The organism is Kitasatospora saccharophila (assembly GCF_039529925.1).
Lineage (GTDB): Bacteria > Actinomycetota > Actinomycetes > Streptomycetales > Streptomycetaceae > Kitasatospora > Kitasatospora saccharophila.
The window spans coordinates 55,887-112,696 of record NZ_BAAANS010000028.1 but is presented as its reverse complement, the minus strand read 5'-3'; the positions used below and the strand labels follow the sequence as shown (position 1 = coordinate 112,696).

Below are 56,810 nucleotides of genomic sequence, written 5' to 3'. Positions count from 1 at the left end.
ATGGGCGCGGGCTACCTGACCGTCCGCAACGCCGGCGGCGCGGACACCCTGGTGAGCGTGAGCAGCCCGGCCGCCGGGTCGGTGACCATGCACCGGTCGACCGACAGCTCGATGGAGCAGGTCGAGGCGATGGACGTCCCGGCCGGCGGCACCCTCGACCTGTCCCGCGGCGGCGCGCACCTGATGATCATGAACTGGACCGAACAGCCCTCGCTCGGCGACGAGTTGGAGCTCGACCTGCAGTTCGCCAAGGCGGGCCGGGTCGTGGTCCGGGTTCCGGTGAAACCGCTGACGTACCGTCCGGGTAGCTGATCGGCGATGGCGACGAGGAGAGGCACGCACGTGGTGACAGGGGTGAGGCGGCGGCTCGGCGCGCTGCTGGCGGTACTGGTGGCCGCGCTCGGACTGGTGCTCGGCGGGGCGACCGCGGCGTCCGCGCACGCCACCCTGGAGGGCACCGACCCGGAACGGGGCTCGGTGGTGGCGACCGCGCCCGCCGCGGTCACGCTCACCTTCAGCGAGGGCGTCTCACTGTCCACCGACTCGGTGCGGGTGCTCGACCCGCAGGGCAACGCGGTCGACGACGGCAAGCCCGACCACGTCGACGGCCGGGCCGCCACCGCCCGGGTCGCGCTGCGCTCCGGCCTCGCGAACGGCACCTACACGGTGGCCTGGCGGGCCGTCTCGGAGGACTCCCACCCGGTCGGCGGCGCCTTCACCTTCTCCATCGGCGCCCCCTCCGACACCTCGGTGAACCCCGCCGCCGTGCAGGGCGCCGAGGCCGACGGCGCGGTCGCCTTCGCCTACGGCACCGCCCGCACCGTCGCCTACGCCGCCTTCGCCCTGCTGGTCGGCGCCGCCGCGTTCGTGATCGTGGTGTGGCCCGGCGGCGCGGCCGTGCGCGGCGTGCAGCGGCTGCTGATGACCGGCTGGGTCGCGCTGCTGCTGTCCACCGTCGCCGTGCTGATGCTGCGCGGCCCGTACGAGCGCGGCAGCGGCCTCGGGCAGTCCTTCGACCTGTCGCTGGTGCGCGCCACCCTGGACGAGCGGATCGGCACCGCGCTGGCCGCCCGGCTGCTGCTGCTCGCCGCCGCGGGCGTCTTCCTGTCGCTGCTGGTCGGCCAGCTGGGGACCCAGCAGGCCAAGCCCGCCCCCGCCCCGGAGGCCGACACCGCCGACACCGGGCCCGAGGACGAGGAGGAGGCGGAGCTGCGCCGGCTGGAGCGGGCCGCCGCCGAGCGCCCGCAGCGCGACACCCGGCTCGGCCTCGGCCTGGCCGGGCTCGCCCTCGCGCTCGCGCTGTCCGCGACCTGGGTCGGCGCCGACCACTCCTCGGTCGGCCTCCAGGTACCGCTGGCGCTCCCGCTGGCCGCCCTGCACCTGCTCGCGATGGCCGGCTGGCTCGGCGGCCTGGCCGTCCTCGCCGTCGGCCTGCGCCGCGGGCTGCCCGCCGCCGCCGTCGACCGCTTCTCCAAGCTGGCGTTCTGGCTGGTCGCGGTGCTCGTGGTCACCGGCGTCTACCAGTCCTGGCGCGGCCTCGGCTCCTGGAGCGCGCTGGTCGACACCTCGTACGGACGGCTGCTGCTGATCAAGGTCGGCTGCGTGGCGGCGATGCTCGGCGTCGCCTGGATCTCCCGCGCCTGGACGGCCCGACTGCGCGGGACCGACGAGGCGGCGGGCGAAGCGGCGGCGGGCGAAGCGGCGGCGGTCGCGAACGCTGCGCGTGCCGGGGGCGGTGCGGGCACGGCGGTGGGCGCCGGGGTCGACGACGCCCGGGGCGAGCGGGCCACCGAGGCGCCGACCACTGCCGCGGACGTCGCGGACGTCGCGAGCACGGCGGGGGCGGCGACGGGTGGCAAGGGCGCTGCGGGTGACGGAGCGGGCGCGGGCGCAGGCGCCGCGAACGCGGCGGGCGCCGGGGGCGCCGGGGGCCCGGTGGACGTCGCGGGCACCGCGAACGTCGCAGGCACCGCAGGGGCAATGGCGGCGGGTGGCAAGGGCGCTGCGGGCGCTGCGGGCGCCGGGGGCGTCGCGGACCAGCCGGACGACGACGTCCGGGGTGCCGGGGGCCGGGGCGGGGATCCGGCGCGGGCCGCCCAGTTGGCCCGCCAGCGGGCGGTGCGCGACCGCGCCCGGGGCGAGCGGGCCGCCGTCGGCTCCCCCGCCCGGGCCGGGCTGCGGCGCAGCGTGGTGGTGGAGACCGCGGTGGCGGTGGCGGTGCTGGTGGTCACCACCATGCTCACCAACTCCCCGCCCGGACGGGTCGCCCAGGCGGTCGCCGACGCGCCCGCGACGGCCGGTGCGGGCGCGAGCGCCTCCGCGGTGCCGGGGCGGACCGAGGAGCTGAAGCTCCCGTACGACACCGGCGGCCGGACCGCCAACGCCAAGGGCACCGCGGTCGTCACCGTCAACCCGGTCGCCACCGGTCCGAACGCGGTCACCCTGAAGCTCACCGACTCCGCCGGGCAGCCCGCCGAGGTGCCGGAGCTGGAGCTCGCCTTCACCCTCCCCGACCGCGACCTCGGCCCGCTGCCCGTGACCCTGCAGGCGCAGGGCACCGGCAGCTGGACCGGCACCGCGCAGCTGCCGCTGAACGGCGTGTGGGTGGTCTCGGTGACCGTCCGCTCCTCCGACATCGACCAGGTGACGGCCACCCGGCAGCTGAAGGTCGGGCCGTGAGCGGCGGATCGGCCGGGCTGTCCCGGCGGGCGGTGCTCGGCGGGGCCGGGGCCGGGCTCGCGGTGGGGGCGGCCGGCGGGGCGTGGGGCGGGCGGGCCTCCGCGCACGCCCCGGCCGACGGGGTGACGCTGGGCGCGGCCCGGGTGCCGTTCCACGCGGCCCGGCAGGGCGGGATCGTCGAGCCCGCCCAGGCCCGGGTCGAGTGGGCGGCGTTCGACCTGCTGGCCAGCACCGGGCGGGACGGGCTGGCCGCGCTGCTGCGCGGCTGGTCGGCGGCGGCCGCCCGGATGGCCGCGGGCGAGCCCGCCGCCGAGGGCGAGAACCAGATCGCGCTGGACGCCGGGCCCAGCTCGCTGACCGTCACCTTCGGCTTCGGCGCCACCCTGTTCGACAAGGCCGGGCTGGCCGACCGCCGCCCCGCCGCGCTGGTCGAGCTGCCCGCCTTCCCCGGCGACGCGCTGGACCCGGCCCGCTCCGGCGGCGACCTGTGGGTGCAGATCGGCGCGGACGACAGCCTGGTCGCGGTGCACGCGCTGCGGGTGCTGATGCGGCTGGCCACCGGGCTGGCCGCGCCGCGCTGGCTGATGTCCGGCTTCGCCCGCACGCCCGGCGCGACGCCGCACCCGATGACCGGCCGCAACCTGATGGGCCAGGTCGACGGCACCAACAACCCGCGCCCGCGGGATCCGGACTTCGACGCCACCGTGTTCGCGGCCGGCGGCGACTGGATGGCCGGCGGCAGCTACGCGGTGCTGCGCCGGATCCGGATGCTGCTGGAGGGCTGGGACACCCTGCCGCTGGACAAGCAGGAGCGGATCATCGGCCGCCGCAAGAGCGACGGCGCCCCGCTCTCCGGCGGGCCGGACGCGGTCGAGCGCACCCCCGTCGACCTGGCCGCCACCGACGGGGACGGCGTCCTGCGGATCGCCCCCGACGCGCACGTCCGGGTCGCCGCGGCGGCCTCCAACGGCGGGGCGGCCATGCTGCGGCGCGGCTTCTCCTTCCACGACGGCCTGCTGCCCGACGGCTCCCCGGACGCCGGGCTGCTGTTCGCCGCGTACCAGGCAGACCCGGCGCGCGGCTTCGTGCCGGTGCAGCAGCGGCTCTCCCGCGGCGACGGCCTGTCCCGGTACCTGCGGCACGAGGCGTCGGCGCTGTTCGCGGTGCCGCCGGGCGCCCCCGCGGGCGGGTACGTGGGGCAGCAGCTGCTGGAGGGCTGAGGACGGCGGCGCGGCCGCCCGGTCCGCTGCCCGCAGAGCGGGACGGGTCCGGGCGGCGCCGGGAAAGTGGCTATGGTGAGGAACGGGCCAGGGGTGCCCACGCGTAGGCGCAGTGAGTTCGGAGGCGGTCATGTCGGCGACCCGTTACACCTACCTCGGGCCCGCGGGCACCTTCACCGAGGCGGCGCTGCGCACCCTGCCGGAGGCGGCGACCCGGGAGCTGACGCCGGTGGCCTCGGTCTCGGCTGCGCTGGACGCGGTGCGGGCCGGTGAGGCCGCGGGCGCGATGGTGGCGATCGAGAACTCGGTGGACGGCGCGGTCACCACCACCAGCGACGAGCTGATCAACGGCAGCCCGCTGATGATCTACCGCGAGGTGCTGCTGCCGATCTCGTTCGCGGTGATGGTCCGGCCCGGCACCACCGCGGGCGACGTGAAGACGGTCAGCGGCCACCCGGTGGCGCAGCCGCAGGTGCGGCACTGGCTGGCCGCGAACCTGCCCGACGCGCAGTGGGAGTCGGCGGCGTCCAACGCGGAGGCGGCCCGGCTGGTCCAGGAGGGCCGCTACGACGCGGCGGTGGCGGGGGCGTTCGCCGCCGAGCTGTACGGGCTTCAGGTGCTGTCGGACGAGATCCACGACGTGGCGTCGCCGACCACCCGGTTCGTGCTGGCGGGCCGTCCCGGGCGGGTGTCCTCGGCGACCGGCTGGGACAAGACCTCGATGGTGGTGTGGCTGCCGGACGACCACCCGGGCGCGCTGCTGGAGCTGCTGCAGGAGTTCGCGGTGCGCGGGATCAACCTGATGCGGATCGAGTCCCGGCCGACCGGCGAGGGCATGGGCAACTACTGCTTCCTGATCGACTGCGAGGGGCACCTCAGCGAGCGGCGGGTCAGCGAGGCGCTGATGGGCCTGAAGCGGATCTGCCCGCAGGTGCGCTTCCTCGGCTCCTACCCGCGGGCCGACCGGGGCACCGCCTCCCCGCTCCGCAACGGCACCTCGGACCTGGACTTCGCGACCGCCGCGGACTGGCTCTCGCGCTGCCTGGACGGGCGCGGGGAGCTCTAGGCCGCCGCTCCCCGGCGGGGGGGACGACCCGGGCCGGGCGGGGCCGGGCGGGGTCCCGCGCCGTTCACTTCCGACACGCCCGGGCGTCACCTGCCCGGCGCAGCCCCGTTCACCAGCGGCGCTGCCGGGCCGGCCGGGCGCGGGGGCGGGGGCGGGCGGTTCATCCACAGGACGGCGGGCGGCGTCCACAGGCGGGGTTGTCCCCAGCTGACGGGCAGTTATCCACAGGGACGGGCCCGAGTCGACAAAACGGTAAGGAAACCACCAGGTCCGGTCAGATCATCTGCTAGGGCCGCGTAGTGGACTAATCGGACCAGAGTCGCCCTTGCGCCGACAAATCACCTGGGTGAGCGAGCGAATTCCCTCACCCGGGAAGCCGAATCGAGGTTTGAAACCTGGAATTCCCGGTTCGGACGTCTGCGGACCTTCGGTCCCGCACTGTCCACAGGCCCGCGCGCGATCCTGTGGATAACCCGTCCGCGGGTGGGTTGTCCACCGGGGTTATCCACAGGCGGAGCGGAGTTATCCCCAACCCCGGACGGCCTTCCACCACCCTCCCCCGGGGGCGCGCGGGACAGGATGCCACAATTACGGACAGCCGGTACATAACCGCTCAACCCGCCGCGCGGCCGGGGCCCGCCCCCGACCCGACCGGGCGGCGTCCCGGAGCGGCCCCCGCCCACCGGTAGGCTGGGGGCCGTGATCGACCTCCGCCTGCTCCGTGAAGACCCCGAGCGAGTGCGCACCTCGCAGCGCTCCCGTGGTGAGGACGTCGACCTGGTCGACGCCCTGCTCTCCGCCGACGAACGCCGCCGCGCGTCCGGCACCCGCTTCGACGAGCTGCGCGCCGAGCAGAAGCAGCTCGGCAAGCAGGTGGCCGCCGCCAAGGGCGAGGAGAAGGCCGCCCTGCTGGCCCGCACCAAGGAGCTGGCCGCCGAGGTGAAGGCCGCCGACGCCGCCCAGGGCGAGGCGAAGGAGGAGGCCGAGCGGCTGCAGCGCTCGCTGGCCAACCTGATCGACCCGGCCGCCCCGGTCGGCGGCGAGGAGGACTTCGTCACGCTGGAGGAGATCGGCACCCCGCGCGACTTCGCCGCCGAGGGCTTCGAGCCCCGCGACCACGTCGAACTGGGCCAGCTGCTCGGCGCGATCGACACCGAGCGCGGCGCCAAGGTGGCCGGCTCCCGCTCCTACTACCTGACCGGCCCCGGCGCGCTGCTGGAACTGGCCCTGGTCAACATGGCGATGGCGCAGGCGTCCGCGGTCGGCTTCACCCCGATGATCACCCCGGCCCTGGTGCGCCCGGCCGCGATGGACGGCACCGGCTTCCTCGGCCAGGCCGCCGAGAACGTGTACTACCTCGCCGACGACGACCGCTACCTGGTCGGCACCAGCGAAGTACCGCTCGCCGCCTACCACATGGACGAGATCCTGGAGGCCGACCGGCTGCCGCTGCGGTACGCCGGCTTCTCCTCCTGCTTCCGCCGCGAGGCCGGCACCTACGGCAAGGACACCCGCGGCATCATCCGGGTGCACCAGTTCGAGAAGGTGGAGATGTTCGTCTTCACCACCCCCGAGGACGCCGAGGCCGAGCACCGCCGCCTGCTCCAGTGGGAGAAGGACTTCCTGAACGCGCTGGAACTGCCCTACCGGGTGATCGACGTCGCCTCCGGCGACCTCGGCGCCTCGGCCGCCCGCAAGTTCGACATCGAGGCGTGGGTCCCGACCCAGGGCAAGTACCGCGAGGTCACCTCCACCTCCAACACCACCGAGTACCAGGCCCGCCGGCTCTCCATCCGGATGCGCGACGCCGAGGGCACCCGCCCGCTCGCCACCCTCAACGGCACCCTGGTCGCCGTCCCCCGGGTGATCGTCGCGCTGCTGGAGAACCACCAGCGGGCCGACGGCTCGGTGGTCCTGCCCGAGGCGCTGCGGCCCTTCCTCGGCGGGAAGGCCGTGCTGGAGCCGGTCACCAAGTAACCCGCCCCCTTCCTCCAGGAGCACCGCGCACCATGAGCACCGACTCGCTGCCCTACCGGCTGGTCGCCACCGACCTCGACGGGACGCTGCTCACCAGCGCCGAGAACGTCTCCGCCCGCACCCGCGAGGCCCTGGGCGCGGTCACCGCGCTCGGGGCGAAGCACATCATCGTCACCGGCCGCTCGGCCGGCTGGACCAGGCCGGTCCTCGACGAGATCGGCTACACCGGGATAGCGGTCTGCGGGCAGGGCGCCCAGGTCTACGACGCGGGCGCGCACAAGCTGCTCACCTCCGTCACCCTGGACCGGCAGCTGGCCGCGCTCGCCCTCGCCAAGATCGAGGCCGAGGTCGGCCCGCTGGCCGTCGCCGCCAACCAGGACGGCCTGGACGGCGAGGTGCTCGCCGGGCCCGGCTACCGGCTGCGGATCGGCGCCGAACTCCCGCTCCGGGAGGTCTCCCCCGACCAGCTGCTCGCCACCCCCGTCAGCAAGCTGTACATCCAGCACCCCGACCTGACGGACGACCAACTCGCCCACGCCGCCTGGTCGGTGGCCGGTCAGCTGGTCGGCATCACGATGGCCGGCGAGGGCATCGTCGAACTCCTCCCGCTCGGCCTGACCAAGGCCACCGGCCTCTCGCTGGCCTCCCGCCGACTGGGCGTCACCGCCGCCGGGACCATCGCCTTCGGCGACATGCCCAACGACGTCCCGATGTTCAACTGGGCCGGGTACGGCGTGGCGATGGGCAACGCGCACGGTCAACTGCGCGCGGTCGCCGACGAGGTGACGGTCAGCAACGACGAGGACGGCGTCGCCGTCGTGCTGGAGCGGGTCTTCGGACTCGGCTGACCAGCGGCGAACCGCGAGCCTTGCTCGGACGGGCGGGCGGCGCTGCGGCCGACCCGTCCCGCGTTCGCGATCCCGGTTGTAGTCGCGTTCGCGAACGCGGTCGCGGTCGCGGTCGCGGTCGCGGTCAGCCGAAGCTGAGGTCGGAGCAGGCGTCCTGGTCCGCGGAGCGGGCCTCCCCGGCGACCTCGGAGGAGACCGGGCCCGGGTCGGAGGGGGCCGTCGACGTCCCGTCCCCCGCCGTCGCCGCGTAGTCCTTGCCGAGGATCAGCGTGACGGTGCCCGCGGCGCCGCCCGCCTCGACGGTGGCACCCGGGAACAGCGCGGCGACGGCCTGCGCGTGCGCCTTCTGGGCGGCCGAACCGTACTGGACCACCGTGGTGGCGTGGTTCTTGCTGGCCGCGTTGCCGGTCGAGGTGACGGTGTAGTGGGCGCCCTTCAGGGTGTCGGCGGCCTTCACGCCGAGACCGGTGGTCATGGTGCCGTTGTAGACCGCGACCTTCACGCCGGTGCCGTCGGCGGGCGGGGCGGGCGCCTCGGTGGGTGACGCGGACTCGGTCGCGGGCTCGGACGGGGCCGGGGAGGCGGCACCGGCGTCCTGCCCGTCCAGGGTGCGGTCGGCCTTCAGCGAGGCCCACAGCTGATCGACGTCCGGGTGGTTGAGGCCGATCCGGGCGCCCTCGTAGTGCCAGGGCGTGGTGATGAACTTGATGTCGTGCAGGTCGATGTTCTTGAGCGTCATCGCCAGGCCGGTCAGCTTGTCGATGCTGTCCAGGCTCTCGTCCACGGTCAGCGACTTGGTGGCGGCGTCGGCCAGCGGGTACAGCGTGGTCGGGCTCATGCCCTCCGACTTGACCTGCTTGATCAGCGAGGAGAGGAACGCCTGCTGGCGCTTCATCCGGCCGACGTCGGAGCCGTCGCCGATGCCGTGCCGCAGCCGGACGTAGTCCAGCGCGGACTGGCCCTCGACCTTCTGCATGCCCTTCGAGTAGATCAGCTTGCCCTTGCGGGGCAGGTTCGGGTTGAGGTCGCGCTCGTAGATGTCGTTGGGCAGGCAGACCTCGACGCCGCCGACCGCCTTGGTCATCGCGGCGAAGCCCTCGAAGTTGACCACCATGGTGTGGTCGATCCGCAGGTTGGTGAGCTTCTCCACGGTGTTCTGGGTGCAGGCCGGGTTGCCGTCCTTCAGGTCGCCCACCGAGAAGGCGCTGTTGAACATGACGTTGCTCTGCGGACCGGTCCAGGTCTTGTTGCCCAGCATGCACTTGGGTATGTCGACCAGCGCGTCGCGGGGGAACGAGACGCCGACGGCGTGCTTGTGGTCGGCGTAGACGTGCAACAGGATCGTGGTGTCCGAGCGGGCGCCGCCCTCGTCGCCGCCGCCGAGGTCCTTGTTGTCGCCGTCGCGCGAGTCCGAACCGATCAGCAGGATGTTCATCGGCTTGTTGCCGTTGGCGTCGGCCTCCGCCTCCGGCGGGCGGCTCTCGCTGACGCCGGCGCTGTCCCAGGAGGAGATGTTGGCGTTCAGCCGCCAGTAGAGGAAACCGCCGGTGCCGACCACGGCGAGGCTGGTGCCGACCAGGCTCCAGATCACGATGCGCTTGGTCCGGCGGGGCTTGCGGCGCCCCTGCTGCGCGGCGCGGCGGGCCACGGCCCGGCCACCGCCCTCCGGCGCGCCCCCGGCGTCCGGCCCCGCCGAGCGCCGGCCGCCCCGGCCCTGCTGCTGCGCGGCCCGCCGGGCCTCGGCCCGGCCACCGGTCGGAACGGCCTGCCGGTCGTCCGCCCGGCCGTGCGGCGCCCGCGGCCGGGGTACGTCGTCACGCCGTGGCGCATCCTGCCGGTACGGATCGCCCTGCGGGGGGAGGTTCTCCCACCAGCCGGCGTCCTCGTCCGACGTCCCCGCCCTGCGGCCTGTCATACCTGCACCCTTCACCGGAGGCCGCCTTCGGGCGCCTCTACCGCCGCTCCCCGCCGTTCGCGTCATCGCCGACGGACGGAAGGAAGCCGGAGAGCGGAGCATACAAAGGGATCATTTCCGAGTCACTGCCCGGGGCACGCTCCGTGCAGTGGAACGCGTGTACGCGGATCGCCGGTTCCCGGGCCCGGGTGTGAGGCGCGCAACGCCCCGGAAGCGGCCCCACCAGCGGGAGGGGGCCACCGCGGGCGGGAAGGGCGGGGTGGTCGGGGCCGGCGGGGCGGGCGGGGTGTCCGGCGCGGGCGCGGCGGCGCGTGAGGCGGATCCTCAAAAGTGATTGACCGTCAAAAACCTTTCCAAAGAACGGCCTTCACCCGTGCTTGCGTGTAATTGCCTTGGTAGGCAGGGGCGTTGGAGTCACCCATCCCCGGTTCCCGTCGAAGGTTAGCCGGCACAAAGAAGCTGCAACCGGGGTCTGCAATATGCTGCAGCCGAATCCCCGTTCTGCCGCCGTTGCGCCTGGCATATTTCTCGTTGTCAGCAGCACGCAAGAGCAAGCAGACAAGGAGCACCACACCGTGGCTCACCGGGGGAGCACCAGGCACGAGCTGTTCGAGAGACCGACCGGCACCACTGTCGCCGGCGCGTCCGCCCTGACCGGCGGCGACCTCTTGACGGCGCCCGTGGGCAGCGGCGGTTGGGACTACACCACCCCGATACCGTTCACCAGGTAACCACACCAAGGCACTTGAGACTTCAGGGAAAAGACATGCGGACGATTCGGACGAACTACCTGTTGGCGGCGGCGGGAATTCCAACCTTGCTGCTGGCCCTGGGCGCCCTGTTCACGCGCTCGGCGTCCGGCGTCAGCACCATCGGGTACGTGCTTCTCGGGCTGGGATTCGTCGGAGCCGTCGGAATGGGTGTGGCGCTGGGCCTCAAGATTCGGGGCAGGGGTTGACCGGGACCGGGTTGGACATCGTCCTGGACGGTGTGACCAAGCAGTACGGCGGACGAGCGGCCCTCGACGCGGTGAGCTTCACTGCGCGGGCCGGTCGGATCACCGGGTTCATCGGACGCAACGGCGCCGGCAAGACCACCGCGATGCGGATCCTGCTGGGCCTGGCCGCGGCCGACACCGGCAGCGCGACCATCGGCGGCCGGACCCACCTCGGCCTCCCGCCCGGCACCGTCGGGCACCTGCTGGAACCGGCCTTCCACCCCGGGCGGAGCGGACGCTCCCACCTGCGGATACCGACGACCGCGCTCGGGCTCGACCCGGCCGGCATCGAGGACGTGCTGGGTGACGTCGGCCTGCTGGAGGCCGCCGACCGCCGGGTGCGCGGCTACTCGCTGGGCATGCGCCAGCGCCTCGGCCTGGCCAGGGCCCTGCTCGGGACCCCCCGGGCCCTCATCCTCGACGAGCCGACCAACGGCCTCGACCCCGACGGCGTGCTGTGGCTGCGCGAGCGGCTGCGGAAGGCCGCCGACGAGGGCGTCGCCGTCCTGGTGAGCAGCCACCTGCTCAGCGAACTGGAGCACCTCGTCGACGACGTCGTCTTCCTGCAGGGCAAGGTGCTCTGGCAGGGCAGCCGCGAGGACGCCGCCCGGGAGTCCACCGACGGCAGCCTGGAACAGCTCTACCGCCAGCTCAACGGAACCGGAGTCGCCGCATGAGCGCCGCAGTGACCAGTGCAGCGCCGGCCACCGGCGGAGACCTGAAGCGCGCCACCGCGGCCGAGTGGGTGCGGACCCGCACCACCAGGACCTGGTGGGGGCTGCTGCTGACCACCGTGGGCATGGCCGCGATACAGACGCTCGGCGCCACCGCCACCGTCGGCAAGCCGGACGGACTGGACGCCAACACCCCCGAGGGGCTGCACCAGGCCCTGAGCAGCGGCTTCTTCGCCGCGCTGTTCGCGGCCGTCCTGGGGGCGCTGCTCGTCAGCACCGAGTTCCGGCACCGCACGGCCGGGGACTCGATCGTCCTGGTGCGCAACCGGGAGACCTGGCTGCTCGCCAAGGTGCTGGTCGCCTCGGTGCTGGGCCTGCTGTACACGGTCGTCGGTCAGTTGACCGTGCTGGCCGTCGGAGTGCCGGTGCTGCAGTCCAAGGGCATCGACCACATCGACCTGTGGCACGGCGAGGTGTTCTCCACGATCTGGGGCACCTTCCTGCTCGGTCCCTTCGCGGCCGCCTTCGGCGTCGGCGTCGGCGCCCTGGTGCGCAACCAGGTGGCCTCCGTCGTCGGGCTGGTGCTCTACACCGTGCTGCTGGAGGGCGCGCTCGTGCAGTTCGTGCCCTCGGTCGGCCAGTACCTGCCGGGCGGAGCCATCGCGGCCATCGCCGGTGACCCCACCGTGGAGCACCTGTCGATGCCCTGGGGCTTCCCGCTCTACGCGGCCTGGGCCGTGCTCGTCCTGCTGGCCGGCGCCAAGCGCCTGGCCGCCCAGGACATCAACGGCTGAGGCACGCGACCACCCTGGACTTCCCCGCCCGTCGCGGCGGGGGGACGCGCTCGCCGCGACCGCGGCGGGCGCCCGTTCCGAGACCTCCGTGAAGGAGGTGAACATCATGCAGAACACCACCGTCCTGGCCGACCTCTCCGAGGTCGAGGAGCTGGAGGACCTTCAGGCCCCCGGCTTCTGGGAGGGCGTGGCGCTGGGCGGGGCCTTCGGGGCCGCCCTCGGCACCGGCATCGGCATCGGCCTGGCGATCACCTGATCCCGGCCCGTCCGACGCACCCCGTTCCGATCGTCAATCCGCTTTTCGTAGAAGGGAAGTGAACAACCATGAAGGACTCCGTCGTGATCGACCTCGCTGAGGTCGAGGAGCTGGAGGAGCTGCAGGCTCCGGGCTTCTGGAGCACCGTTGGCGGCTTCGCCGTCGGCACCGTCGTGGTCGGTGGCGGCATCGTCGGTGGCATCGCCATCGGCGTCGCGATCACCTGATCCCGACCCGCTCGACGCACCCCGTTCCGATCGTCAATCCGCTCTTCACAGAAGGGAAGTGAACAACCATGAAGGACTCCGTCGTGATCGACCTCGCTGAGGTCGAGGAGCTGGAGGAGCTGCAGGCTCCGGGCTTCTGGAGCACCGTTGGCGGCTTCGCCGTCGGCACCGTCGTGGTCGGTGGCGGCATCGTCGGTGGCATCGCCATCGGCGTCGCGATCACCTGATCCCGACCCGCAGGTCAGCAAGTCCCCGGGCCGGCACGGGCGGAAGCACCGTGCGGGCAAAAAAAACACGCTCCCTGATGGGTCGACAGCCTGGCAGCTAACGACAACCCGTCACAGGAAGCGCAAATGATATGAACCAGAAGGAGGTTAGCACATGACGAAGGAACTGATCCAGAGCGAGAGCGAGCTGCTCGTCGAGGAGTTGGAGGAGCTGCAGGCTCCCGGCTTCTGGGACGGCGTGGCGCTGGGCGGTGCGTTCGGGGCCGCCCTCGGCACCGGCATCGGCATCGGCCTGGCCATCACCTGATCCGGTAGCAGCTGATCCGGAACGGGGCGGCGGCCTTCGGGCGAGAGCCCGGCGGCCACCGCCCCGCCCTGTTTCCGGTCCCGTTCCCGGCTCCGCTCCCGCCCGTGGGAGCGGAGCCGGGAACGGGACCGGGAGCACCGGACAGCGCACTGATCGACGCGCCCGGCGACACCGGGCGCCTGACCCACCGACCTCCGGAGGAGAACGAGCGTGAGTACGGCCCAGGTTGCGGCCGCGGTGACCGGCCGTGGCCACGACGACATCCTCGACCTGGTGATGCGCCCCGACCTCGACTTCGTCGCGGACGCGGACGGCAGCCGGGTGATCGTGGTCGACCCGGTGCGCGGGCGGCAGCTGCGGATGGCCGGTGGGGCCGCCGACCTGCTGCGCTCGCTGGACGGGACGCGGACCACGTCCTCCCTGATGGACGACCTGGGCGTCGACGACCCGGGCCCGGTCGACCGGGCGCTGGCGCGGTTCGCCGAGCTGGAGCTGACCACGACGAAGGCCGGCGCGGCCGCCCCCGCCGAGCCGCGCAAGGTGCGCCGCTGGGGCTACCGCCCGCCCGCCGTCCTGGAACTGACCCTCCTCGATCCGGCCCGGCTGCTGGCCTGGTGCGCCCCCGTCGGCCGGGCGCTGGCCTCGCGGCCCGGCACCGTGCTGAGCACCGCGCTGACCGTCGGCGGCCTGGCGCACTTCGCGCTGGCGGGCTCGGCGGCCTGGGCGGAACTGGGCCGGCCGGCGAGCGTCACCACCGTCCTGGCGCTGATGCTCACGATGGTGGCGACCACCTTCGTGCACGAGCTCGGCCACGGGCTGTCGCTGGTGCGCGGCGGCGGCCGGGTGCACCGGTTGGGCGTGATGCTGATGTACGGCAGCCCGGCGATGTTCTGCGACGTGAGCGAAGCCTGGCGGCTGCCCCGCCGGGAGCGACTGATGGTGGCGCTGGCCGGAATCCGGGTGCACCTGGCGGTGGCGGGCGCGGCCGGCCTGGCGGCGCCGCTGCTGGAACCGGGCGGGGCGCGGCAGTTGGCGGCGGGCGTGCTGGTCTCCAACCTGCTGATGGCCGGGCTGAACCTCTGCCCGTTCGTGAAGTTCGACGGCTACCTGGCGCTGATCGGCTGGCTGGACCGTCCGAACCTGCGCGTCCAGACCATGGCCGAGGCCGGCCGGGTGGCGGCGCTGACCGTGTTCGGCGGGCTGCGCGGCGAACGGCCCTCGCCGGGACGGGTGCTGTTCGGGGTGGCGTGCGCGCTGACCGGCCCGGCCCTGGCGGTGTCGGCGTTCCTGAACTACCAGGCGTTCGTGCTGGTGACGCTCGGCCAGGTGGGCGGCGCGCTGGTGCTGGCCCTGCTCGGCTGGGTCGCCTTCGTGGCGGTGCGCCGCACCGTGCGCTGGTCCCGGACGGCCGAGGAGCAGGGCGCCGGCGCGGTGCGCCGGGCGGTCGGCGCACTGGCCCTGGCCGGCGTGCTCGCCGCGGTGCTGCTCGGGGTGCGGGTGCCGCTCACCTGGACCTCGGTGTACGCCACCACCCCGCAGGGGCCGGTGCTGGTGCTGCCGACCGACCTCGGGACGGACCGGCTGGACGGTCGGACGGTGGACCTGCAGGCCGCGGGCCTGGTCCTGCACCCGGCGGCGGGCCGCGCGACGGTCTGCGGCGGCGTGGAGGACCGCGAGGTCACCGCGCAGGCCGGTTCGCCGATCGCGGTCGGCATCGACACCCAGGTGACGCGGGCCGTGGTGCCGCTGTGCCCGGACGGCCCGCTCGACCGGACCGACGGGCTGGCCTCGTTCCGGACCGGCGACGTCCCGCTCGGCAGCTGGCTGGTCGACGTCTTCGTGCTCCCGGCCTGGTCCCGACTGTTCTGACCCGCCCGTCCGCCACCCCGGCGGTCGAGCGGCCGTCCGCCCCCGGCGGTCGAGCGGCCGCCCCCTCCCTTCCCGTCCCTTCCCCCCGCAGGAGAACGCCATGACCACGCTGGACGCCGGCCCGACCCCGGAACTCCTGGCCGAGGCCGCGCTGCGGCTGCAGCGCTGGGTCTCCGGCTGCTACCCGGAACCGCTGCCGACCGCCCTGGAGATCGTCGTCGCCCCGGGCGCCGACCCGGCGCCGCTGCTGGCCTCCGGGCTGGTCACCGCGGACACCTGGATCTTCGCGGACCGGGACGCCGCCGCCGTCCTGGCCGGGGCCACCGCCGCGACGGTCGTGCCGACCGACGGCGGATTCGCTTTCAGCGGCGACGAGGTCGCCCTGGCCGACGAGATCTTCATCCAGGTCTTCGACTACTCCTCGATCGGCTTCCTCACCGTGGCCGGCCCGACCGTGGTCCGGATCACCGGCGACGAGGACCTCGCGGCCTTCCTGGCGGACGCCGACCGGGCCGCCGCCGACGGCGGCTTTCCCGAGCAACTCACGCACCCCGCCGTCCAGTTGGCCGACCTGCCGGCCCTGGCCGGGGCACCCACCGGCAGTGGCTGCGCCCGCCTGCAGCTGGCCGGGGACGGCACCCTGAGCTCCGGCCCGGCCGCCCCCGCGGGCGCCGAGGCCCCGGCCTCCGGACAGGCCCTGGACGGCGTGCTGACCCCGGGCCTGCTGCCCGCCGCGCACGCCGAACGCCCGTGGCTGGCCCGCTACGTACGGGCCCTGGACGCGGTGCGGCGGCTCAACGCCCGCCGCCCCGGCAGCATCCGGGTGGCCGGCTTCGGCCACCGCTTCTGCCCCGACCTGCCGACCGTGCCGGTCGAGGACGTGGACGCGCCGCTGCTGGTCGCGATCGACGGGCAGCCGCACGCCCTGCTGGGCGCGGAGCTGAAGATGTTCCGGATCAACGCGGAGGCGGCCGTGGTGCTGGACGCGCACCAGGTGCTGGAGCCCGCCGCCGCCGAGGAGCACGCGGCCCGCGCGCTCGGCCTGGAGCCCGGCCTGGTCCGCGAACTGCGCGCCACCCTGCTGGAGCGCCTCCACCTGCCCGCGGGCGGCGCCCGGTGACCACCGCACCCGCACCCGCCACCGCCGCCGCCGCTCGTCTTGACGAACTCCAGGGAAGCGCACGCGAGTTGGCCGCCGGACTCGGCCCCGACCTGATCGTCGCGGACATGTACGGCGACCACGGCGGCCCGGTCTACCACGCGCTGTCCGCGGCCGACACGGTGGAGATCCCCGACCTGATCGCCGCCTTCCGCGGCCTGCGCGGCCCGCTGCTGGAACTGGCCTGCGGCTCCGGCCGGCTGACCGTCCCGCTGCTGGCCGCCGGACACCGGGTCACCGGCATCGACAACTCGCGCTCCCTGCTGACCGTCCTCGCCGAACGGCTGCTGGCCCCGCAGGGCGCGCGGCTGGCCGACCGGCTGACCGTCGTCGAGGCCGACATGCGCGAACTGGCGCTGGGCCGGGTGTTCGCCGGCGCGCTGCTCGGCACCACCACCGTCGGGCTGCTCGACCCCGGCACCCGGCCCGCCGTGTTCCGGTCCGTCCGCCGCCACCTCGCCCCCGGCGCCCCGTTCGCACTGACCGTCCACCTGCCCGACGGCTCCGGCACCGCCCCGGCCGGCGAGCCGGTGGAGAGCGTCCACCACTCCGAGGCCGCCGGCGCCCGCTGCACGGTGGTCTCCCACCTGGTCGCGGACCGCTCGCGCCGCCACGTCACGGTGCTGCGCCGCTCCGCGGACGGCCCGCCCGTCGCCCTGACCTCGGTGGTGCACCTGCCGACCGCCGAGGTGCTGGCCGCCGAACTCGCCGACGCCGGTTTCCGGATCGAAGCCACCCGCCCCGTGCGGTCGGCCGGTACGGAGGACGGCTCGGTCCACTCCCTGATCCTCGCGAGGAGCACCTCATGACCGCGGCCCTCCTGACCACGGCCCCCGCCACCGCGCCCGGCCCGACCGCGGCCCGCCCCTACCCGCTGTGGGAGATGCTCGTCCCGCCGAGCCGGTTCGACCTCCCGGAGCGGCAGCTGGTGAGCGCCGCCGGCAGCCGGCTGCGGTTCGCCGACGGCCACGAGGTGATGGACGCCACCAGCGGCCTGTGGAACGTCAACCTCGGCTACGGGAACCCGGCGATCGCCGCCGCCGTGGGCGCCGCCCTGACCGAGGCGTCCTACCTGAGCCTGTTCCGCTACGGCCACCGGTACGCGGTCGACGCGGCCGCCCGGCTGGTCGACGCGGCCGGCCCGGACCGCTACCGGCGGGTGCTGTACTCGACCTCCGGCGGCTCCGGCAACGACCTGGTGATGAAGCTCGCCCGCCAGTACGCCGTCCTGAACGGCGACCCGCGGCGCACCCTGGTGGTCGGCTTCAAGGGCAGCTACCACGGCCTCACCTACGGCGCGTTCGCCGTCAGCGGCGAGGACCTCGGCCAGCAGATGTACGGCGTCGACGTCCGCCAGGTGCGGCACGTCAGCCCCGACCGGCCGGAGGAACTGGAACGCCTGATGGCGCGGGAGGGCCACCGGGTGGCCGCCGTGATCTGCGAGCCGGTGCTCGGCTCGGGCACCCACGTGGTCGGCCCGGAGATGATCGAGGCGCTGCTGAGGCTCCGCGCCGAGCACGGCTACCTGCTGGTCGCCGACGAGGTCGCCACCGGCTTCGGCCGGACCGGCCCGCTGTTCGCCTCCGACCGGTGGCCGGACGCGCCCGACCTGCTGCTCACCTCCAAGGGCCTGACCAACGGCACCTGCGCGGCCTCCGCCGTCCTGGTCTCGCACCGGGTCGCGGCCGCGTTCGACCGGCACGACGCACTGCTGGTGCACGGCGAGACGCAGGCCGGCTCCCCGCCCACCTGCGCGGCGATCACCGCCACCCTCGACGAGTTCGCCCGGCTGGACGCGCTGGCCTCCGGCGAGCGCGTCGCCCGCCGCCTCGACGCGGTCCTGGACGGACTGCTGGCGGCCGTCCCCGGCGCGACCGGCACCACCGGCACCGGCTGCTTCCGCTCGCTGCACCTCACCGACGCCGACGGCCGGCCGCTGGACGGCGCGGCCGTGCAGCGCACCATCGAACTGGTCCGCGTCGAGGGCGCGCTGGTCTACACCGGCCCGGGCTGCGTCCAGGTGATCCCGCCGCTGACCAGCAGCGACCAGGACCTCGACGCCCTGGAGCGGGCGCTGCGCACCGGCCTGGCCCGGGCGGCCCGCGAGGTCGGGAACCACCGGTGAACGAGGACCGGCCCGCCGCCGCGATGTGGCAGCGCCCCTCCCGGCTGCACGTGGGCGCCGGCTCGGCCGTCCAGGCCCTGGCGGGCGGGCCGGCCGCCGACACCCTGCTGCTGACCGACCGGGGCCTGCCCGGGTCGGTGACCGGCCCGCTGCTGGCGGCCGCCCGGTCCGCCGCCGGCTCCCGGCTGCGCGTGCTGGCCCTGGAACCGGAGACGCTGGCGCTGCCGGAGATCGAGCAACTCGCCGACACCGTACGGGAGTCGGCCCGCGTGGTGGCCGTCGGCGGCGGCAGCGTGCTGGACGCCGCCGCGCTGGCCCGGCTGCTGGCCGGCGACCCGGCGGCGATCCGGCGGATCCGCCACGGCGGCGGCCGGCCCGGGCTGGTCGCGCTGACCGGCCCGGCCGCCCCGGCCGGCGGCTTGCACCGATCTCCTCGCGCTGCACCCGAGTTGGTGGCCGTGCCCAGCACGGTCGGCACCGCCGCCGAGGTCAGTGCCGCCGCGACGGTACGGGTGGACGGCGGACGCAAGCTGGTCATGGCCGCGTCGCTGGCCGCGGACCTGGCGGTGCTCGACCCGGCGGTCACCGCCACCCTGCCGCCGGCGCTCCTGCGGGAAGGCGTGCTGGAGGCGCTGTGCCGACTGCTGAACACCTACCTGCCGGAGCCGGGACGGCAGGTCCCGCGGGTCGGCGACGCCGAGGCCCGCACCCTGCTGCGCCGGCTGGCCCGGGCCGGACGGCAGGCCGAACAGGGCCGGGCGTCCGCCGAACTCCGCACCGAACTGGCCCTGTTGAGCGCCCAGACGGTGCTCGGCTGGTCGATGCTCGGCCGGGACCCGTTCGCCGGCAAGGTCTGGTACCTGTCCAACGAGCTGTCCTCGGCGACCGGCGCGCGCAAGATGTCGGCGACGGTGGCGGTGCTGCCCGCCGTGTGGGCGCGGGTGCTCGACGGCGACGCCCGGCTCGGCGACGCGGGCCGGCTCCGCGAAGCCTGGCGGGCCGTCCGGTCGGGCCTGCCCGACCTGCCCGAGCAGCCGGTCACCGGCATCGCCGAACTGGCCCGCCGCTGGGGCGTGCCGCCGTGCCCGGCCGCCGGCCAGGACCCGGCCCGGCTGGCCGCCCGCGCCGCCCGGGGCTGGGGCGCCGGGCTGCCGATGCTCGGCGCGTTCCGCACCGCCGAACTGACCCGTCTCTACGCCGACGTCCTGGAAGGGGCCATCGCGGCATGATCGACTTCACCCGGACCCTCGACCCGCAGGCGTCCCTCGCCCGCGCCTTCCACCTGGTGCCGCCGGACGGTGCCGACCGGCCGCTCTGGCAGGGCCTGGTCGAACTCGCCTGGGACCAGGACGACTCGGCGCTGGCCGGCCGCACCCTCGCCCCCGAGGTGGTGGGCGCCTGCGGCGTCGCCCGCGGCGACGTGGTGGTCCGGGCGGCCGGCGAGGCGGTGGAGCGGTACGCGCTCCGACCGCTGCCCGCCGACCGCGCCGCCTGGCCCGAACTCCCCGGCGAGCGGCTGGACTTCGCCGCCCCCGGCGCCGGACTCGGCGCACCCGGCGCGCCGGTGGCGGCGTACTACCCGGCCCGCCGGCTCTCCGACGGCGCCCGGGTGCTCGTCCCGGCCGGACTGGTCGACTACCCGGCCGAGGAGCACCCCGGCTTCGACCCGTCCCCGTCCGGCGCCGCCTCCGGCGACGGCCTCGACATGGCGCTGCGCGCGGCACTGCTGGAGGTGATCGAGCGGGACGCGGTGCTGGTGGCCTGGGCCCGCCGGCTGGCGCTGCCCCGGGTCGACCTGGACGGCAGCCTGCGCGGGGCCCCGAACGGCCCCGGCTGGCGGCGGCTCGCCGCCGCGCTGCGGGTGGCCCGCGACGGCGGAGTGGAACCGGTGCTGGCCCGGATCCCGACCGGGGTGCCGGGGGTGTTCTGCGCGGTCGGCGTGGTGCTCGACGAGCACGAGGGGCGGCCGCTGGCCGCGGTCGGCTGCAACGCCGCCGGGGACTGGGGCACCACGCTGGCCGGTGCGCTCCAGGAGGCCCTGCAGATCCGGAGCCTGCTGCGGCTGACCCAGCGCGCCCACCCGGACGTCCCGGCCCCGGAGCTGGTCACCGGGGACGTCGAACGGGCCCGGTACTTCGCGGACCGCCCCGGCGCGGACGCCGCGGCCGCCTGGTGCGCGGGGTTCACCGGCCCGGAGCCGGTCGGCGGCGAGACCCCGCCCGGTCCCCCGGGCGTCCGGCAGCTGGTCGAGGGCCTGGCCGGACAGGGCGTGCAGCCGCTCGCCGTCGAGTTGACGCACCGTCTCCCGCCGGAGCTGCGGGCCATGGGCTGGGCGGCCGTGAAGGTGGTGCCGGTCGGCCTGCAGCCGCTGCGGATGGACGAGCGGGCGGCGTTCGGCTGGAACCTGACCCGGCTGGAGTCCGCGCCGCGGCGCACCGGCTTCGAGGCGCTCGACCGGGGCGGCCCCGCCTGGGCGCCGCACCCGCTGATCTGACGCATGGACGCGCCCGACCGCCCCGCGCCCGACGGCCCCGTCCCCGACGGCCCTGCCCCCGTCCGCTCCGACCCGTCACCGAGGAAGCGCCGCCCGTGGCCGCACTGACCATCCGCGTCCTGCCCGGTCCCGGGTCGGAAGCGCCCCGTTCACTGCCCGAGACGGCCTCGATCCGGCTGGTGGCCCGGCTGCCGGCCGGTTGGCGGTGCGTGCCGGTGATGACCGGCGAGGGGTTCGCCGTCGAGGTCGAGCTGCCGGGGCCCGCGCCCGGCCCCGTGCCCGGTCCCGCCCCTGGTCCCGCCCCGGCGGTCGTCATCGCCCGGGCCTTCGCCGAGGCCGGTCTGGCCGGGTGGCGGCTCGGCCCGTGCGGGTGATCCCGGGGCGGCGGCCGGGTCAGATCCAGCCGCGTTCCCGGGCGGTGAGCGCCGCCTGGACCCGGTTGGTGGCGCCCAGGTGGCGCATCAGCTCCGCGACCCGGCTCCGGTAGGTCCGCACCGAGATGTTCAGCTCCCGGGCGCCGGCCTCGTCCTTGTCCGCCTTGATCATGACCCGCAGCACCTGCTGCTCGTTGTCGCTCAGCCGTTCCTCGTCCGGTCGGGAGGCGTTCTCCCAGAACCGCTCGAACAGGGCGAGCAGGCTGGCCAGCATGCCCGCCTGGTGGACCACGAGCGCCCCCTGCGAGCTGTCCTGCGGGTCGATCGGGACGAGCGCCGTCCGGCGGTCGAAGATCAGCACCCGTTCCAGCGGGCTGTCGGAGATCCGCACCTGCATGCCCTTGGCCATCAGTTCGCGCAGGTAGCCCGCGGTCAGCGGGTCGTCCATCGCCCCGGCGCCGAAGACCGTGCGCATCTCCACCCCGCGCCGCAGGCAGCGCAGGTCCGGCTCCCGGGTGGCCTCGATCGCGCCGGCCGACATCGCGCCGCGGGCCTGCACCGAGAGCAGCTCGTGGTGCGTGAAGAAGGTCAACTCGTCGATGCGCTCCCGGACCTCCTCCAGCCCCTCGACCCGCTCGACGCCGGTCGGCACCGCGTTGCCGATGCCCTGCCGGTGGTCCTCGGCCAGGACCTCGGCGAGGTTGCGGGAGGCGATCACCTCGCGCAGCTCCTCGTGGATCTCGCCCAGCCGCTGCTCGATCAGCCGCTCGACGACCACCCCCGGGTCGGTCGCGGCCAGCCGCTGCCGGCGGTCGAGCTTGACCATGCTCCGCTCCTGCAGGCGCTCCACCACGGCATCGACCTCTCCCGGCTCGAACCCGCAGGCCAGCGCCAGCGCCTCCGGACCGAGCCCGGGACTGCGGAGGATCACCCGGTAGGCCAGCTCCTCGCGCGGCTCCACCGCCAGATGTGTCAGCACGCTGCGATCCACCACTACTCCCCCTGCCCATTCCGGAGTCCAGGCCGCTACAACTCTCCACCAAAAATTCTCATGATCGTATGGCAGAGATCAAAGCTACTGGAGGGTTCCGCGAGCCTTTCTTCCCCCTCCTTCGCACCCCCTCCGACCTGCGCAATCATTTGCTTCGTTTTGCGCCGCTAATTGACGCGAAGGCCGAAATGGTGCGAATAATGCCGTTTCGTCGGGCCACGAACCCAGGGGGCGGGAGAATCGGAGAGCGGAGCATACAAAGGAATCATTTCCTGTTCATTAACTGATCCGTGTTCCGCGCACCCCGCCCACCGGGGCGCCCGGTTGTAGGATGACCGGGCAAGGAGTTGTAGGATGACCGGACAGGTCGGTTGGTGCGCGTGGAGAGGAGGGCCCGGCGTGGAGGGGTTGCAGGCGGCGGGGCGGCGGTCGTTGGTGGATGCCGCGATCGACCAGCTGCGGGAGCAACTGGCCTCCGGGGTCTGGGCGGTGGGGGCGCGGATCCCGACCGAGCACGAGCTCGCGGAGCGGCTGCAGGTGGGGCGCAACACGGTGCGGGAGGCGATCCGGGTGCTGGTGCACGCGGGGATGCTGGTGTCCCGGCAGGGGGAGGGGACGTTCGTCCGGTCGACCAGTGACCCGGCGTCGGTGCTGCGCGGAGTGCAGCGGTCGGGGGTGCGGGACGTGCTGGAGGTGCGGGCCGCGCTGGAGACCGAGGCGGCCCGGCTGGCCGCCGAGCGGCACACCCCCGACGACCTGGCCCGGATGCGGGCCGCGCTGGCCCGCGAGGCCGAGGTGATGGCGGCGCACCCCGAGCGGGCCGGCCGGGAGGCCACCGTCGAGCACGACCTGGAGTTCCACACCGCCGTGGTGGAGGCCGCGCACAACCCGGCGCTGACCGAGGTCTACCGGTACTTCGGGGCCTCGGTGCGGGAGTCGATGCGCGCCTCGTTCGGCGACCACGAGATGCCCGAGGTGGCGATCGACACCCACACCGCCCTGGTCGACGCGATCGAGAGCCGGGACCCGGAGCGCGCCGAGGCGGCCTGCCGGGCGCTGCTCGCGGAGCCCACCGCGGCGGTGGAGCAGCTGCTCGCCGCGATCGCCGCGCGGAAGTGACGCGGGGCCCGCGCCCGCCGTCCCCGCAGAACGCACCACCAGCACAGAGAGTCAGTCCAGCCATGTCCGTCACCCGTGCCGTCCAGCCCGCCCTCGACCCGAAGGTCGGTACCCGAACCGCCGCCCGGTTCGCCCACCCCGCCCTGCTGCTGACCGGGATCGTGCTGGTCGCCCTGAACATGCGGGCCTGCCTGGCCGCGGTCTCGCCGATGGTCGTGGAGATCCAGCGGACCTTCGGCCTGTCCGCCACCGCGAGCGGCCTGATCACCACCGTGCCGGTGCTGTTCCAGGGCGTGGGCGCGCCGCTCACCCCGCGGCTGACCCGGCGCTTCGGCACCGAGCGGGTGGTGCTGGGCGCGGTGCTGGCGCTGGGCGCGGGCGTGCTGCTGCGGGTGCTGCCCTCGGTGGCGGCGCTGTACGCGGGCTGCGTGGTGATCGGCGTGGCGATCGCGGTGCTGAACGTGTCGATGCCGGGCCTGGTGAAGCGGGAGTTCCCGCAGAAGGCCGCCATGATGACCGGCGTCTACTCGACCACCATGCTGGTCGGCGCGACCATGGCGGCCGCCCTGTCGGTGCCGCTGGAGCACGCGCTGGGCGGCGGCTGGCAGGCTTCGCTGGGCTCCTGGTCGGTGCTGGCGCTGGTCGCCGCGGTGGCCTGGCTGCCGCAGGTGCTGAAGGCCCGGCAGGACCGGACGGTGCCGGTGCGGGTCGCCCCGGCGCTGCCCGTGCCGGAGGCCGGCACCAGCCCGTGGAAGTCCGCGCTGGCCTGGCAGATCAGCGTGTTCATGGGCGTCTCCTCGCTGCTGGTGTACACCCTGGTCGCGTGGATGCCGACCATCCTGGCCGACCACGGGATGCCGCGCGGCGAGGCCGGTCTGGTGTTCGCGTTCAGCAACCTGGTGCAGGTGGTCGGCGCCTTCCTGGTGCCGCTGCTGGCCGGCCGGATGACCCGGCAGCGCGGCCTGGCGCTGGTGATGGCCGGGCTGAACGGCGCGGGCGTGCTGTGGCTGCTGCTGGCGCCGGTGTCCGGGGCGTGGTTCTCGGCGACGGTGCTGGGCCTGGCGCAGGGCGGCTCGCTGGGCCTGGGCCTGGCGTTCATCGTGCTGCGCACCCACAGCGTGGCGGGTGCGGCCCGGCTGGGCGGGATGAGCCAGGCGGTGGGCTACCTGGTGGCGGCGGCCGGGCCGGTCGGCGCGGGCGCGCTGCACCAGGTGACCGGCGGCTGGGACGCGACGCTGCTGGTGATGCTGGTGCTGGCCGCGGTCGCGGCGGTGGCCGGCTGGGGCGCGGGCCGCAACCGGACGGTGTGACCGCGCGGGAGCGGCAGAGCGCGGGAGCGGCAGGGGGTGGGAGCTGAAGAGCGCGGGGCGGGGACGGAAGAGGGCGGGGACGGTCGTGGTGACCGTCCCCGCCCTCCGTGCGTCCGGGAGGAGCCGCTGCGCGCACGCGGGCGGCGTTGCGGGTGCTACTCCTCGCTGCCGAGCGTGAGCCCGGCGAGCTTGACCGAGGCGTACGCGGTGGCGCCGAGCACGACGACCACCAGCAGGCAGAGCGCGGTGGGCAGTTCGACCGGGGCGATGACGGCGCCCTCGGTGACGATCGACTCGGTCAGCGACAGGCCCCACTGCTGGATGGAGAGGGTCTGGGCGCCGCTGACGTAGCCGCCGATCAGGCTCTCCCAGATCAGCGCGTAGGCGAGGCCCGCGATCACCGCGTGCCGGGTGAGCACGCCCAGCAGCAGGAACACCGCGCTGTACGCGGCGCCGGAGGCGAGCGCGCCCACGGTGTAGCCGAGCGCCACCCGGCCGCCGGTGCCGTACAGGATCAGCCCGGCCACGTACATCGGGACGGCGGAGAGCAGCCAGGTGCTCCCGACGGCGACGGCCAGTTTGGTGGTGATGATCTTCCAGCGGGGCAGCGGCTTGGCGAGCAGGTAGACGATCGAGCCGTCCTCGATCTCGGTGGCGATCACGCCGGTGCCGACGACCAGGCCGATGACCGGGACCAGGGTGCCGAGGGCGAGGGTGCCGAGGATCTTGTGCACGAGGTCGAGCCGGTCCAGGTCGCTGCCGCGGGTGAGCAGGGCGACGCCGAGCAGCAGGACCGGGACGGCCAGCAGGATCAGGACCCGGCGGCGGCCGAACAGGCCGCGCGCGGTGAGCCTGGCGACGGTGGTGTTCATCGGGGGCCCTTCAGGACGAGACCAGGTACGAGAAGACGCTTTCCAGCGACTCGTCGGCCGGGGAGACGGTGTACAGGCGGATGCCGGCCGCCCGGGCGACCTTGGGCAGCAGGGTGGTGAAGCCCTGGAAGTCGATCGCCTGGATGCGCAGGGCCCCCGCGGCGGAGCCGCCGATCGACTCCGCGGCGGGGTCGAACTCGATGCCGGAGGTGGAGCCGTCCGCGATCAGCGCCGCGGCCAGCCGCCGGTCGTCGCTGGAGCGCACCAGGTAGCGGTGCGGGCGGTCGGTCATCAGGCGGCGGATCTCCCGGAAGTCGCCGGACGCGGCGTGCCGTCCGGCCACCACCACCTCGATGTGGCGGGCGAGCTGCTCGACCTCCTCCAGGATGTGCGAGGAGAACAGCACGGTGCGCCCGTCGGCGCCGAAGCGGCGCAGCAGCTCCATCAGGTGCAGGCGCTGGCGCGGGTCCATGCCGTTGAACGGCTCGTCCAGCAGCAGCACCGCGGGGTCGTGGACCAGCGCGGAGGCCATCTTGACCCGCTGCTTCATGCCCTTGGAGTAGGTGCCGGTGTGCCGGTCCTGGGCGTAGCCCATCTCGACCAGGGCGAGGGCGCGCTCGGCGGCGGCGCCCGGGTCGGGCAGGCCGTGCAGTTCGGCGTTGGCGAGGACGAACTGCCAGCCGGTCAGGTAGTCGTACATCGACTCCTTCTCCGGGACCAGGCCGATCTGCCGGTACACCTCCTGGTTGCGCCAGATCCGGGTGCCGTCCAGGGCGACGGTGCCGGAGGAGGGCGCGAGGAAGCCGCTCATCATGTGGATGAGGGTGGACTTCCCGGCGCCGTTGGGGCCGAGCAGGCCGGTGATGCCCGGTCCGATGGACATGGTGACGTCGTTGACGGCGACCACGTTGCCGAACCAGCGGGAGACCTTGTCGATGGTGATGACGGCCATGGCTGCCTCTCAGACGTTCCGGTAGCGGCGCAGCGTCAGCGCGTGGCCGCCGGCCGTGAGGGCGAGGAGCACGACCAGGAAGACCAGGGCGCCGCCCGTGCCCGGGGCGTACAGGAGGGCGGAGCCGCCGTCGCCCAGCGAGAAGAGCCGGTTGACCAGGGCCTCCACCAGGGTGGACGGGGAGATCAGGAACGCCCAGGAGGAGTCGCTCTCCCGCAGCGGGTCGTAGCCCCGGTTGAGCGCGAAGGTGATCATGGCCAGCGCCCTGGTGATCATCAGGAGGCCCATGATCGCGGCCACGCCGAAGCCCCGGCGCGGGGTGAGCGCGGCGATCAGCAGGCCGATCGAGCTGTACAGCAGCGCGTACAGGACGGCGGCGACCAGGCCGTACAGCAGGTGCACCAGGTTGTCGCCGACCGGGAACTCGGCCAGCAGCGCACCGGTGAACAGCAGCAGCAGCGGCAGCGCCAGCACGATCAGCAGCGCGCTGAACATCGCGGCGAACTTGGCTGCCACGTAGTCGCCGCGGGTGGCCGGGCGGGAGAAGTACAGCGGGACGACGTGGTGCCGCAGGTCCCGGGACATCAGCACGGGCGCCTGCGCGGCCAGGAAGATCTGCGGCAGCACCGAGAACGAGGCCAGGTAGTCGGCGTAGTCCATCGGCATCGACTTCTGCTGGGTGAACAGCGCGATCGCCAGCATCGCCAGCGAGGGCGCGGCCATCCCGCCCAGCAGCAGGAACGGCAGCACCTTGGACCGGCCGGAGCGGCCCAGGCCGAACGCGGCCCGCAGGCTCTGCACGTACAGCGAGCGGGTGGCGTACCGGCGGCCCAGCCGCGGCCCGGTGTACGGGCGGTAGCCGATGTCGTGGATGACGCCGCCGTGGGCGTCGGAGCGGGTGGTCACGCCTGCTCGCCTCCTGCCGGCACGGCCCGGTGCGCGTCGTGGCCGTGGCCGTGCTCGTGGTCGTGCTCGTGGTCCGCGTCCTCGGCGTCCTCGTCGGCGCGGGTGCTGAAGATCTCGGCGACCCGGTGGCGGCGCTGCTCCAGCCGGACCAGGCCGAGGCCGAGGTCGTCCACGGTGTCCCGGACGGTGTCGTACGTCTCCTCGCCGGCGATCTCCACCAGCAGGATCCGGCTGCCGTCGGCCCGGACGGTCAGGCCCGCCGCGGTCAGCCGCTCGGTCAGGACCGCGTCGGCGTCGAAGGACCGGTCCACCGGGTGGTCGGTGACCTCGACGGCCAGCAGCTGGGTGGTGCCGGTGAACGAGGCGGTGGAGGAGGAGCGCAGCAGCTTGCCGCCGTCGATCACCACCAGGTGGTCGCAGGTCCGCTCCAGCTCGCCCAGCAGGTGCGTGGTGACCAGCACCGAGATGCCGAAGTCGGCGTGGACCCGGCGGATCAGCCCGAGCATCTCGTCCCGGCCGACCGGGTCGAGGCCGTTGGTCGGCTCGTCCAGCAGCACCAGCTGCGGGTCGTGGACCAGCGCCTGGGCCAGCTTCACCCGCTGCTTCATGCCCGTCGAGTAGCCGCCCATCGGGCGGTAGCGCTCCTCGTACAGGCCGACGTGGCGGAGCGTGTCGGCGGTGCGCTCGCGGGCCGCCGAGGCGGGCAGGCCGGACATCCGGGCCATGTGCACCACGAACTCGGTGGCGGAGACGTCCGGCGGCAGGCAGTCGTGCTCCGGCATGTAGCCGACGCGTTCGCGGATCGCCGGGCCCTGGGTGGCGATGTCCAGGCCGAGCACCTGACCGGTGCCCTCGGTGGCCGGGGACAGCCCGAGGAGGATCTTGATGAGGGTGGACTTGCCGGCACCGTTCGCCCCGACCAGACCGACCACGCCGGACTCCACCTCCACGGTGAGCCGGTCCAGCGCGGTGACCCGGGAGAACCTCTTGGTGAGGCCGTCCGTCTTGATGACTGTGGACACGGTCATCAACGTAGCCGCGCACCCCCGCCCGGCGGAATGCGCTGCGGAGTCCGGATCGCCTCCCTCCGCAGGATGACCTCCCCGGCCCGCCCCCTAGGGGTAGGGCGGCGGGCCGGGGAGGAATGATCCTGACGGTCCGTCAACTCACTTGCGCGTCAAGGCGGTCAGGCCAGCAGGCCGCTCTGCAGGGCGACCACCTGCCGGAACGCCTGCGCGGGCACGCCCTTCGGGTTGGTCATCTGGATCAGCGCGACCACGTCGCCGCTCTGCATCCAGCACAGCCGGCCGGTGGGCTGGCCCCCGGCCTTCTCGTCGGACAGCCGGACGTTCACCTGGGCGCTCGTGGCCGGGTACACCCCGTCGATGTCCAGGTGGGTGGAGGCGATGTCCTTGGTCTCGGACATCACGTTCGCGCCCACGAAGTAGTTGCCGGCCTCGTCGGCGGACCCGAAGTGCAGCAGCCGCAGCTCGGTGCGGGTGCCGTCGGCGGCCGTCCAGCCCTGGGCCGCCGCGCCCCGGCAGGCGTCGATGGTCAGCCGCAGGGCGTACGAGTCGTCCTCGGCCAGCATCGCGTCGTGGTCGCACGGGATCCAGCGGCCCGCCACCGACGGCAGCGACGCCACCGCCGAGGGGGAACCGGAGGCCGAGCCCGACGCCGACGGGGACGCGGAGACCGACCCGGACGCCGACGGGGACGGGGAGCCGGACGGGCCGGTGCCGACCGCGCCCTTCGGCAGCGGCAGCAGCAGCCCGCGCAGGTCCGCCGCGTGCGCCTTGATCTTGGTGTCGGCCGGCGCCGAGGCGCCCAGCGGCAGCGGCGGGAGGCTCAACTCCGGGAAGGCGTACCGGCCGTCGTTCGGCGTGGCCAGGCCCGGCAGGTCGGTGCGCTCCGGCAGGGTCACCAGGACGGCGGTGCCCGCGCCGGTCAGCACGGTCAGCAGCAGCGCCGCACCGACCTGCCACCGTCGGCGCCGGTCGACCTTCCCCGGCGCCGCCGGCGCCGCCACCGCCTCCGGCAGCGGTGCCTCCGGCAGCGGCGGCACCGGGGGCGTCGGGACCTCGGTGACCGGTCCGATCGACTCCGGCCGGGCCTCCGGCCCGGTCTGGGGGGTGGTGTCGCTGCTCATACGGAGGCTCCCGGTCGGGCCAGTCGGTCCAGTTGCTGACGGAACAGGTCCACGACCTTGTTCTGGTCGAGGGGCACCACGCCGAAGACGCGCATCTGCACCAGCAGGTCGCCCTCGGCGGAGTAGCAGCTCAGGTAGTCGAGCTGGTCGCCGGGATCCAGCATCGGCAGCGCGCAGCGCGCGTCCGGGTGGTCCGGCACCTGGGGGCCGCGCCGGAACAGGTCGGTGTCGTCGATCAGCGCGCCGTACAGCTCGCCCTCCTGCGAGACCGCCTGCTGGTTGAACTGGGCCAGCTGCAGCACCGCCACCATCCGGTTGTCGCCCTGCGTGAGGCTGCGCACCCCGGCGCCGGTGAAGTGCAGGCTGTCGAGCGCCTTCTTCCGCTGGTCCAGGTACTTCGCCGGCACCCCGGACAGCAGCAGCTCCTTGGCCTGCTCCAGGTCGCCGTTGCCGCCGAACTCGCTGTCGTTGCCGAACTGCTTGTAGTCCGGCCCGAGCCGGTAACCGGTGGGCACCGGCAGCAGCAGGTCGCGCAGGTTGCCGAAGTGGTTGCCGTTGGACTTGGCGCCCCACGGGACGGGCGTGCTCGCCGAGGGCGAGGGGGCCGCGGCCGCCGCCACCGGCGGTGCCGCGTCGTCCGCGTAGTGCACCCGGATGATCACCTCGCCGATGCCGACACCGGCCAGCGCCGCCACGAGCACCGCCGCGACCGCCTTCGACACCCGCGAGGCGCGCCGCGGCCCGGCCGGGACGGGCGGTTCGGCCTGCTCGGCCGGGGAGGCAGTGGGCTGGGCCGGGACGGCGACGGACTGCTCGGCCGGGGAGGCAGTGGGCTGGGCCGGGACGGCGGGCCCGGTGGATTCGATGTCGGTCACGCGAGTCGCTCCCACTGGCGCTTGGCGATGTCCTCGAACTGCGCCCGGTCCACCGGGTTCTCGGCGAAGACCTGGACGATCATCAGCACGGTGCCCTTGCGGGCGAGCGCCTCGCCGTAGTGGTAGGTCTCGGTGCTGCGCGCGTAGTTGTAGGTGTCCTTGGCGAACATCAGGTAGCTCTCGGGGTTGCCCGGGATCGTCGAGACCTCCATGTCCGAGGTCGAGCGCGGCATCGCCTCGGTGATCGCCTTCCCCACCGAATCCTGGGCGTACTGGACCAGCACGATCCGGTAGTTGGCGTCGCCCGCGTCCCAGCGCACCGAGGCGGCGCGGCGGAAGCCGTCCTCCAGCAGCGTGGTGAACTCGCGCACGCTGTCGTCGTAGGCCTCGGACCGGTCGGCCACGGACAGCCAGCCGTCGCCTTCGCCGCCGGTGCGGTCCGTGCTGCCGGCCGGGCGGTCGATCAGCAGCTTGCGCAGGTCGCCGTCGATGTCGAGGGGCTGCGGCCCGGCCGCGGCCAGCGCCTTGGGGTCCACTCGCTCGGCGGAGTAGGACAGCTTCGGCGCGGCGATGGCCGGCAGCGGCGTCGGCGGCCGGGAGGACTGGATCCCGTAGCCGACCGCGGCCCCGATCACCGGCCCGGCCAGCACGGCGGTCAGGAACAGCGCGCCCGCGCCGAACTTCCGCCTGGCGCGGACGGGTTCGCCGCCCGACGCGATCAGGTCGGCGGCGCCGGGCGGCGGGAGGAGGGGTGGCGGCGGGAGGAAGGAGGGCGGCGGGGAGGGTTCGGCGGCGGCCGTCCCACCCGCTGCGGCGTCCGCGGGTTCGGTGCTCAACTATGGCTCCTGGGAAGAGAGTTCGAGACGGCCGTCAGCCGTTGACGAGGCGGTCGCGGGCGCGCTTCATCGCGTCGGCGAGCAACGCCCGGTCCGGGTCGCCCTGTACGTCGACGGTGACCTCGTAGACCACGTCGCCCGCCACGCCGATTCCGACCAACTCACCGGTGTACGCCTGCTGTTCGGGCTTGAAGACGTAGCCCTTGGCGTTCGGGACCCCGCTCACGTCGAACGATTCCCGGTCGTAGCTGCTGTTGTCGGCGAAGCCCTGGGCCCGGTCGGTGCGGCTGAACCGCTTGAGCTCGACCCGCACCTCGCTCTTGCCGTCCCGGGTGCGGTAGGTGCGGGTGGCCGCGTCCTTGAAGTCCCAGGAGTCCAGGACTTCCTTGATGTCGACGTCCTTGCTGTACTGGGCCTGCAGGTCGTCCATGCTCATCATCGCGCCGTCCGGCGAACCGTACGGGTCCGCGTCGTCGGGCACCGGCAGCAGGAAGTACCGCAGGTCACCGCTGTGCTTGCCGCCCGAGACGCTGCCCTGCAGAGTGCTGGACGGGCGCGGGGCCACCGTCGGCTTGGCGGTGGGCGTCGGCGTCGGGCTCGGCGTGGGCGTCGGGCTCGCGGACGGGGACGGCGAGCCGCCGGTGACCGCGGCCGACGGGGCCGCCGCGACGGCGTGGCCGGGACGGTCGGGCTTGCCCACCGCGACGGTGACGGCCGCGCTGGCCGCCGTCACCGCGAGCAGGCCCGCCACCGACAGCACCACGCCGACCGCCCGGGGCAGCCGGCGCGGGGCCCCCGGCTGCGGACCGGGGGCGAGTTCGGGCGCGACCTCGGGCGCGGGCGCGGAAACGGGTACGGCTTCGGGCGCGGGAACGGGCGCGGGAACGGGCGCGGGAACGGGCTCCGGAGCCGGGTCGGGGCGCGGTTCGGGAACGGACAAGGGTCTCCCCCCAGGGTTCACGTGGCTGCCCGCACGACGGTGCGAACCGTACCCCCGTCCGGCTCGAACGCGATCGTCATCGCGCGGTGCACGAATTATGTGAGACCTGTGCTCCCGCCAACAACACGGTTCCGCCGTCCAATTGCCGCAATGACGGCCAATCGGACGGCCCGTGACTGAACCGCAACCAGGAGCGGGTCAGCTCCCCTCCGGCCCCTTCCCGACGGGCGGCTCGGCCGGACGGCCGGGCTCCCCGGACGCGGGCTCCGCGGGCGCGGACGCGGGCCGGGCAGGGGCCGGCTGGGCGGGCTGGGCCGGTGCCGGCTGGGCGGGGGCCGGCTGGGCGGGGGCCGGCTGTGCGGGGGCCGGCTGGGCGGGGGCGTACTGGGCCGGGACGGGGGCGTACTGCGGGTAGGCGGCGGACTCGGCGAACCGGATGCCCGCGGCCTCGGCCAGCGCGATGTCCAGGCGCTCGTTGCGGATCCGGCGGTCGATGTAGAGCACGCCGTTGACCAGCGGGACCAGCGGGCTGGTCGCCAGCATCGTGACCAGGCTGACCAGCGCGGTGAGCACCAGCACGACCGTGATCGTGCCGCGGGTGTCTCCCCCGTCCCCGGAGGCCGCCGCGCCGACCGGCAGCATCACGGCCACCACCATCCGGAGCGGGAAGTTGATCACCGTGGTCCCGATCGCGCCGAGCAGCGAGACCAGCGAGGTGAGGCCGAGGCTGCGCCACCAGTTGTTCCGGTTGAGCTGCCAGGCCCGGCGGACCGCCGTCCGCGCGCCGCTCTCCTCCAGCACCGCCACCGGGATCTGCGGCGCCAGCCGGAACGTCACGTAGAAGGCGCCGCAGCCGACCAGCAGGAACGGCAGCAGCAGCCCGTCACCGAACAGGACCGCGCCGGTCATCAGGAGCGCCTCCAGCAGCAGCATCGGCCCGTACACCAGCGCCAGCGTCGCGACGGACGCCTTGAGCCGGGGCCGGGCCTCCTGCCACGCCTGGGCGGCCGTCAGCTTCCGGCCGAGGGTGGCGGCCCGCAGCACCACCGTGGCCAGCGGCCCGGCCACCACGTACAGCACGAGGCCGACCAGGGCGCTCATGCCGAAGAACAGCAGCAGCGGCCGGGCCAGGTTCCACACCTGGGTGTCGGTGGGGTCCATGACGGTGATGTCCGGGAAGTCCTCCACCCCGTCGCGCAGGCTGCCGGAGATCAGGAAGGCCACGGCCAACAACGGCACCGCGCCGATGCCGACGACCACCGAGAGCGGCAGGTACAGCGGGCGGACGTAGCGGCGCACGGTGTCGAAGACGGCGCCGAACATCTCGCCGAAGCCGAGCGGGCGCAGCGGCAGCACGCCGGGCTTCGGCGCGACCGGGACCCCGCCCCACGGGCCCCGCCCCCAGCCGCCGCCGGTGCTCCAGCCGGGCTGCCCGAAGGCCGGGCCGTACCCGGGCCAGTGCCCCGGGGCACCCGGGACGCCGCCCGGTCCGGGGGCCCCCGGGCCGGGGGCCGTCGGCCCCTGCGGCTGACCGCCGTTCTGCTGCTGACCCGGACTGCCGCCGTCCCCGCTCATTCCGTTCCCCTCCAGGAAGCCTCGGGCCCGACTCTCGGGCTCCGCTTCTGAGCCTAGGGCCCGGATCGGACCGTCGCGGAGCCGCCCCTGGCCCGGCCGGGGCCCGGTTCCCCGGTCCGCATGACCTGACGGGTAATCGACAGCACCGGTCGGCACCGGTGATCGTGGCGGGCACCGGGAACGCCCGCCCCGCACACCCGGGCACCACGCGTCCGGGCACCACGCGTCCGGGCACCGGGCGTCCGTGCCCCGCGGTCCGGAATCCTCCGCCTCCCGGAACCCGTCCGCCCGAGAACGCACGGCCGCGCGCCGTCGGATCCCGAGGAGCCGCCGATGAGCACCGCCCGTCCCCCGCAGCCGCGCCCGGCGGCCCCGGTCCCGGCCGCACCGAGCGCCACCGGCCCCGCCGGCCCCGCCGACCGTCCGCCGTGGGCGGCGCTGCCGGTCCTGTTGGCAGGCGTCTTCATGCCCACCCTGGACTTCTTCATCGTCAACGTCGCCGTCCCGTCCGTCCGGCAGGGCCTGCACGCCGGTGCCGCCGCAGTGCAGGCCGTGATCGCGGGCTACGGCGTCGCGTACGCGGCCGGGCTGATCACCGGCGGACGGCTCGGCGACCTGTACGGGCGGCGCCGGGTGTTCGGCATCGGGCTGGCCGCGTTCACGCTGGCCTCGCTGGGCGCCGGACTGGCCCAGGACAGCGGGGAGTTGATCGCCGCCCGGATCGTGCAGGGCGTCGCCGCGGCGGTCGTCACCCCGCAGGTGCTCGCCGTCATCGGCACCGAGTTCACCGGCCGGGCCCGCACCCCCGCGTTCCACGCGTACGGCCTGGCGGTCGGCCTGGCCGGGGTGTTCGGGCAGCTGCTCGGCGGGGCGCTGATCACCTGGAACCCGGACGGGCTGGGCTGGCGCGCCGTCTTCCTGGTCAACGTCCCGGTCGGCGCGCTGGCGCTGCTCTGCACGCCCCGGCTGGTGCCCGGGTCCCGGGGCGAACGGTCCGGCGGGGGCGCGCGGCTCGACCTGCCGGGCGTGCTGCTGGTCGGCGCCGGACTGACCGCGGTGGTGCTGCCGCTGGTGGTGGGCCGTCAGCAGGGCTGGCCGGCCTGGACCTGGCTGCTGCTCGCCGCCTCGGTGCCGCTGCTGGCCGCCTTCACCGCCCAGCAGCGCCGGCTCGCCCGGCGCGGCGGCGCCCCGCTGATCGACCCCGGCCTGTTCCGGGAGCGGGCGTTCTCGGCGGGACTGGCCGCCACCCTGGTGTACTTCCTGGCGATGGGCTCGTTCTTCCTGCTGCTGGCGCTGTACCTGCAGGACGGCCGCGGGATGACGCCGCTGCGCTCCGGGCTGGTCTTCGTCACCGTCGGCGCGGGCTTCTTCACCACCTCGGCGCTGGCCCCCGCCGCCACCGCCCGGCTCGGCCGGCAGGTGCTGGCGGTCGGCGCGCTCACGGTGGGCGCCGGGTACGCGGTCACCGGGCTGACCGTCGCCCACCTGGGCAGCGGCGGCTCCGCGGACGCGCTGCTGCCCGGCCTGCTGGTGGCCGGGCTCGGCATGGGCCTGGTCACCGCCCCGCTCTCGGACACCGTGCTGGCCCGGGTCGCCCCGCAGCACGCCGCGGCCGCCTCGGGCGCGCTGTCCACCGCCCAGGAGGCGGGCGGCGCGGTCGGCGTGGCCCTGGTCGGAGTGGTCGGCCCGGGGCGCGGCACGCCCGCGCACGGCTTCACCCTCGGCCTGGAACTGCTGATCGGCTGCTGCCTGCTGGCCGCCGTCCTGGTCCAGCTCCTCCCGGGCCGGGGCCGCCCGACCGCGTCGGCGTGACCCCGGGGACGCGGGCCCGCGGCCCGGCGGAGCCGACCGCCGCGCACCCGGCCGCCGCGCACCCCACCGGCCCGCACCCAGCCGCCGCTCACCCCACCGGCCCGCTCCGCGCCCGTCCCCGGAGCGGCGCGGAAAAGGCCGGTGCCCGCGCCGATCGGCGTTGCTACCATCCGCCGGTGGACCTGCCGGAAGCTCAATCATCTTTCCCCGAAGCCGAGTTGACCGAGGGCGGGAGGCCGCCGTCCGCCGCCGGAAGCCCCGTGCCCGCCGCCGGAAGCCCCGTGCCCGTCTCCGAGGTCGGCGCGCTGCTGCGCGAGTGGCGGCGGCGGCGCGGGCTGACCCAGCTCGATCTCGCCCTGCTGGCCGACACCTCCACCCGGCACCTGAGCTTCGTCGAGACCGGCCGGGCCCGCCCCGGACCCGCCCTGCTGGCCCGCCTCGCCGACCGGCTCGGCGTCCCCGCCCGGCAGCGCGACGCCCTCTACCTCGCCGCCGGGCACGCCCCCGTCCCCGCCCGCCCCAAGCCCGTCCCCCCGCACCTGGTCGCGGGCACCGTCGAACGGCTCCTCGCCGCCCACGAGCCGTTCCCCGCCCTGGCGTTCGACGCCGAGGAGAACGTCGTCTCGCTCAACCGGCCCGCCGCGCTGCTCGCCCGGCTCCTCCCCGAGCACCTGCGCCGCCCGCCGGTCAACCTGATGCGCGCCTCGCTGCACCCCGACGGCCTGGCCCGGCACGTCGTCAACCTCGCCGAATGGCGCGAGCACCTGCTCGGCCGGCTGCACCGCCAGATGGTCCACTCCGGTCTGCCGGCGCTGCGCGCCCTGCACCGCGAGGTCTCCGGCTACCCGGGCCCCGCCGCGCCCGCCCCCGACGACGGCGTGCTGGCCGTCCTGCACCTGCGCGCCTTCGGCACCGAGGTCCGCCTGTTCAGCACCGTCAGCACCTTCGGCGCCGGCACCGACACCGACCTCTGCGCGCTCTCCCTGGAGACCTTCCACCCCGCCGACGCCCGCACCGCCGAGGTGTTCCGCGCCGCCCTCCCCGCCGCCCTCCCCGCCGCCGGAGACCCGACGTGATCCATGACCTGCTGCCCGGCGTGCTCGCCTCCGCCCTGGCCACCCTCACCGGCCGCCCCGTCACCGACGTCGACGTCGCCGGCCCCGACGACCACGACACCCGCCGCTGGGACGCCCCCGTGCTGTGCACCCACGACCACCGGTACGGGGACGTCACCTGGTCCCTGGAGATCCACGACCCCGACCCCGGCCGCTCCGAGGTGTCCTTCGCCGCCGGACTCGCCGAACTCCTGGGCCGGCCCGTCCTGTTCAGCGCCCTCGACGTCCGCCCGTCCGCCTACTGGCTGGCCGCCCCGAACGGCCTGATCACCCGTGCCCGGCTGACGGAGCCGGACGAGGCGGCGGAAGACGCCGACCTCCCCGGCGGCTCCATCTCCGCCGTGCGCGACTTCGTCCCCCAGCTGCCGCACCTGAGGCTCGACCCGATCGCCGAGGGCCGCTACGCCGACCCGTTCACCGAGGCCGCCGACCGGCCGCCCGGGCGGTGAGGCCCGGGCCGCCCCGCGCTCAGCCCAACTGGGCGAGACCCTCGGTGGCGATCTTCTCGAAGACGTCGAGGTCGCCCGCGAAGACCGAGTCCGGCACCGGCCAGTGGACCACCAGCTCGGTGATCCCCAGCTCCCGGTACCGGCCCGCCCAGTCGACGAACGCGCCCACCGACTCCAGCGGCCTCTCCGCCGTCGACCCCTGCAGCAGCACCTTCTCCAGCGACGCCACGTCCCGCCCGACCGCCGCGCAGGCCGCCGCCAGCTTCCCGAGCTGCCCGGCGATCACCCCGGGCGCCTGCTCCACCGGCACGTCCCCCGGCCCGCGCGGGTCCCCGTACGTCACCCAGCCCTGCCCGTGCTCCGCCGCCAGCCGCAACCCGCGCGGCCCCGTCGCCGCCACGTAGAACGGCACCCGCGGCACCTGCACGCAGCCGGGGACGTTCCGCGCCTCCACCGCCGAGTAGTACGCGCCCTCCCGGGTCACCGCGTCGTTGCGCAGCAACTCGTCCAGCAACCCCACGAACTCCCCGAACCGGTCCGCCCGCTCCCGCGGCGACCACGCCTCCTGCCCCATCGCCGTCGCGTCGAACCCCGTCCCGCCCGCCCCGATCCCCAACGTCAGCCGCCCACCGGACACGTCGTCCAGCGTGATCAGCTCCTTCGCCAACGTCACCGGATGCCGGAAGTTCGGCGAGGTCACCAGCGTCCCCAACCGGATCCGCTCGGTCGCCGTGGCCGCCGCCGTCAGGGTCGGCACCGACCCGAACCACGGCTCGTCCCGGAAGCTCCGCCAGCTCAGGTGGTCGTACGTGTACGCGGCGTGGAAGCCGAGTTCCTCGGCCCGCCGCCACACTTTCTGCCCCTCGCTCCACCGGTGGATGGGGAGGATCACCGTGCTCAGTCGCATGCAGCCGACCCTATGCCGTCGGAAGCAGGCGGGGTCGAGACCACACTCCCGTCCCGCCTGTGCCACATCGCCGACGAAGGCGACCTTGGTAGCGAACTGCTCTCGGTCCTAGCCCGGCTGCACGATCGGCTCTCCTCCGAACAGGGAAGCCCCGACACCGACGATCACCTCTCAGTGCCTAGCGTGATGGTGAAGCCCGGAGTTTCCGCTGCATGCAGATCCTTCGGCCACTGGCCATGCAAGTGGACAGTAGGGGACATGGCTCAGCCACGGCTGCCAACCGTAGGGCGTAGTGACTTCCTTGCGTCTTCCCTCCCGGATCCGGGAGGGAAGACGCAAAACGCCCTTCGAGGGATTCTGGTTGCGTCTTCTCTCCTGGTTCCGGGAGGGAAGACGCAGGAGGAAAGATGGAACTGCTCTCGGTGAAGCAAGCGGCCGAGCTGCTCGATATCGACGACTCCCGGGTCAGGCAACTGCTCCGAGCAGGGACTCTGGAGGGACAGCAGGTCGGAGGCCGCTGGCTGGTCGACGGTCATGGCACCAGGCAGCGGAAGGAGCGCGGCAGCGCGCATGGGCGTCCGCTCTCCGAGCGCAACGCCTGGGGCCTCCTCGCGGCCCTCAGCGGGCAGCGAGCCCCGAACCTGTCCGATGCGGAACGTTCCAGAATCGCAAGCCGACTCAGGAACATGGCGGCTCACAAGGAACCGCCCGTCGCGCGTTTGAGGCAGCTCGTACGGAGCCGAGCCGAGCGCCGACGTTACCGTGTGCACAGCGGACTGCTGCCGATCCTCCTCGACGATCCCGACGTGGTACGCGGCGGAGTCAGTGCCGCAGCCCGGGTGGGGGTCGGTTACCTGGCGCCGGGCAGAGCCGAGGTCTACGTACGTCTCGACAAGGTCGGCAAGCTGGAAGCGGCGTTCGGGCTCGCTCGCGACAACGCCAGAGGAAACCTGCTCGTGCGGGTAGCCCCTGCAGAAGTGTGGCCTTTCCTGCGCTCGGATGCCGCTCCTGGAAAGAGCGCCGATGCACCTGCCGCGGTGGTGGCAGCGGACCTGCTCGACTCCGATGAAGACCGTGCGGAAACCGCCGCTTCGGAGTTGTGGCAGCGGCTCATCGACGACCTGCAGAAGCGGAGCAACGTCGGATGACAGATGCGACGGCGGTCGTCACGGTCGAGTCCGACCTCATGACCGGGCCACTGGTGGAGCTGTGGAACGTGCTACTGGACCTGTCGGAACGAGTGCCGCGGGCATGGTCTCTGATCGGCGGGCAAATGGTCCTGCTGCACCGCTACCAGCGCGGTGAAGCGCCGGGACTATTGGTGGTGGACGTGCTGGCCCCGGACAAGCTGGGAGCACGGGCGAACCTGACGACAACTCCACCAGGCCGGACCCTGGAAGTGCCCGGGGGCCGCCAGGCCGTGCAGCGTACCGAATCAGTCCAGGTGCAACTGGGCGTACGCCTGGGCACCATCCACCGCCCGAGCCTGTTGGGAGCGATCATTGCCAAGGCTGCTGCGCTGAGCATCAAAACCGCGCCTCCCGACCGGCACTATCGTGACCTGGCGTTCCTCCTGTCCTTGCCGATGAACCCGTTGCAGATGCGAAGCCGGCTGGAGAAGCCGGACCGGAAGAAGCTGGCTCTGGCCAAGGCGCTTCACGATCCGCAGCACACCGCCTGGCGCGAACTGCGCGACGATGCCGCACAAGCCGACGGCCACGCTGCCTACGCCTTTCTCTCGCCTCAGTGAGTGCGCTCCGGGGCGGGAAGCTCACAGTGCCCGGAGTAGTCCATTCACCGCCCACGCATGCGGCAAGAGCGTCGAAGCCACCTGCTCTGGACGGCCGTTCAACGTTCTCGCAGGTCAGGATGCGATGGGTGAACGAGGATTGACCGAGGCCACCGGTGGACGGGGAGGATCACCGTGCACAGCCGCACAGCCGCACAGCCGCACGGCCCCGGCCCTACGCGCGAGCTCGCCGGGGTGAGGACCGGGCAACGCGGAGCGAAGGCGTCAGGGCGATCGCTAACGTGGTGCCATGGACTCGGACGTGCGCTTGCTTGCCGGCCTGATCGATCGCAGTGCCGAGTTGAAGGGTGAGTTGGTCGCCTTCGGGCAGAGCGCGCGCTTCGACCGGTGGCTGACGCCGCTGCTGCTGGAGGCTGCCGGCCCGGAGCGGGAGTTGGACGAGACCGAGGCGATCCGGATCATCGACCACTTCATCCTGCGGTACCGCCTGCCGGACGGTTCGACGGTAGTGGACCGGTTCGTCGCCGGCCGTCGGGGCTTGACCGAGGTCGAGCGGGAGCTGCTGCTCGGCTGGCGCGACCCGGTGGAAGGGGTCTTCGAGATCCGGCGGAAGGACGACGGTGCGGTCGTCCTGCTCAACCTGATCGACGACCTGGAGTACCGCACGTACTCGAACGCCGGGCCGGCCGCCTTTCGCGGAGTCTCCGCAGGAGGGTTCCTCCTCACCTGCCTGGTCCCCCTCCTCCCGACTGAGGGAGCCTGGCTGGTCTCCGGGGCCATGGAGTACTACCCGGAGTCCAGTGCCGACGAGATTGCCCGGGCCGCGCTCCAACTGGCAGTCAGCGAGCCCCAACTGGTCTTCCACAACCCCGAGAAGATCGAACAGGGCTGGCAGCAGATGCGGGAGGACCGAGCCGCCTTCGTCGAGTTCTGCGGCGACGACGAACTGGTCCTCTCCCCCGCCGCGTCCGAGGATCTGCTCAACGCCTACTACCGAAACCGGCAGGAGGCCACCCTCGCCGCGCACCCCGACCGCGCACGGGACGGGCGGCCGCCCGGACCGGACCTCCCGGCGTTCGAGCTGCCGCCCGACCTCGCGGACGCGGACACCGTCGGCGTCATCTACGACGAGGTCGACGGGCTGAACTTCTACGCCGACTACGGGATGCTCCGGGACCTGTTCGCCGACCCGGACCTGACGGGTCGCCGGACGCACCAGGACCTGCTGCGCACGTACCTGCGCGAGGAATCGATCGCGCCGCTGCCGATCCGCCGCCTGGCCGCCGCCCACCCGGAGACGGTCGACACGGTCTTCCGGAGGCTGCTGCGCAAGCCCGGATTCAGCTGGGCCGAGCACGGTGAGGAACTGCTGCGCCGACGCAAGCCCTGGTACTACGCACAAGAACCCCGCCCCGGCGTCTCCGTGATCGGCGAGCGCCTCGCCGAACTCGCCACCGGTCGGCGGTAGTACCGGGTGGCGTGCTGCCGTCGGGAGCACCCGGAACTCCGGGATCCGAAGCGTCGGTACGCAGGCTTCACAAGTGACGTACTACACTTTTCCCGTGGATACTCCCCGCGCCGGCAGGACCCGGGTCACCAGCGTCTCCTTGCGCGCCGAGACACTGGAGGCGATCCGCGCTCGCGCCGGGAAGCAGGGGGTCTCCTCGTACATCGAGGAGGCCGTGCAGCGGCAACTCCAGCGCGAAGCCATCGACGAGTACATCGCCACCGCCGAAGCGGAGCACGGACCCGTCGACCCGACCGAGGTGGCGGCCAGGGCCGAACGCATCCGCGCCCACCACGCCGCCCACCGCGGCGACCCGGCTCCGGCGGACGCCGCGTGAGCGGAACGCTCGTCCTCGACGGCGAAGCGCTCTCCAAGCTCTCCCGCCGCCACCGCGACATGACGGTCTGGCTGGACGTCGCCCGCACCCTCGACCTGCTGGTCGTCACCAGCGCGGCGACCCTGGTCGAGGCCCGCGACCCGAAAGTGCCGCAGGCCGCGTTCGACCACGCCGTCTCGCTGACCAAGGTGCGCCCCGTCACGGAGGAGATCGCCCGCGCCGCGAGCAAGCTCCTCGCGACCGAAGGGTTGCACGGCCACAAGTACGCCGTCGACGCGATGCTCGCGGCCACGGCCCAGCTCGAACGCGGCGACGTCACCGTGGTCACGAGCGACACCGACGACCTGCGCAGGCTCTGCCACCCGCGCATCGCTGTCGAGCCGATCTGAGCACCTACGCCTACCCTGGTACCGCGTCTCCACCGGCCGGCGCGCTACGGGCGAACGGGGCTCGACCGAGGTCCCCAGCCTCCCCGGCCACGGATCCCGCCCGGTCAACGTCGGCACCGACCCGGACCACGGGCCCCGGAAGCTCCGCCGGCTCAGGTGGTCGTACGTGCGAGCCGCGTGGAACCCGAGCCCCTCGGCCCGCCGCCACACCTAGTGCCGCGTGGGTGGGAGAACAGTCCCCGCACCGGACGGGCCACGAGAGCGCCGGCGTCGACCAGCCCGCTCCACCGCCGGTGGCAGAACCGCAGCACCGCGCTGCGCACCTTCCGCCACCTGAACCACCACGGGAGTTCGCGGAACGGGACGAACGTCAGGACGTCCGAGATCGGGTACTCCGCCTGGCTGCCGGGTCCCATCTCCCGTAGCCGCCGGTAGGTCCCCGGGGACAGCCTGCCGAAGACCCGGGCCGCGTCCCCTGCCGCGGTGCAGCCGCGCTCCCGCGTGGTGAAGTCCGTCGACCGCAGGGCCCGTTCCACCCGGGGCGCGACGACGTCGAAGTCCTCGCAGGCGAAAACCAGCCGGATGACGGCCGTCCCGACGTAGGGATCACCGCGGTCGAACGCCTCGTCGATCTGCGACGGCGTCCGGATCGCGTCCAGCCTCCGCATGACGCTCTCGGGGGTGTCCTCCGGCGGACCCGGCATCTCGTCGTCCCCCTCCACGGCTCCTCAGCCCTCGCAGGGCTCGGGAGGAGGCAGCACCCGCTGCTTCTTCTTGTTCTTGATCATCTTGAGGTTGACCAGCTTGGTCGGACGCCACGCCAAGTCCTCCCCCCGGAGACGAACGCACGTTCGCCCGACCGTAACCGCGAGCACGCACCACGGCGAGGGGACTTTCCGGAACCTTGACCGAGGCGGTGGGCGGGATCGCCGGCGCGGGTCGCGGCCGCGCGGGCGGGCGGATTCGTTCCGGCGCGTTCTCCGGGAGTCCACGGGGGTGCCCCCCGGCGTTGGCCGGGCGCTGGCACGCTCACCGGTCGAATCCAGCCATCTCGCAGGGAGTGCCATGCGTTTCCGAGTCCCGTCCGCCGTGCCGCTGCTGGCGGTCGGCGCGGCCCTGGCCAGCGTCGCCACCACCGCTCCGGCCGCGTTCGCCGCGCCCGGGGCGCCGGGTGAGCGTCCCTCGTTCTGCGGTCACGACAACCGAAAGACGCCCTTCGCCGCGTACCTGTGCGCCGAGCCGGGCCAGCTGCTGGACGTGCGGATCGGCGACGTGCACCCGACCCAGCCGTCGCTCGGCTACGACGAGGTGTACTACAAGCTCGGCCGCTACACCCTGGGCAAGGACGCGGTCAACAAGAAGTTCAGCGACTGGTGCGAGGCCGACGGCCGGATCGAGGCGGTCGCGGTGCAGCCGGGCGCGCGCCTGGACGACCCGTCCTCGTTCACCTGCACGCTGCCGGTGGGCGGCGAGACCGCGGACAGCACCGCCGCGATGAAGACCGTGGTGATCGGCCCGGGCGGCGAGCCGTTCCTGACCGACGGGCACCACACCCTGACCTCGTTCTACGAGACCCCGGACGGCGGCGCGGACCTGCACGTGCGGCTGCGGGTGCTGGCCAACCTGAGCACGCTGACCCAGAAGGACTTCTGGGCGCGGATGCAGGCCGAGAAGTGGGTGTACCTGAGCGACCCCGAGGGCGACCCCGTCAAGGTCAACAAGCTGCCGACCTCGGTCGGGCTGGCGAACTTCCAGGACGACGAGTACCGCAGCCTGCTCTACTTCGGCCGCGACATCGGCTACACCCAGGACTCGGTGCCGTTCCAGGAGTTCTACTGGGGCAGCTGGATCCGGGACGCCGCGCCGGTCGACCTGTCGGCCTGGGACCGCAACGACCTGGCCAGCTACCTGGCCGCGGTCGAGGGCACCACCCGGGCGATGACCGCGCTGCCGAAGACCGCGCCGATCGGCAGCGGCTTCACCGCCGGCGGCCTGGACGCGCTGGACCAGTGGAACGCCGGGAAGGCCGCCGACAAGGGCGAGTTCGACAAGCTGAGCAAGCCCTACTCGGACGCCAAGCCGGGCAAGCTGGCGTACGCGCTGGAGTACAAGCGGGTCAACGGCCTGGGCTGACCGCCCGCTTGACGCCGGCTGGACGCCCGCGCGGCACCCGCTCGGCGCCCGGTCGGCCTCCGCGACTCCCGCGGAGGCCGACCGGGCGTCCGACCGTCCGGGGAGCGGGGAGCGGGGAGCGGGCGGGGGCGGGGACGGCTCAGGGGGCGACGAAGCGTGCGAACGGCGACGGGGCGTCCTTCCCGGCGGACCGGACGGCGTCGACCTGCTCGGCGGTGAGCGCCTTCTTCCAGACCCGGACGTCCGCGATCGCGCCGTTCCAGGGCTTCACCCACAGGCCGCTGTAGCGGATCCGGCCGAACTCCAGCGGGCCGGTGGAGGCGAGCACCCGCGGCGCCTCGCTGGTCTGGGCCAGGACGCCGTCGACGTACAGCGAGATGGTGCCGTCCTTCTTGCTGTAGACGCCGGTGAGCAGGGTCCAGCGGCCGGTGACGGCCTCGGCCTGGGAGGCCGCCGTCGCGCTCTTGGCGATCTCGGAGTCGGTCTGCACCTTGAAGACCCAGCGGTTGCGGAGCTTGTCGGACGCGTCGTCCCGGCCGAGGAAGAACGAGAAGAACTGGGTGCCGTTCTGCGAGACGGCCGCCTTCGGGGTGGTGTCGACGTCGATCCGGACCAGCGCCGAGACGGTGAAGTCGGCGCCGGTGTCCACCGCCCCGGTCTCCGACTCGGCGAAGCCCTGCGGGGTGCCGCCCAGCAGCAGCGACTGCCCCTCGTGACCGGTCGCGGTGTCCAGCTTCGCGGTCGGACCGAGCGTCAACTTGGGTGTGACGGTGGCCGGTTCGGGCGGCGGGGCGCTGCTGCTCTGCTGCGCCCGGGGCGTCGGACCGTCGTCGGACATGGTCAGTGCCAGCGCCAGGGCGCCGCCGCCGAGCACGACCGCCCCGGCGGCGACGGCGACGATCCGCAGCATCCGCCGCCGACGGGTCTCCCGCTCGGCGGAGTCGGCCATCGCCTGCCAGTACTCGGTGCTGCCGGGGCCGGACTGCGGCCCCCCGCCCGGCCCGTAGCCCCCGCCCATGCCCGTGTTCGCCACGTTCTCCGCCCCATTCGATCCGCGTCCGGCCGTGTCCGCCCCGTTCCGTGGTGAAACTCTAGGCGGCGGTGTTCCCCCGCAGTAGCCCAGGGCGGGGTGCACCCGCCGCCACCGGGCGGGTCCGGGCCGGGCGAGTCCGCGCCGGGCGGGTCCGGTTGTCCGGCGAGTGCGCGAAGATGGAGGGATGACCCCCTCGCCGCGCCCCCGCCTGATCGCCACCGACCTCGACGGCACGCTGCTGTGCTCCGGCGGCACGGTGACCGCCCGGACGGCCGCCGCGCTGGCCGCCGCCGAGGCCGCCGGGGTGCAGGTGGTGTTCGTCACCGGGCGGCCGCCGCGCTGGATGCGGCACCTCGGCCCGCACATCGGCGGGCACGGGGTGGCGATCTGCTCCAACGGCGGCGCGGTGGTCGACGTCCGGCGCGGCGAACTGCTGGAGACCAGCCCGCTCGACCCGGCCGGGACGCTCACCGTGGTGGAGCGGCTGCAGGCCGAACTGCCCGGCACCGCCTTCGCGTTCGAGTTCCCGGGCGGCTTCGCCCGGGAGCCGGGGTACAACGTGGTGATGTGGGAGTCCGACAAGGAGCACCCGGTGGGCACCGCCGCCGAGCTGCTCGCCGCCGGGCAGGTAGACGGCCTGTTCAAGATCCTGGGCAAGCACCCCGACCTCTCCCCCGACGAGTTCCTGGACCGGGCCCGGGCCGCCGTCGGCCCGCTCGCCGAGGTGACCCGCTCCAGCCCGATCCCGCTGGTGGAGATCAGCGCCCCCGGTGTCACCAAGGCCAGCAGCCTGGCCCGCTGGTGCGCCCAGCAGGGCATCGACGCGGCCGAGGTGGTGGCCTTCGGCGACATGCCCAACGACCTGGAGATGCTGGCCTGGGCCGGTCAGTCCTACGCCGTCGCCAACGCCCACCCGCTGGTGCTGGCCGCCGTGGCGCAGCACACCGTCAGCAACGAGCAGGACGGCGTCGCCGCGGTCATCGAGACGCTGCTCTGACCTCCGCCCGCCCTCACAGGCCCAGGTCCAGCTCCGGCTGCCGGGGCGGCTCCGGCCCCCGGGGCGGGTCCAGGCCGAGCAGGTCGGCCATCGCCTCGGCGGCCCGGACGGCGGCGTCGCCGCAGCAGTTGTTGAACAGGACGTGCACCTCCCGGGCCCGCTCGGCCATCGCCCGCACCCGCTCCACCCAGGGGGCGAGCTCGGCCGGCGGGTAGTCGTGGCGGAAGCGGTCCTCCTTCGAGCCGGTGCCCCAGGCCGGGCTGCGGCCGTGGAAGCGGACCACCGCGAGGCGCGGGGAGGTGACCGGGGCGACCGGCGGCATCGAGGTGGGCAGGCCCTGCGCGGTGTCCACGGCGACGGCGGCCGCGTCCAGCTCGGCCAGCAGGGCGCGGGTGCCGGCGGCGAGGTCGGGCCGCCACCAGTCGGGGTGGCGGAACTCCACCGCGAGCGGCCAGCCCGCGGTGCGCTCGCGGCACTCGCGCAGCAGCGCCCGGGCGGACGCGTCCGGCGCCAGCCGCGGCGGGAACTGGAACAGCAGGGTGCCGAGCCGGCCGGCCGCCCGCAGCGGTTCCAGGGCGCCGCTGAACCGGGCCCACACCTCGTCCAGCAGCCCCGGGTCGTCCCGCCGCACCGGGCCGTCCCGCCCGGCCGGGCGCAGGTCGGCGGGCAGCGCGGCGGCCCGGGTGGGGTGGCCGGTGAGCAGCGAGAACGCCTTCACGTCGAAGCGGAACCCGGCGGGCGTGCGCTCGACCCACAGCGTGCTGTTGCGGGTGCTGGGCAGCGCGTAGTAGGTGGCGTCGACCTCGACGACCGGGAACCTGGTCGCGTAGTGGCGCAGCCGGCCCTCGGCGTCCCGGCGGCCCGCCGGGTACCAGCCGCTGGCCAGCAGTTCCTTGTCCGTCCAGGAGCAGGCGCCGACCCTGATCTCTCCCATGCGACCGCGCCTGCCCCGTCCGACCCGATCGATGCCCGGACCGGCCCGATCGATGCCCGAGCCGCCGTGACGGACGGGCCGCCCTGACCGGACGGGCCGCCCTGACCGGCCGGACCGCCGTGACGGCCGGACCGCCGTGACGGCCGGAGCGCCGTCGTCAGAGCCGGGCGGTCCAGCGGACCCGGGTGCCCTTGCCGTGCGGGCCGGCCTCGTGCCAGGCGTCGCCGCCGAGCGCCTCGGCCCGGCGGGTGAGGTTGCGCAGGCCGGAGCGGCGGCCGCCCTCCGGGATGCCGACGCCGTCGTCGGTGACGGTGAGCAGGACGCCGGGCGGGCCGGTGCGGGTGGGCGAGGGGGAGAGCGGGCGGCCGTCCTCGCCGAGGTGGACGGTGGCGTCCAGTTCGACCGCGACCCGGGAGGCGCGGGCGTGCCGGGCCGTGTTGGAGAGCATCTCGCGCAGCGCGGCCAGCAGTTGGCGGGAGGTCTTCTCGCCGACCAGGCTCTCCACCGGGCCGGCGAAGGTGACGGTGGGCTTGAAGCCGAGCGCCGCCGCGGCCTGGCTGCCCTCGCGCAGCACCCGGGTGCGCAGGGTGTCCGGCTGGTCGTCGGTGTCGCCGTGCTGGAGCGCGTAGATGGTGGTGCGGACCTCCTGGATGGTGGCGTCCAGCTCGTCCACGGCCTGGCCGAGCCGCTCCTGCACCTCGGGGACGACGGTCCGGCGGGCGGCCGACTCCAGCATCATGCCGGTGGCGAAGAGCCGCTGGATGACCAGGTCGTGCAGGTCGCGGGCGATCCGGTCGCGGTCCTGGAAGACCGCCAGCCGCTGCTGGTTGCGCTGGTACTCGGCCAGCCGCAGGGCGAGTGCGGCCTGCGAGGCGAAGGTCTGGGAGAGCTGCCGTTCGGTGTCGGTGAACGGCACCGTCCCGGCCGCGCGCCACACGCACAGCGCGCCCAGCACCCGGCCCGCGGAGACCATCGGCACCGCCATCGCCGGGCCGAACTCCCGGGCCAGCCGGTCGAACTGGGCGTCGGAGGCGGTCGCCGGGGCGGTCGCCAGGTCGTCCAGGTAGAGCGCCTCGCCGGCCAGCAGCCGGGGGGCGAAGCCGCCCTCCGGCAGCAGTTCGCCGGTCAGGTGGTCGGCCCGCTCGCCGGAGGCGTGCGCCACCCGCATCCGGTCCTCGCCGGCCGGGAGCAGGATCATCCCCAGTGCGCCGTCGGCGAGTTCGCGGACCTGCTCGGCGGCGACCGTCAGCGCGATCTGCGCCTCGTCGGTGGACAGCAGCGAGGTGGTGACCGCGGCCGCGCCGGTGATCCAGCGCTCGCGGCGGCGGCCCTGCTCGTACAGCCGGGAGTTCTCGATCGCCACGCCCGCGGCCGCGCCGAGCGCCAGCACCACCTGCTCGTCCTCGGGCGTGAAGGCGCCGCCGCCCTTCTTCCCGGTCAGGTAGAGGTTGCCGAACACCTCGCCGCGGACCCGGATCGGCACCCCGAGGAAGGACACCATCGGCGGGTGGTGCGGCGGGAAGCCGACCGAGCGCGGGTCGGTGGACAGGTCGGTCAGCCGCAGCGGCCGCGGGTCGTCGATCAGCGCGCCCAGGATGCCCCGGCCGGTGGGCAGGTGGCCGATCCGCTTCGCCGTCCGGTCGTCGATGCCGATGTGGATGAAGTCCGACAGGCCGCTGCCGTTCGGGTTCACCACGCCCATCGCCGCGTAGTCGGCGTCCACCAGCTCGGCCGCGCCCGCGGCGATCCGCTGCAGCGTGGCGTGCGGGTCCAGGCCCGCGCCGACCGACACCACCGCCTCCAGCAGCCGCTGCATCCGGTCGGTGACCGCGGCGGCCGACTGGAGTCGCTCGGAGACCTCGGTGACCAGGGTGTCCAGCCCGAGCGAGGAGATCTCGGGGATGCGCGGCCGGCCGCCCGTGGCGGTCGGCTCCTCCGGCGTCTGCATGTCACCAGTGTGCACGTCTGTCATGGTTTGCCCCATTCCCCGGGACGGCCGGATCGGATCAGGCCGCCACCCGCTCGCCCGCCCGTTCCCGCTCGACCATTCCCGCCAGCCGACCGCCCGGCCGGGCCGCCAGCTCCGACCAGCGGCCGCGCTCGACCACCCGGCCGCCGTCCAGCACCAGCACCTCGTCCACGCTGCCGTCGTCCAGCCCGGCCAGCCGGTGGGTGATCAGCAGCGTGGTGCGGCCCGCGGTGGCGGCCAGCAGGTCGGCGGTCAGCGCGTCCGCGGTGGCGACGTCCAGGTGCTCGGCGGGCTCGTCCAGCACCAGCACCGGGAAGTCCGCGAGCAGCGCCCGGGCCAGTGCGAGGCGCTGGCGCTGGCCGCCCGACAGCCGGGCCCCGTGCTCGCCGACCATGGTGTCCAGGCCCGCCGGCAGGCCGTCCACCCACTCCAGCAGCCGGGCCTTGGCCAGCGCCGCCCGCAGCGCCGCCTCGTCGGCGTCCGGCCGGGCCAGCCGCAGGTTCTCCCGGACCGAGCTGTCGAAGACGTGCGCGTCCTGCGCGCACAGCCCGACCACCCGGCGGACGTCCTCGCCCGCCAGCTGCCGGGTGTCGGTGCGGCCGGCCAGCAGCACCGCCCCGGCCGTGGGCTCGACGAAGCGCAGCAGCGCCTGCGCCAGCGTGGTCTTGCCCGACCCGGACGCCCCGACCACCGCGATCCGCCGCCCGGCCGCCAGTTCCAGGTCGACGCCGGACAGCGCGTCCCGCTCGGCGCCCGGCCAGCGCACCGTCAAGTCGTTCACGGTGATGGGGAGTTGGACGGCGGGAAGCGGCTGCGGCGCGGCCGGCTCGCGGACCGGGAGCGGGGCGGCCAGCACCTGCTCCAGCCGCTCCCGGGCGGCCCGGGCCCGCTCCCGGTGCCGGACCGCGAGCGGCATCCCCGCCACCGCCTCGAACGCGGCCAGCGGCGTCAGCACCACCACCGCCAGGCACACCCCCGGCAGCGTCCCCGCCGCCACCGCGTGCACCCCGACCGCCGACGCCGCCGCCACCGTCAGGCCCGACACCAGCGCCACCAGCCCAGCCGAGAGGCCGCCCGCCGCGGCCGAGCGGGCCGCCAGCCGGGTCAGCACGCCGTCCGCGTCGGCCGCCGCGCCCAGCCGGCCCGGCAGCGCGCCCGCGACGGTCAGTTCGGCCGTGCCGGTCAGGGTGTCGACCACCGCGGTCGCCAGTTCGCCGCGCGCGGGCGCGTGCCGGCGCTCCGTCCGGCCGGAGACCCGGCGCTCCAGCGCCGGGACGGCCGCGCCCGCCAGCAGCAGCCCGAGCGCCAGCACCAGGCCGGCGAGCGGCAGGAACGCGGCCAGCGCCGCCGAGGCGCCCAGCGAGACCAGCACCGCGACGGCGGCCGGGAGCCGCCAGCGCAGGTGGAAGTCCTGCACCGCGTCGACGTCCGCGACCAGCCGGGACAGCAGGTCGCCGCGCCGGAACTGCGGCAGCCCGGCCGGGGCCAGCCGCTCCAGCCTGCGGTAGACCGCCGTCCGCACCCCGCCCAGCGCCTTCAGCACCGCGTCGTGCGCCACCAGCCGCTCCGCGTACCGGAACACGCTCCGCCCGATGCCGAACGCCCGCACCGAGGTCACCGCGACCATCAGGTACAGCACCGGCGGCATCTGCGAGGCCCGCGAGATCAGCCAGCCGGAGGTGCCCATCAGCGCGACGGCGCAGCCCAGCGCGAGGGCGCCGAGCAGGACGGCGAGCCAGAACCGGGGGACGCGCTGTTCGAGGTCCCCGTCGGGGAGCGGCTCCTCGTCCGGTCGGGGCCGCGGGAGCGCTCCTCCCGCTTCGCGCGGTTCCCCGTGCTCCTGGTCGCGCGCCTGCGGCGCAGCGGCCGGGCCCGGGAGGTGGACGTGGTGGTCGGCGAGGGCGGTGAGGGCCGGGCGGTGGGTGATGAGCAGGACGGTGCGGTCGAGGGTGCGCAGGGTGTCGAGGAGGGCGGCCTCGGTGACGGGGTCGAGGTGGGCGGTGGGTTCGTCGAGGATCAGGACGGGGCGGTCGGCGAGCAGGGCGCGGGCCAGCGCGAGGCGCTGGCGCTGGCCGGCCGAGAGGCCGTGGCCGTTCTCGGCGAGGCGGGTGTCGGGGGTGGCGAAGTCGACGTGCGCGGCGGCGAGGGCGGCGGCGAGCCGGTCCTCGCTCGCGTCGGGGCGGGCGAGCCGGACGTTCTCGGCGACGGTGCCGGCGAACAGGTGCGGGTGCTGCGGGACCCAGGCGACCTGGGCGTGCCAGCTGGCCGGGTCGGTGTCGGCGAGGTCCTGCCCGCCGAGCAGGACCCGGCCGCCGTCGGGGCGGACGAAGCCGAGCAGGGCGGCGGCGAGGGTGGACTTGCCGGCGCCGCTGGGGCCGGTGAGGACGGTGGTGCGCCCGGCCGGGACGGTCATCGAGAAGCCGGACAGGGTCGCGCCGCCGCGGCCGGGGTGGCGCACCGTCAGGTCCTCGACCCACAGGTCGGTGCCGGTCGGGGCGGGCCGGGTGCCGGTGGCCGGGAGCGGGGTCTCCAGCACCTCGAAGATCCGTCCGGCGGCGGCCAGGCCCTCGGCGCTGGAGTGGAAGAGCGCGCCGACCTGGCGGATCGGCAGGTAGACCTCGGGGGCGAGGACGAGCACCAGCAGGCCGGTCTCCAGGTCGAGGGTGCCGTTGACCAGCCGGAAGCCGATCGAGACGGCGACCAGGGCGACCGAGAGGGTGGAGAGCAGTTCCAGCGCGAAGGAGGAGACGAAGGCGAGCCGCAGGGTGCGCAGGGTGGCGCGCCGGTAGTCCTCGGTGATCCGGCCGATCGCCCGGGCCTGGGCGCGGGCGCGGCCGAAGACCTTGAGGGTGGGCAGTCCGGCGACCACGTCGAGGAAGTGGTGGGAGAGCCGGGAGAGTCCGGCGAACTGGCGGTCGGTGCGGGCCTGGGTGGCGTACCCGATCAGGATCATGAACAGCGGGATCAGCGGCAGGGTGGCGCAGACGATCGCGGCGGACTCCCAGTCGGCGCCGAGGATCCGGACCAGCACCACCAGCGGGACGACCACGGCGAGGGCGAGCTGCGGGAGGTAGCGGGCGAAGTAGTCGTCGAGGGCGTCGACGCCGCGGGTGGCGAGGGTGGCGAGGTCGCCGGTGCGGCGGCCGGTGAGGTAGCCGGGGCCGAGCGCGGTGGCGTGGTCGAGCAGCCGGCGGCGCAGGGTGGACTTCACGGTGGCCACCGAGCGGTGGGCGGTGAGTTCGGTGAGCCAGGCGACCAGGGCCCGGCCGAGCGAGACGCCCGCCAGGCCGAGCAGCTGCCCCCACAACCCGTGCCGGCCGTCCTGGAAGGCGCCGACCACCAGCGAGGCGATCAGCGCGGCCTGGGCGATCAGCAGGAGCGCGCCCGCCCCGCCGAGGAGGACGGATCCGGCGAGGAAGGCGCGGGTGGTGCGGGCGTGCGCCAGCAGCCGGGGGTCGATCGGGCGCGTCCGCTGCTGGCGGTCCATCTGTTCTGCTCCTGCGGTCAGTGGTGCGCGGCGGGGATGTGCTGGACGCCGATCCGGCGGCGGAAGACCCAGTACGTCCAGCCCTGGTAGAGCAGCACGAGCGGGGTGAAGACCACCGCGACGACCGTCATCACCTTGAGCGTGTAGGGCGAGGACGAGGCGTTGGTGACGGTCAGCGACCAGTCCGGGTTCAGCGTGGAGGGCATCACGTCGGGGAACAGCGACAGGAAGAGCATCCCGACGGCGGCGACGACGGTCAGGCCGCTGAGCGCGAACGCCCAGCCCTCGCGGGCCAGCCGGTTGGCGCCGAGCGCGCCGAGCAGGGCGAGGACGGCGACGACCAGCGCGGCCAGGCTCCAGCCGTTGCCGGAGTGCGCCTGCGTCCAGACCAGGAAGACCAGGGCGAGCACCGCGGTGGCCAGGCCGAGCGCGGTGGCCTGGGCGCGGGCCCGGACCCGGATCTCGCCGGCGGTCTTGAGCGAGGCGAACACCGCGCCGTGGAAGGTGAACAGCGCCAGGGTGGTGAGGCCGCCGAGCAGCGCGTACGGGTTGAGCAGGTCCCAGAGGGTGCCGACGTAGTTCTTGTCGGCGTCGATGTCGACGCCGTGCACGATGTTGGCGAAGGCGACGCCCCACAGGAAGGCGGGCAGCAGCGAGGTCCAGAAGATGGCCAGTTCCCAGTTGCGCTGCCAGCGCTCGCCGCTGCGCTGGTGCCGGTACTCGAAGGAGACGCCGCGGACGATCAGGCAGACCAGGATCAGCAGCAGCGGGATGAAGAAGCCGCTGAACAGGGTGGCGTACCAGTCGGGGAAGGCCGCGAAGGTGGCGCCGCCCGCGGTGAGCAGCCAGACCTCGTTGCCGTCCCAGACCGGGCCGATGGTGTTGATCAGGACGCGGCGCTCGGCGGTGTTCCGGGCCAGCAGCCGGGTGAGGACGCCGATGCCGAAGTCGAAGCCCTCCAGGAAGAAGTAGCCGATCCACAGGACGGCGATCAGGACGAACCAGAGGTCGTGCAGGTGCATGTGATCCGTCCTCAGTACGCGAAGGCGAGGGGCTGGTCGGCGTCCTCGTCGTCGGAGGGGCCGCGCAGGGTCGGGTCCTTGGCCGGCGGCTGCTCGGAGGTGTCGGGCCCGGCGGCGGCGTACTTGGCGAGCAGCTTGACCTCGATGACGGCGAGGATCGCGTAGAGCACGGTCAGCGTGGTCAGGCCGACCACCTGGGTGCCGACGGTGACGTTGGGGGAGACCGCGTCGCGGGTGCGCATCAGGCCGAACACCACCCAGGGCTGGCGGCCCATCTCGGTGAAGATCCAGCCGAAGCTGTTGGCGACCAGCGGGAAGCCCATGGTGAGGATGCCGATCCGCCAGCTCCACCGGGTGAAGAAGACGTTCATCTCGCGCTTCTTGGTGAGCATCAGCTTCGGCGGCTCGTCCTCGCCGGTGCGGTGCTCGGGGGCGAGCCAGAACTTCCGGCGGGTGGTCCACAGGCCGATCAGCGCGGCGGCGAAGGACGTCATGCCGAAGCCGATCATCAGCCGGAAGCCCCAGTAGGTGACGAAGATGTTGGGGATGTAGTCGTCGGGCTGTCCGCCGTACTTCGCCGCCTCGGCGGCGGCGGTGTCGTTGATGCCGGGCACCGAGGACGAGAAGTCGTTGTGGGCGAGGAAGGACAGTATCCCGGGGATCTCCAGCTCGACCGAGTTGTGGCCCTTGGACACGTCGCCGACCGCGAAGACCGAGAACGGGGCGGGCGCCTGGGTGTCCCACAGCGCCTCGGCGGCGGCCATCTTCATCGGCTGCTGCTCGAACATCACCTTGCCGAGGGTGTCGCCGCTGATCGCGGTGCCCAGGCCGGCCACCACGGCGATGGCCAGGCCGACCCGCAGCGAGGTGCGCATCGCGGCGGTCTTGCGCCGGTCGGTCTCCTTGCCCCGCTTGGCCCGCCACAGGTGGTAGCTGGCGATGCCGACCACGAAGGCGGCGCCGGTGAGGAAGGCGGCGGTGAGGGTGTGGAAGACCTGGACGACGGTGGTGTTCTGGGTCAGCACCCGGACGATGTCGGTGAGCTGGGCCTTCCCGGTGGCCGGGTCGATCTGGTAGCCGACCGGGTGCTGCATCCAGGAGTTGGCGGCCAGGATGAAGTAGGCGGAGAGCGCGGTGCCGATCGCGACCAGCCAGATGCAGGCCAGGTGGACCTTCTTCGGGAGCCGGTCCCAGCCGAAGATCCACAGGCCGATGAAGGTGGACTCGAAGAAGAAGGCGATCAGCGCCTCCATCGCCAGCGGGGCGCCGAACACGTCGCCGACGAAGCGGGAGTAGTCGGACCAGTTCATGCCGAACTGGAACTCCTGGACGATGCCGGTGACCACGCCCATGGCGATGTTGATCAGGAAGAGCTTGCCCCAGAACTTGGTGGCGTGGAAGTACTTCTCCTTGCCCGTGCGCACCCAGGCGGTCTGCAGGCCGGCCACGATCGAGGCCAGGCTGATCGTGAGGGGCACGAACAGGAAGTGGTAGACGGTGGTGATGCCGAACTGCCAACGCGAGACGGTCTCGTGAGCGACTGCTAGGTCCACTGCGCCCTCTCTCGGAATCTGCCTATACCGGACAAAAGGAAGATCTAACACGCGAACGCGCCGTACCATCCCAAGCTTGTCCGCTTGTGAACGTGAACACGTTCACAAGGGCAGTATCCATGATGCTTATCGGAGCGGTCGCAGGGGGGTGGCGTTTCGGACGGGGAGCGGCCGACCCGGGGTCGGCGGGCCCCCGGAGGGTCAGTGCTGGTGCGGCAGCGAGAGCCGGAAGGCCGCGCCGTCGCCCGGCGCGGTGCGCAGGGTCAACTCGCCGCCGTGCGCCGACACCAGGGCGCTGGCGATCGCCAGGCCCAGGCCCGAACCGCCGCTCTCCCCGGCCCGGCGGCTGCGCGAGGCGTCCGCCCGGTAGAAGCGTTCGAACACCTGGACGGCCTGCTCCTCGTCCAGGCCCGGCCCGCGGTCGGCGACCTCCAGCAGGCAGCCGTCCTCCGAGCGGCCCACGCCGATCCGCACCGCGGTGCCGGACGGGGTGTGCTTGACCGCGTTGCCCACCAGGTTGGTCACCACCTGGCGCAGCCGGGCCTCGTCGCCCAGCACCGGGGCGGCCTGCGGGGCGCCCTCGCCGTTCGGGCCGGTCAGCGCGACCGGGCGGCCCGGGTCCAGTGCGGTCAGGTCGTGCAGGGCGTCCGCGGCCAGCGTGCGCAGGTCCATCGGGGCCAGGTTGAGCGGGCGCTCCTCGTCCAGGCGGGCCAGCAGCAGCAGGTCCTCGACCAGCGCGCCGAGGCGCACCGCCTCCGACTCGATCCGGTCCATCGCCCGGTCCACGTCCTGCAGCGCGCCCATCCGGTGCAGCTCGGCGAAGCCGCGGATGCCCGCCAGCGGGGTGCGCAGCTCGTGCGAGGCGTCCGCGACGAAGCGGCGCATCCGCTGCTCGGAGGCGGCCCGGGCGGCGAACGCCGTCTCGATGTGGGTGAGCATCCCGTTCAGCGCCGCGGACAGCCGGCCCGCCTCGGTCCGGGCGGGCAGCTCCGGCATCCGGTACGACAGGTCGCCGTCGGCGATCCGCTGGGCGCCCGCCTCCAGCTGGCGCAGCGGTCGCAGCCCGGCCCGCACCGCGAGCGCGCCCAGGCCCGCGATGCCGACCAGCACCGCGCCGCCGATGGTCAGGAAGGTGGTGCGCAGGTGCGAGATGGTGGACTGCACGTCCGCCAGCGGCACCGCGACCTGCACGTACTTGGGCGCCCCCGGGTCGCCCGCCACGCCGCGCTGCAGCGGCAGCACCAGCGAGCGCCACTCGGTGGCCCGCGGCCCGGAGGCGGTGAACGGCTCGTCCAGCCGCTCGGTCAGCCCCTTGCGGTCCAGCCCGGGCAGCTGCGGGTCCGGGTCGGACTCGCTCAGCGGCTGCCGGATCACCGACAGCACCGAGCCGTCCTCGGCCAGGTAGCGCACCACGTACTCGCTGGGCAGGCCCTGGCCGGAGCGGCGGCTGACGGTCTGGGTGCTGCTGAACACCGAGACGGTGCTCTGCTTGGACGGCGTCCGGTGCGACAGCGGCTCGGCGAACCGGTCGAGCTGCTCGTCGGCCCGGTCCACCAGCTGCCCGCGGACGGTGCCCAGCACCAGGGTGTCGCTCACCACCAGGCCGGTGGTGACCAGCAGCAGCGCGAGCACCAGCAGGCGCACCCGCAGCGAGAAGCGGGCCATCTCAGCCGTTCGGCGGGC

The 56,810-nt window shown here is 74.1% G+C and carries 53 protein-coding genes (2 of these 53 cut by a window edge); 32 read left to right on the top strand and 21 right to left on the bottom strand.

Annotated features, from left to right (window positions below):
• The 6 genes from ABD345_RS21340 to ABD345_RS21315 all read left to right on the top strand — a co-directional run.
• Positions 1-312, top strand: partial view of a copper chaperone PCu(A)C gene (locus ABD345_RS21340; protein ID WP_344554048.1) — the 3' portion only. Its footprint begins 165 nt before the window's first position; only the last 312 of its 477 coding nucleotides appear in the window; the start codon falls outside the window, past its left edge; it ends in the stop codon at positions 310-312.
• A 33-nt stretch (positions 313-345) separates the two neighbouring features.
• Positions 346-2,679 (top strand): copper resistance CopC/CopD family protein, encoded by a 2,334-nt coding sequence (locus ABD345_RS21335; RefSeq protein ID WP_344554047.1) that lies wholly within the window; start codon positions 346-348, stop codon positions 2,677-2,679.
• Positions 2,676-3,899, top strand: coding sequence for an iron uptake transporter deferrochelatase/peroxidase subunit (gene efeB, locus ABD345_RS21330; RefSeq protein ID WP_344554046.1), 1,224 nt, complete (start codon positions 2,676-2,678; stop codon positions 3,897-3,899). Before ABD345_RS21335 ends, efeB begins: the two co-directional genes overlap by 4 nt.
• A 130-nt stretch (positions 3,900-4,029) precedes the next feature.
• Entirely contained in the window at positions 4,030-4,965 is a 936-nt protein-coding gene (gene pheA / locus ABD345_RS21325) for a prephenate dehydratase (RefSeq protein ID WP_344554045.1), read from the top strand.
• A gap of 699 nt (positions 4,966-5,664) precedes the next feature.
• On the top strand, positions 5,665-6,942 hold the full coding sequence (gene serS, locus ABD345_RS21320) for a serine--tRNA ligase (protein WP_344554044.1): 1,278 nt from the start codon (positions 5,665-5,667) through the stop codon (positions 6,940-6,942).
• A gap of 32 nt (positions 6,943-6,974) precedes the next feature.
• Positions 6,975-7,790: an HAD family hydrolase gene (locus tag ABD345_RS21315; protein ID WP_344554043.1), complete on the top strand. Its 816-nt coding sequence runs from the start codon at positions 6,975-6,977 to the stop codon at positions 7,788-7,790.
• 124 nt (positions 7,791-7,914) lie between these two features.
• On the opposite strand, the gene ABD345_RS21310 is transcribed toward ABD345_RS21315, so the two are convergent.
• Complete coding sequence (locus ABD345_RS21310; protein ID WP_344554041.1) at positions 7,915-9,705, bottom strand: LCP family protein; 1,791 nt, start codon at positions 9,703-9,705, stop codon at positions 7,915-7,917.
• Positions 9,706-10,471: 766 nt separating this feature from the next.
• Here ABD345_RS21310 and ABD345_RS21305 point away from each other — a divergent pair.
• The 14 genes from ABD345_RS21305 (at position 10,472) to ABD345_RS21240 (ending at position 21,208) form a co-directional block, all read left to right on the top strand.
• A complete protein-coding gene (locus ABD345_RS21305) occupies positions 10,472-10,663 on the top strand; it encodes a hypothetical protein (protein WP_344554040.1) in 192 nt (63 codons plus the stop codon).
• Positions 10,660-11,379, top strand: coding sequence for an ATP-binding cassette domain-containing protein (locus ABD345_RS21300; RefSeq protein WP_344554039.1), 720 nt, complete (start codon positions 10,660-10,662; stop codon positions 11,377-11,379). Before ABD345_RS21305 ends, ABD345_RS21300 begins: the two co-directional genes overlap by 4 nt.
• Entirely contained in the window at positions 11,376-12,170 is a 795-nt protein-coding gene (locus tag ABD345_RS21295) for an ABC transporter permease subunit (RefSeq protein WP_344554038.1), read from the top strand. Before ABD345_RS21300 ends, ABD345_RS21295 begins: the two co-directional genes overlap by 4 nt.
• A gap of 106 nt (positions 12,171-12,276) precedes the next feature.
• Positions 12,277-12,426 carry a hypothetical protein gene (locus ABD345_RS21290; protein ID WP_344554036.1) on the top strand — a complete coding sequence of 50 codons (150 nt, stop codon included), beginning with the start codon at positions 12,277-12,279 and terminating at the stop codon, positions 12,424-12,426.
• Positions 12,427-12,494: 68 nt separating this feature from the next.
• Positions 12,495-12,653, top strand: coding sequence for a hypothetical protein (locus tag ABD345_RS21285; protein WP_344554035.1), 159 nt, complete (start codon positions 12,495-12,497; stop codon positions 12,651-12,653).
• Between the two features lie 68 nt (positions 12,654-12,721).
• Positions 12,722-12,880 carry a hypothetical protein gene (locus tag ABD345_RS21280; protein ID WP_344554035.1) on the top strand — a complete coding sequence of 53 codons (159 nt, stop codon included), beginning with the start codon at positions 12,722-12,724 and terminating at the stop codon, positions 12,878-12,880.
• 154 nt (positions 12,881-13,034) lie between these two features.
• On the top strand, positions 13,035-13,187 hold the full coding sequence (locus tag ABD345_RS21275; RefSeq protein WP_344554033.1) for a hypothetical protein: 153 nt from the start codon (positions 13,035-13,037) through the stop codon (positions 13,185-13,187).
• Between the two features lie 210 nt (positions 13,188-13,397).
• Positions 13,398-15,056, top strand: coding sequence for a zinc metalloprotease (locus ABD345_RS21270; protein ID WP_344554031.1), 1,659 nt, complete (start codon positions 13,398-13,400; stop codon positions 15,054-15,056).
• Between the two features lie 100 nt (positions 15,057-15,156).
• Positions 15,157-16,176 carry a daptide biosynthesis RiPP recognition protein gene (gene mpaB, locus ABD345_RS21265; protein ID WP_344554030.1) on the top strand — a complete coding sequence of 340 codons (1,020 nt, stop codon included), beginning with the start codon at positions 15,157-15,159 and terminating at the stop codon, positions 16,174-16,176.
• Positions 16,173-17,024 (top strand): daptide-type RiPP biosynthesis methyltransferase, encoded by an 852-nt coding sequence (mpaM, locus tag ABD345_RS21260; RefSeq protein WP_344554029.1) that lies wholly within the window; start codon positions 16,173-16,175, stop codon positions 17,022-17,024. Before mpaB ends, mpaM begins: the two co-directional genes overlap by 4 nt.
• On the top strand, positions 17,021-18,340 hold the full coding sequence (gene mpaD, locus ABD345_RS21255) for a daptide-type RiPP biosynthesis aminotransferase (protein WP_344554028.1): 1,320 nt from the start codon (positions 17,021-17,023) through the stop codon (positions 18,338-18,340). Before mpaM ends, mpaD begins: the two co-directional genes overlap by 4 nt.
• On the top strand, positions 18,337-19,569 hold the full coding sequence (gene mpaC, locus ABD345_RS21250) for a daptide-type RiPP biosynthesis dehydogenase (protein ID WP_344554027.1): 1,233 nt from the start codon (positions 18,337-18,339) through the stop codon (positions 19,567-19,569). The genes mpaD and mpaC overlap by 4 nt, the downstream gene beginning before the upstream one ends.
• Positions 19,566-20,834: a YcaO-like family protein gene (locus ABD345_RS21245; protein ID WP_344554026.1), complete on the top strand. Its 1,269-nt coding sequence runs from the start codon at positions 19,566-19,568 to the stop codon at positions 20,832-20,834. Before mpaC ends, ABD345_RS21245 begins: the two co-directional genes overlap by 4 nt.
• A gap of 95 nt (positions 20,835-20,929) precedes the next feature.
• The gene (locus ABD345_RS21240) at positions 20,930-21,208 is read left to right on the top strand and encodes a hypothetical protein (protein ID WP_344554025.1); all 279 of its coding nucleotides are present in this window, start codon (positions 20,930-20,932) and stop codon (positions 21,206-21,208) included.
• 19 nt (positions 21,209-21,227) lie between these two features.
• Here ABD345_RS21240 and ABD345_RS21235 read toward each other — a convergent pair whose 3' ends face one another.
• On the bottom strand, positions 21,228-22,187 hold the full coding sequence (locus ABD345_RS21235) for a LuxR C-terminal-related transcriptional regulator (RefSeq protein ID WP_344554024.1): 960 nt from the start codon (positions 22,185-22,187) through the stop codon (positions 21,228-21,230).
• Positions 22,188-22,598: 411 nt separating this feature from the next.
• Between ABD345_RS21235 and ABD345_RS21230 the strand changes: the two genes are divergently transcribed.
• On the top strand, positions 22,599-23,318 hold the full coding sequence (locus ABD345_RS21230; protein WP_344554023.1) for a FadR/GntR family transcriptional regulator: 720 nt from the start codon (positions 22,599-22,601) through the stop codon (positions 23,316-23,318).
• A 62-nt stretch (positions 23,319-23,380) separates the two neighbouring features.
• Positions 23,381-24,628 (top strand): CynX/NimT family MFS transporter, encoded by a 1,248-nt coding sequence (locus ABD345_RS21225; RefSeq protein WP_344554022.1) that lies wholly within the window; start codon positions 23,381-23,383, stop codon positions 24,626-24,628.
• Between the two features lie 155 nt (positions 24,629-24,783).
• Here ABD345_RS21225 and ABD345_RS21220 read toward each other — a convergent pair whose 3' ends face one another.
• From ABD345_RS21220 to ABD345_RS21180, 9 genes are all read right to left on the bottom strand, one after another.
• Positions 24,784-25,500: an ABC transporter permease gene (locus ABD345_RS21220; RefSeq protein ID WP_344554020.1), complete on the bottom strand. Its 717-nt coding sequence runs from the start codon at positions 25,498-25,500 to the stop codon at positions 24,784-24,786.
• A 10-nt stretch (positions 25,501-25,510) separates the two neighbouring features.
• On the bottom strand, positions 25,511-26,452 hold the full coding sequence (locus tag ABD345_RS21215) for an ABC transporter ATP-binding protein (protein ID WP_344554019.1): 942 nt from the start codon (positions 26,450-26,452) through the stop codon (positions 25,511-25,513).
• Positions 26,453-26,461: 9 nt separating this feature from the next.
• Positions 26,462-27,358: an ABC transporter permease gene (locus ABD345_RS21210; protein ID WP_344554018.1), complete on the bottom strand. Its 897-nt coding sequence runs from the start codon at positions 27,356-27,358 to the stop codon at positions 26,462-26,464.
• Positions 27,355-28,386, bottom strand: coding sequence for an ABC transporter ATP-binding protein (locus ABD345_RS21205; protein WP_344554016.1), 1,032 nt, complete (start codon positions 28,384-28,386; stop codon positions 27,355-27,357). Before ABD345_RS21205 ends, ABD345_RS21210 begins: the two co-directional genes overlap by 4 nt.
• 158 nt (positions 28,387-28,544) lie before the next feature.
• Complete coding sequence (locus ABD345_RS21200) at positions 28,545-29,507, bottom strand: hypothetical protein (RefSeq protein WP_344554015.1); 963 nt, start codon at positions 29,505-29,507, stop codon at positions 28,545-28,547.
• Positions 29,504-30,382 (bottom strand): hypothetical protein, encoded by an 879-nt coding sequence (locus tag ABD345_RS21195; RefSeq protein ID WP_344554014.1) that lies wholly within the window; start codon positions 30,380-30,382, stop codon positions 29,504-29,506. The genes ABD345_RS21200 and ABD345_RS21195 overlap by 4 nt, the downstream gene beginning before the upstream one ends.
• On the bottom strand, positions 30,379-31,218 hold the full coding sequence (locus ABD345_RS21190) for a hypothetical protein (RefSeq protein WP_344554013.1): 840 nt from the start codon (positions 31,216-31,218) through the stop codon (positions 30,379-30,381). The genes ABD345_RS21195 and ABD345_RS21190 overlap by 4 nt, the downstream gene beginning before the upstream one ends.
• A gap of 34 nt (positions 31,219-31,252) precedes the next feature.
• Positions 31,253-32,158, bottom strand: a complete 906-nt coding sequence (locus ABD345_RS21185) for a hypothetical protein (protein WP_344554012.1) — start codon at positions 32,156-32,158, stop codon at positions 31,253-31,255.
• Positions 32,159-32,356: 198 nt separating this feature from the next.
• Positions 32,357-33,733: a hypothetical protein gene (locus ABD345_RS21180; RefSeq protein WP_344554011.1), complete on the bottom strand. Its 1,377-nt coding sequence runs from the start codon at positions 33,731-33,733 to the stop codon at positions 32,357-32,359.
• A 333-nt stretch (positions 33,734-34,066) separates the two neighbouring features.
• On the opposite strand from ABD345_RS21180, the gene ABD345_RS21175 reads away from it, so the two are divergent.
• The 3 genes from ABD345_RS21175 to ABD345_RS21165 all read left to right on the top strand — a co-directional run bounded on the left by ABD345_RS21175 (position 34,067) and on the right by ABD345_RS21165 (position 37,109).
• The gene (locus ABD345_RS21175) at positions 34,067-35,545 is read left to right on the top strand and encodes an MFS transporter (RefSeq protein ID WP_344554010.1); all 1,479 of its coding nucleotides are present in this window, start codon (positions 34,067-34,069) and stop codon (positions 35,543-35,545) included.
• A 281-nt stretch (positions 35,546-35,826) separates the two neighbouring features.
• Positions 35,827-36,621, top strand: a complete 795-nt coding sequence (locus ABD345_RS21170; RefSeq protein WP_344554009.1) for a helix-turn-helix domain-containing protein — start codon at positions 35,827-35,829, stop codon at positions 36,619-36,621.
• Positions 36,618-37,109, top strand: coding sequence for a hypothetical protein (locus ABD345_RS21165; protein ID WP_344554008.1), 492 nt, complete (start codon positions 36,618-36,620; stop codon positions 37,107-37,109). The genes ABD345_RS21170 and ABD345_RS21165 overlap by 4 nt, the downstream gene beginning before the upstream one ends.
• 19 nt (positions 37,110-37,128) lie before the next feature.
• On the opposite strand, the gene ABD345_RS21160 is transcribed toward ABD345_RS21165, so the two are convergent.
• Positions 37,129-38,016, bottom strand: coding sequence for an LLM class flavin-dependent oxidoreductase (locus ABD345_RS21160; protein ID WP_344554006.1), 888 nt, complete (start codon positions 38,014-38,016; stop codon positions 37,129-37,131).
• 407 nt (positions 38,017-38,423) lie between these two features.
• Here ABD345_RS21160 and ABD345_RS21155 point away from each other — a divergent pair, with 407 nt between their 5' ends.
• The 5 genes from ABD345_RS21155 (at position 38,424) to ABD345_RS21135 (ending at position 41,999) form a co-directional block, all read left to right on the top strand.
• Positions 38,424-39,164 carry a helix-turn-helix domain-containing protein gene (locus ABD345_RS21155; protein WP_344554005.1) on the top strand — a complete coding sequence of 247 codons (741 nt, stop codon included), beginning with the start codon at positions 38,424-38,426 and terminating at the stop codon, positions 39,162-39,164.
• The gene (locus ABD345_RS21150; RefSeq protein ID WP_344554003.1) at positions 39,161-39,766 is read left to right on the top strand and encodes a hypothetical protein; all 606 of its coding nucleotides are present in this window, start codon (positions 39,161-39,163) and stop codon (positions 39,764-39,766) included. The genes ABD345_RS21155 and ABD345_RS21150 overlap by 4 nt, the downstream gene beginning before the upstream one ends.
• A 289-nt stretch (positions 39,767-40,055) precedes the next feature.
• Positions 40,056-41,234 (top strand): hypothetical protein, encoded by a 1,179-nt coding sequence (locus ABD345_RS21145; RefSeq protein WP_344554002.1) that lies wholly within the window; start codon positions 40,056-40,058, stop codon positions 41,232-41,234.
• Positions 41,235-41,328: 94 nt separating this feature from the next.
• Positions 41,329-41,610, top strand: coding sequence for a hypothetical protein (locus ABD345_RS21140; RefSeq protein ID WP_344553999.1), 282 nt, complete (start codon positions 41,329-41,331; stop codon positions 41,608-41,610).
• On the top strand, positions 41,607-41,999 hold the full coding sequence (locus ABD345_RS21135) for a type II toxin-antitoxin system VapC family toxin (RefSeq protein ID WP_344553997.1): 393 nt from the start codon (positions 41,607-41,609) through the stop codon (positions 41,997-41,999). The genes ABD345_RS21140 and ABD345_RS21135 overlap by 4 nt, the downstream gene beginning before the upstream one ends.
• A 152-nt stretch (positions 42,000-42,151) precedes the next feature.
• On the opposite strand, the gene ABD345_RS40320 is transcribed toward ABD345_RS21135, so the two are convergent.
• Positions 42,152-42,721 (bottom strand): hypothetical protein, encoded by a 570-nt coding sequence (locus ABD345_RS40320; protein WP_380274124.1) that lies wholly within the window; start codon positions 42,719-42,721, stop codon positions 42,152-42,154.
• 343 nt (positions 42,722-43,064) lie between these two features.
• On the opposite strand from ABD345_RS40320, the gene ABD345_RS21125 reads away from it, so the two are divergent.
• On the top strand, positions 43,065-44,132 hold the full coding sequence (locus ABD345_RS21125) for a ParB-like protein (RefSeq protein ID WP_344553995.1): 1,068 nt from the start codon (positions 43,065-43,067) through the stop codon (positions 44,130-44,132).
• A gap of 139 nt (positions 44,133-44,271) precedes the next feature.
• Here the strand turns inward: ABD345_RS21125 and ABD345_RS21120 are convergent, their stop codons facing one another.
• Positions 44,272-45,165, bottom strand: a complete 894-nt coding sequence (locus tag ABD345_RS21120; RefSeq protein WP_344553994.1) for a LamG domain-containing protein — start codon at positions 45,163-45,165, stop codon at positions 44,272-44,274.
• 184 nt (positions 45,166-45,349) lie between these two features.
• Here ABD345_RS21120 and ABD345_RS21115 point away from each other — a divergent pair, with 184 nt between their 5' ends.
• Positions 45,350-46,162, top strand: coding sequence for an HAD family hydrolase (locus tag ABD345_RS21115; RefSeq protein WP_344553993.1), 813 nt, complete (start codon positions 45,350-45,352; stop codon positions 46,160-46,162).
• A gap of 13 nt (positions 46,163-46,175) precedes the next feature.
• Here ABD345_RS21115 and ABD345_RS21110 read toward each other — a convergent pair whose 3' ends face one another.
• The 7 genes from ABD345_RS21110 to ABD345_RS21080 form a co-directional block, all read right to left on the bottom strand.
• Positions 46,176-47,096: a DUF72 domain-containing protein gene (locus ABD345_RS21110; RefSeq protein WP_344553992.1), complete on the bottom strand. Its 921-nt coding sequence runs from the start codon at positions 47,094-47,096 to the stop codon at positions 46,176-46,178.
• 157 nt (positions 47,097-47,253) lie between these two features.
• Positions 47,254-49,044: a sensor histidine kinase gene (locus ABD345_RS21105; protein WP_344553991.1), complete on the bottom strand. Its 1,791-nt coding sequence runs from the start codon at positions 49,042-49,044 to the stop codon at positions 47,254-47,256.
• A gap of 58 nt (positions 49,045-49,102) precedes the next feature.
• Positions 49,103-52,552 (bottom strand): thiol reductant ABC exporter subunit CydD, encoded by a 3,450-nt coding sequence (gene cydD / locus ABD345_RS21100; protein ID WP_344553990.1) that lies wholly within the window; start codon positions 52,550-52,552, stop codon positions 49,103-49,105.
• Positions 52,553-52,569: 17 nt separating this feature from the next.
• A complete protein-coding gene (gene cydB, locus ABD345_RS21095; RefSeq protein ID WP_344553989.1) occupies positions 52,570-53,574 on the bottom strand; it encodes a cytochrome d ubiquinol oxidase subunit II in 1,005 nt (334 codons plus the stop codon).
• Between the two features lie 11 nt (positions 53,575-53,585).
• Complete coding sequence (locus tag ABD345_RS21090; protein ID WP_344553988.1) at positions 53,586-55,127, bottom strand: cytochrome ubiquinol oxidase subunit I; 1,542 nt, start codon at positions 55,125-55,127, stop codon at positions 53,586-53,588.
• Positions 55,128-55,328: 201 nt separating this feature from the next.
• Positions 55,329-56,792, bottom strand: coding sequence for a sensor histidine kinase (locus tag ABD345_RS21085; protein WP_344553987.1), 1,464 nt, complete (start codon positions 56,790-56,792; stop codon positions 55,329-55,331).
• A 1-nt stretch (position 56,793) separates the two neighbouring features.
• Positions 56,794-56,810, bottom strand: partial view of a response regulator transcription factor gene (locus ABD345_RS21080; RefSeq protein WP_344553985.1) — the 3' end only. The gene runs 745 nt beyond the window's last position; only the last 17 of its 762 coding nucleotides appear in the window; the start codon falls outside the window, past its right edge; the stop codon is at positions 56,794-56,796.

What these genes read in the sequence shown, in the direction of transcription:
- pheA (WP_344554045.1), top strand. Translation starts at nt 4,030, where the DNA reads ATGTCGGCGACCCGTTACACCTACCTCGGGCCCGCGGGCACCTTCACC.
- ABD345_RS21315 (WP_344554043.1), top strand. Translation starts at nt 6,975, where the DNA reads ATGAGCACCGACTCGCTGCCCTACCGGCTGGTCGCCACCGACCTCGAC.
- ABD345_RS21310 (WP_344554041.1), bottom strand. Translation starts at nt 9,705, where the DNA reads ATGACAGGCCGCAGGGCGGGGACGTCGGACGAGGACGCCGGCTGGTGG.
- ABD345_RS21305 (WP_344554040.1), top strand. Translation starts at nt 10,472, where the DNA reads ATGCGGACGATTCGGACGAACTACCTGTTGGCGGCGGCGGGAATTCCA.
- ABD345_RS21295 (WP_344554038.1), top strand. Translation starts at nt 11,376, where the DNA reads ATGAGCGCCGCAGTGACCAGTGCAGCGCCGGCCACCGGCGGAGACCTG.
- ABD345_RS21290 (WP_344554036.1), top strand. Translation starts at nt 12,277, where the DNA reads ATGCAGAACACCACCGTCCTGGCCGACCTCTCCGAGGTCGAGGAGCTG.
- ABD345_RS21285 (WP_344554035.1), top strand. Translation starts at nt 12,495, where the DNA reads ATGAAGGACTCCGTCGTGATCGACCTCGCTGAGGTCGAGGAGCTGGAG.
- ABD345_RS21280 (WP_344554035.1), top strand. Translation starts at nt 12,722, where the DNA reads ATGAAGGACTCCGTCGTGATCGACCTCGCTGAGGTCGAGGAGCTGGAG.
- ABD345_RS21275 (WP_344554033.1), top strand. Translation starts at nt 13,035, where the DNA reads ATGACGAAGGAACTGATCCAGAGCGAGAGCGAGCTGCTCGTCGAGGAG.
- mpaB (WP_344554030.1), top strand. Translation starts at nt 15,157, where the DNA reads ATGACCACGCTGGACGCCGGCCCGACCCCGGAACTCCTGGCCGAGGCC.
- mpaD (WP_344554028.1), top strand. Translation starts at nt 17,021, where the DNA reads ATGACCGCGGCCCTCCTGACCACGGCCCCCGCCACCGCGCCCGGCCCG.
- ABD345_RS21245 (WP_344554026.1), top strand. Translation starts at nt 19,566, where the DNA reads ATGATCGACTTCACCCGGACCCTCGACCCGCAGGCGTCCCTCGCCCGC.
- ABD345_RS21225 (WP_344554022.1), top strand. Translation starts at nt 23,381, where the DNA reads ATGTCCGTCACCCGTGCCGTCCAGCCCGCCCTCGACCCGAAGGTCGGT.
- ABD345_RS21220 (WP_344554020.1), bottom strand. Translation starts at nt 25,500, where the DNA reads ATGAACACCACCGTCGCCAGGCTCACCGCGCGCGGCCTGTTCGGCCGC.
- ABD345_RS21215 (WP_344554019.1), bottom strand. Translation starts at nt 26,452, where the DNA reads ATGGCCGTCATCACCATCGACAAGGTCTCCCGCTGGTTCGGCAACGTG.
- ABD345_RS21205 (WP_344554016.1), bottom strand. Translation starts at nt 28,386, where the DNA reads ATGACCGTGTCCACAGTCATCAAGACGGACGGCCTCACCAAGAGGTTC.
- ABD345_RS21200 (WP_344554015.1), bottom strand. Translation starts at nt 29,507, where the DNA reads ATGAGCAGCGACACCACCCCCCAGACCGGGCCGGAGGCCCGGCCGGAG.
- ABD345_RS21180 (WP_344554011.1), bottom strand. Translation starts at nt 33,733, where the DNA reads ATGAGCGGGGACGGCGGCAGTCCGGGTCAGCAGCAGAACGGCGGTCAG.
- ABD345_RS21175 (WP_344554010.1), top strand. Translation starts at nt 34,067, where the DNA reads ATGAGCACCGCCCGTCCCCCGCAGCCGCGCCCGGCGGCCCCGGTCCCG.
- ABD345_RS21160 (WP_344554006.1), bottom strand. Translation starts at nt 38,016, where the DNA reads ATGCGACTGAGCACGGTGATCCTCCCCATCCACCGGTGGAGCGAGGGG.
- ABD345_RS21155 (WP_344554005.1), top strand. Translation starts at nt 38,424, where the DNA reads ATGGAACTGCTCTCGGTGAAGCAAGCGGCCGAGCTGCTCGATATCGAC.
- ABD345_RS21150 (WP_344554003.1), top strand. Translation starts at nt 39,161, where the DNA reads ATGACAGATGCGACGGCGGTCGTCACGGTCGAGTCCGACCTCATGACC.
- ABD345_RS21145 (WP_344554002.1), top strand. Translation starts at nt 40,056, where the DNA reads ATGGACTCGGACGTGCGCTTGCTTGCCGGCCTGATCGATCGCAGTGCC.
- ABD345_RS21125 (WP_344553995.1), top strand. Translation starts at nt 43,065, where the DNA reads ATGCGTTTCCGAGTCCCGTCCGCCGTGCCGCTGCTGGCGGTCGGCGCG.
- ABD345_RS21115 (WP_344553993.1), top strand. Translation starts at nt 45,350, where the DNA reads ATGACCCCCTCGCCGCGCCCCCGCCTGATCGCCACCGACCTCGACGGC.
- ABD345_RS21110 (WP_344553992.1), bottom strand. Translation starts at nt 47,096, where the DNA reads ATGGGAGAGATCAGGGTCGGCGCCTGCTCCTGGACGGACAAGGAACTG.
- ABD345_RS21105 (WP_344553991.1), bottom strand. Translation starts at nt 49,044, where the DNA reads ATGCAGACGCCGGAGGAGCCGACCGCCACGGGCGGCCGGCCGCGCATC.
- cydD (WP_344553990.1), bottom strand. Translation starts at nt 52,552, where the DNA reads ATGGACCGCCAGCAGCGGACGCGCCCGATCGACCCCCGGCTGCTGGCG.
- cydB (WP_344553989.1), bottom strand. Translation starts at nt 53,574, where the DNA reads ATGCACCTGCACGACCTCTGGTTCGTCCTGATCGCCGTCCTGTGGATC.
- ABD345_RS21085 (WP_344553987.1), bottom strand. Translation starts at nt 56,792, where the DNA reads ATGGCCCGCTTCTCGCTGCGGGTGCGCCTGCTGGTGCTCGCGCTGCTG.